Source organism: Novosphingobium sp. DS6-6 (assembly GCF_057784975.1).
Genome location: NZ_JBYNTS010000001.1, coordinates 1 through 54,796, shown reverse-complemented (window position 1 = coordinate 54,796; position 54,796 = coordinate 1). Strand labels below are relative to the sequence as shown.

Sequence of the window (54,796 nt, the reverse complement as noted above, 5' to 3'; positions counted from 1 at the left end):
AGCGCCCATCCTTCGCCATAGGACGAGATGTAGAAATCGCGCAGGATCCAGGGCAGCTCTCCCCCGCCCTGGGCATAGCCACCCTGCAGATGATGGCCGGGAACGCCTTCATGATAGGTAAGCGCAGGCAGCGAGTATTTCGGCCAGTCGTTTACCGACTTGAGATTGATCCAGTAGATCGCCGGGCGCGACTTGTCGAGCGGGGCGGAATTGTAATAGCCGTTGGGCGCGCCGTCCTGGATCTCCGTCGGCACAGCGCGGATTATCAGTGGATCATTGGGGACATCCGCGAATGCACCGGGCAGCTTCTGCCGCATCGCCTCTATGCCGGCGTTAAGGCCGGCGAGCAGATCGGCCCGCCCTTGCGCGGTATCGGGATAGAGCTGTTCGGCCGCGCGGTTGAGCGCGGAAAGGCGCTGCCCGACAGTGCCGGTCGAATGCCCGGCCGCCTTGAGCACGTCGTCAAGCTGGGCCGAAATCTGTGCCACTTGTTCAAGGCCCATCTTGTGGACCTGTTCCGGGGTCAGCGAAGTGGTGGTGGCTGCCGCGAGCGCCGCTGCGTAAAGTTCATCGCCGCGCTTGAAACGCCACACGCCGTCGCCGGCAGGGGATTTTGCCCGCAGACGGCGATGCAGCGCGATCTGGCGATCGAGCGCGGGATAGACCTTGTCTTTCACAATCACAGTGGCGCGCGCCTGCCAATCGCCGGCCAGCCCTTTTTCGCGGGTGCGGCGCACCAGAGATGCGACCAGGCCGCTTTCACCCGGCGCCGGCGCGCGCAGCTTGCCCATCTGGCTCACCGCCAGGTCGATCGACCAGGCCGGCAGGATACGGCCCGCTGCCGCCTGGCGTGCGACGTCAGCCGTTTCGTCCTCAAGCACCATCGCCAAAGCGGCCAGGCGATCAAGATAGGCTTCGGCATCCTCAGCGGTTACGATCGGATGCTGATTGTCGAGGAAATCGGGCACCGCGAAATAGGCGCCGCGTTGCTGATCGACCGTATACGGGAGCTGCGGGTCGTCGACATCGAACGGGGCACCGGTGAGTTCGTCGGCCAGGCGATACAAGACGATCGCACGGTTGCGTTTGTTGACCGGGTTCAGGCCAGCCGGATCGATCGCCGTCACGGCCGCATGGGCATCGCGATAAAAGGCCACGCTGGCCTCGCGTCCGCCTTTCCCGGCCCCATCGAGGCGATGGCGCAGCATGGCGCGAGTACCGGTATCGAGGCCCAGGTTCGTCGCCCGTTGCGGCTCGATCAGCAGGCTGGACCAGAAAATGCGGTCGATCAACGCGGTAAAAGCCGCATCGCCGGCGCCTTGCGCAAAAGCGAGCCCAGGCATGCCAGCCAGACAGGTTCCCGCCATCGCCCCGCCAGCCAGCGAAAGGAAAGCGCGTCGTTCCAAACCATGCATCGTCAAAAGGAACCTCCCAGGTGTTTATCGTTCCGATTGAGACCAGGTGCCATGGCTGGCCACTGGCCACAACAAAAATGCGGCGACGGCCAAGCCGGAACGCGATCTTAATGCAGGCGCGGCTAAGGCCTTGGCGTGGCGTGCAAGGACGCTTGCTCTGCCACGCAACTTACGCGTAAGAAAGAAAAAACATCTCGTGGCTATAGCTGTGGGCCTGCTCCCGATGATCAACCGCATTCGCGAAATCCGCAGGCAAAAGGGGCTCACGCTGGCCGATGTTGCCGCGCGTTGCAGCCCGCCTACCACGGCGCAGACCATCGGGCGGCTGGAAACGGGCACACGCTCGCTGTCGCTCAAATGGATGAACCGGATCGGCGCGGCGCTGGGCATCGATCCCGAACTGCTGGTGCGCGCGGGCGATGACAGCCAAGCACACGTGGTGGCGCGCCTGACGCCGGCGGGGACGGAGCCCGTGCAGGCGGCCCTGCCAGCGCAATTGCCCGATGCGCTGCTCGGCCACGAAGGCCTTCTGGCCCTGGCCGTGGAAGCGAGCGCGGGCGATTGGCGCGCCGGCGATCAGATATGGCTGCGCCGGCTGGATGCGACAGACATTGCCCGCGGCCTCAACCGCGATGTCCTTTCGCCCAGACCGGGCGGCCGGTTTGCCTTTGGCCGGATGATCGACCACCGCGACGGACGGGTCGCGCTGCTGCCGCCCGGCCCCGGGCAACGCCAGCTAGTGATCGATCGCCCGGCATGGATCGCCGTGGCCGAAGTGCTGGTTCGCCCGCTCTAAGCGCAATGTCCGCGCCTTGGATATTCCGATCTGCCTGTTGGGCAAGGTCCACATGCTTGCTCTCGCACTTGCAGCATTTTCGCGCTAGCATCTGGCCATGACTTTGCGCCTGTTGAGCCTTTCCACGCTTTATCCCGCCTCGACAAGGCCGGGATTCGGGCGCTTCGTCGCGCGGCAGATGGAAGCACTGGCTGCACGGCCGGATTGGGACGTGACGGTGATCAATCCGATCGGATTGCCGCCGCTACCCGGCGCGCTGCTGCCGCAGGTCTATCGCCCGTTACGTTCGGTAACGCCGATGGAGCGGCGCAGCGGCGTGCCGGTGCATCATCCGCGTTTCACCCTGCTGCCGGGGCTTTCGGGCCGTTTCAACCCGGCGCTGATCGTGCGGTCCGTGCTGCCTCTGGCCCGGCGGCTTCATGCCGAACAGCCGTTCGACATGGTCGATGCGCAGTTCTTTTATCCCGACGGCCCGGCAGCGGCGCGGATCGCGCGGGCACTGCGCCTGCCCTTCGCGATCAAGGCACGGGGATCGGACATCTATCATTGGGGCCGGCAGCCTGCCGCGCTGCGCCAGATCAAGCGCGCCGCACGGGCCGCCTCGGCGCTGCTAAGCGTGTCGCAGGCCCTGGCCGACGACATGGCCGACATGGGCCTGCCGGCGGATAACATTATCGTCCACTATACCGGGCTCGATCGCGGCCGGTTCCATCCGCGCCCCCGCGCGGCGGCGCGGGCCATTCTTGCGGAGCGGTTTCACCTGCCGGCCGAGGGCCCGCTGGTGGCCTGCGTGGGCGCGCTGATCGGCATCAAGGGACAGGCTCTTGCCATCAAGGCCCTGGCCGAACCGGGGATGGAAGGCATTGCCCTGGCGCTGGCCGGCACCGGACCCGACGAAGCGGCGCTCCGCCGGCTGACCCGCCAGCTCGACGTGGCCCACCGCGTCTATTTCCTGGGCGGGCTGGGGCACGATTTCATGCCGGTGCTGATGGCCGGCGCCAGCGCGATGGTCCTGCCATCCGAACGAGAGGGTCTGGCCAACGTGTGGATCGAGGCGCTGGCCTGCGGCACGCCGCTGGTCATTCCCGATGTGGGCGGCGCGCGCGAAGTGGTGACGGCGCCCGCCGCAGGGCGCATCGCCGCGCGCGAACCGGCGGCGATTGCCCGCGCGCTGGCCGCCTTGATCGTGCAGCCCAGCGCGCCCGAAGCGGTTGCCGCCTGCGCCGCACGGTTCAGCTGGGATGCCAACGCGGCGGCACTGGCGAAGATCTACGGCGAAGTGGTGGCGCAGGGCTGACGCCCGCCAAGCTTGGCCGACCGGAGGGCTCGTGCCGGATCACGCCCCCTCGCGGGCAAGGCGCTCCTGCTTTTCGAGCGCGGTTTCGGTGGGAACGAAGCTGCGCGGGTTGACCTTGAGCCAGATCAGGATCGGCGCGGCCATATAGATCGAGCTGTACGTGCCGACGAAAATGCCTAGCGTGATCGCGGCGGTAAAGCCGAAGATCACTTCCGGCCCGAACACCAGCAGCGCAACCAGCGTTATCAGCATCGAAAGCGATGTCACGATCGTGCGCGCCAGCGTTTCGTTGACCGACAGATCGAGCAATTCGGGCAAAGGCATCTTGCGGTATTTCTTGAGATTCTCACGTATGCGATCGTAAACCACGATCGTATCGTTCAAGGAATAGCCGATCAGCGTGAGCAGCGCCGCCACGATGTTGAGATCGAATTCCATTTGGGTCAGCGCGAACAGGCCGAGCGTGAGCGTCACGTCGTGCACCAGGCTGAACAGCGCGCCCACGCCGAACTGCCATTCGAAGCGCAGCCAGATATAGGCCGCCACCGCCAGCGCGGCGAGACCCAGCGCCTTGAACGCATCCCAGCCCAGCTCTTTGGAAACCTTGCCCGAAACCGAATCCACCCCGTCGATGCGCGCATCGGCATGGCGGCTCTTGATATCGGTGGTGATCGTGCGGGCCATCTTGTCCGATTGCGCGGGATCATGCTCCGCGTCTTCGGGCAGTTTCATGCGGATCGAAATCTCGTTGGGCTTGCCGTAACGCTGGATGATCGGTTCGCCGTAACCCAGCCGAGCCACTTCGCCGCGCAGATCGGCAACGGGCGCTTCGGCGCTGCGCTCGAACGTGACGCGGATCATCTGCCCGCCGACGAAATCGACGCCCAGGTTCAGGCCCTTGGTGAAAACGAGCCCGAGCGAGGCGGCCATCAGCAGCAGGCTGCCGAGATAGAACGGCACCCGCCACTTCAGGAAGTGGATGTTGGTGTGATCGGGAACGAGCTTTAGAAGTTTCATGATCTGCGCTTCCCAATCACAGGTTGAGATCGGCCGGGCGGGTGCGGCGCAGCCATTGCGCCACCCACATCCGGGTCAGCCACATCGAGGTGTAGACCGAAGTAGCGATACCGATCATCAGGACCACGGCAAAGCCTTTCACCGGGCCGGAACCGAAGCTGGCCATCAGCACCGCGGCGATCACGTTGGTGACGTTGGCATCGAAAATTGCCCGGCTGGCTTCCTTGTAGCCGGTCTCGATCGCGGCGACGACGCGGCGCCCGCGATGGCGCTCCTCGCGGATGCGTTCGTTGATCAGCACATTGGCATCGACCGCCGCGCCGATGGTCAGGACGAAACCGGCAATGCCAGGCAGCGTCAGCGTGGCGCCGATCGCGGCCATCACGCCCAGGATCATCAGCATGTTCATGACCAAGGCGACGCAGGCATAGACCCCGAAACGGCCATAAGTGGCGACGATGAACGCGATCAGGGCCAGCGTGCCGACGATCATCGCGATCACGCCCTTGCGGATGGAATCGGCGCCGAGGTCCGGCCCGACGGTGCGTTCTTCCACCACCTTGAGATCGACCGGCAGCGCGCCGGAACGCAGGGAAATTGCCAGCGCCGATGCCTCATCGGTGGTGAAGCGGCCTGCAATCTGTGCGCTGCCGCCCAGGATCGGCTCGTTGATGTTCGGCGCCGACAGCACTTTGCCATCCAGGATGATGGCGAAAGGCTTGCCCACGTTCTGCGTCGTCAGCTTGGCGAACTTGGCCCCGCCCTCGGTGTTGAACGTGATGTTCACGACCGGCTCGTTGGTTTCGGGATTGTTGCCGGCCTGCGCATTGGTCAGTTCATCGCCGCGAATGCCGCCCAGGCGGCGGACCGCGATCGGCGCGCCCATCTGCGGATCGGCGTAAGGCACGATCTGGCTGCCCACCGGGGCAATGCCGCGGGCCACGTCGGACGCCAGGGCGCTTTGATCGACCAGCTTGAATTCCAGCTTGGCGGTCTGGCCCAGCAGGCTTTTGAGCTGCTGCGGGTCTTGCAGGCCGGGCACCTGCACCACGATACGCTGCGCTCCCTGGCGCAGGATCGTGGGTTCGCGGGTGCCAAGACCGTCGATACGCTTGCGCACCACTTCCACGGCCGTGTCCATCGCCTGGCTGACCGCCTGGTCGATCCCTTCCTGCGTAGGGGTAAGCACGAAGCGGTTGCCATCGACGACCTGGATGTTCCAGTCGCGCTGGCCGGTCAGCCCGGCGCCCGAGGTCAACGGCAGGATGGCCTCCCGCACCGCATCGACCTTGGCCACGTCGTCGACCAGGAACGTCAGGCTGCCGTTGCTGTTGCTGATATCGCTGATGCGGATCGTCGCATCGGCCTGCTTGAGCTTGTTGCGCACGGACTCATCCATGCCTTCAAGCCGCTGCTGGCGCACTTGCGCAGGGTCCGCTTCAAGCAGGATGTGGCTGCCCCCGGCCAGATCGAGCCCCAGGTTGATCCGGGGCGACGGCAGGGCGGCGGGCCAGGCAAGGCCGGCGACCGAGAACAGCGACGGGACCGACGCCAGCGCGACCAGAATGGTCACCCCCCACAGCATCAGCACTTTCCAGCGCGGGAAATCGAGCATGAGCGGACTTTCGGAAAATCAGACGGGGGGATCGGTCAGTCGTTGGCCGGCGAGCCACCGGGCGGCACCACTTCACCCAACGTCGAACGCACGGCCTTGACGCGCACGTTGGGCGCCAGCTCGAGATCGACATAATGATCATCGAGCCGCACGATCTTGCCCAGGAGACCGCCCGCGGTGATCACCTGATCGCCCTTCTGCAGCGCGGCCAGGCGCTGCTGGTGCTCCTTCTGGCGCTTCATCTGCGGGCGCAGGATCAGAAAATAGAAAATCACGCCCATCGCCACCAGCGGCAGGAACTGGAGGTAGGCAGGCGGCGAAGCCGCATTGGCGGCGGCGGCGGAAAGAAGGCTGAGCATGACAGGACCGTTCGTGGTATCGAAGACAAGGGTTTGCAACCCCCGGGGCGGCACGCTCTGCCGCACCGGCCACCGATTGTTGCAATTGCGGGGGCTGCTAGCAGTTTGGCAAAGCCAAGGCAATCAAGCCCGGTTATTGCGGCAAGCGAGCGCCGATCCGCAAGCCGGCCGGGCTTTTGCACAATTGCCCGCCTTTGCAGAAAAGTTGCCGCGCAAGGGGGTTGCCATCCCCCGGCGATCCGCCTAGAGGCGCCCCACCGGTCGGGACGTAGCGCAGCCTGGTAGCGCATCACACTGGGGGTGTGGGGGTCGGAGGTTCGAATCCTCTCGTCCCGACCAATCATGACAGCTTTGACAAGTATTCAGCAGGCGGAAGAAGCTGCCTGTCGCTCCCGAGTTGCTAGCCTCGAATGGCTGGCCCCGAATGGCTGGCGTAGGTTTACCGTGTGTATGCACCCAATTGGCTACTCCTCGAAGCCAGCCTGTGCTGCATCGGGTCGGTTCAAAATACCCACTTCGTGCGCAGGATTGCGACTATTGCGTCGCGCCTGTCGCGGTCTCCGCCTGGATGGCGGACCCATTGCACATCCGGTTGCAAACTGAGCCAGCGAGTAATCCGGTCGGTAAAGGTTATCTCGACCGCAGTCTCATTTCCAGGCCGGATTCCCGCATCTCGCATTTGATTGCCAAAGTGATCGCTGATGCACGCGTGATGTATGCCCAAAGAAAATTGGCTCTCGGGGCGCGAAATTATGATCGGCCCAACCGCCAGGCCTGCCTGGAAGCCGCCATGATAGGGTGTGGTATGCGGATCGGATAGACCGGCCCTAAGAAATCCGGTGACTTGGCGGCTGGCGCTATCTTCAAGAAAATCGCGATCGATTACAATATAGGCTCCCTGGGACGGCTTGCGCAGCGGATTTCCGTCGAAGCTCGTTTCGTAGATGTCCTGCGGATTACGAGTATAACGCCAAAACCCCAGCGCTCCGCGCAGTTTTTCCCCCTCTCGTCCGACCTCTGCAATCATCAACAGGCCGTCACGAAAGCTGAAATCGACACCCTCATTATCGCCCAACGTACTGGCCCGGGCATTGATCAACCCTAGTCGAGCATAATTACCTTCCCCAAATGGAATGTAAAGACGAGCGGCAAGCGCACTTGAAGGGAATATTGATGGCCCGTTGGGTCCTGTCGCGGCGAGTTCGGATCCAATGCCAAAAGGCGGAGCGATCAGAAGGCTGGCAGAGTCGTTTGCATAGAACTCGCTATTGACATCATATAGGCCTAAGCGCAGCGATGTGCCCTTAGAACCAAGAGAATGTTCAAACCACGCTTGAAATAAGCGAAGACCAGGGTTGGTTACTTCTATATTATTTATGCCCTGAAGCGTGGCTGCCGCATCGTTTGGCCTTCCACCGCGATTGTCCAGAATATGAAAATATAACCTCGACCCTTTGAAATCTATCAATTTCGCAAGATCCAAATCAGCAGTGACGTTCACGTTGGTCAGTGCTCTGATCTTACGATCACCGGAGCCTGACATTGATTTGACGAAATCGACTGTAACATCACCAGCCACTTCGATTGGTTCCGACTGATCGGACCCTTCTTGCGCATGAGCATAAGGCGCTACGAACAGCAGCGCAGACATGGCAAAAATCGGTCCTATCAAGAATATCATGCTGCGCGCGTCGAATATGGAATTGGCATACGCTCGGCATGAATGACACGAAAGCGCGAGAGGTGTTGCAAAATTTCATCGATCGATGAAATGACAGAGCTACTTGCGTTGCTCACTTGTTCGGCCACAGCGCTGTTGCTTTGTGTGATATGCTCGATCTGTTTGGATGTCGCGTCGATCGAGCGCAACGAGATATCTTGCTCGCTTGCGCCTGCTTCGACGATCTCCATGACGCGAACAATTTCCGTCATTTGCTCGGTGATTGCACGAAGACTGGACCCTGCATCGCGCACCAGCTGAACGCCATCGCCAATTTCCGTTGATGCATTGGTGATCAGATGCCTGATTTCGTGTGCCGCATCTGCGCTTCGCTGCGCCAGTGCACGAACTTCATTGGCAACGACTGCAAAGCCCTTACCCGCATCACCGGCGCGCGCCGCTTCGACGCCGGCATTCAGCGCAAGGAGATTGGTCTGGAACGTGATGCCATCGATAACACTGACGATACTGCCAATTTCCTGGGCGGCCGTTTCAATACGGTCCATGGCCGCTTCGGCATCCTGGATGACGTGGCCGCCGCGATGAACCTCTTGCCCTACCTGATCCACTGCAATGCGCGCGGTCGAGGCTGCCTGGGTTGATCCGGTGACACGCAGCGCCAGGGTGGCGATTGCTGCTGCTGTCTCTTCAAGGCTTGCTGCCTGGCTGGCATTTCGCGTGGAAAGGTCATCGGCCGCTCCGCCGATGTCCTTCGCAACGCCTTGCAGTTTTTCCGTCGAAGCCTTCATCTTTTCGATTACCGCGCCGAGCGCGAGCGACGCGGCATTGAAATCCTTGCGTAACGTCGAACGGCCCGAACAGCGGAACGTCGATGCGATAGGCCAGGTTTCCGGCAGCCAGTTCGCTAAGAGCCTCTCCGATCGACGTAATGATAACGTCTGCCTGCCGTTCGGTATCCGCACGCGCATCGCTGAGATTGTCACGCAGTTTATCTACCGCACGTGCCAGATCTCCAACCTCATCGCCCCTTTCCAGACCTGCCATCGCCACGTCCAGCTTCCCTGTCGCGATAGCCTGCACCTGCTCGGAAATGTCGATTATCGGCGCAACCACCTGACGGCGTGCGTGGCGCGCTACCAATCCCAGAACGATGAGCAGCACAATCAGGCTGGAAAGTGACACCCAGCGCGCGCTTGCGGTGACAGCAATTGCTTCCTGGGCGGTTTTGGCAGCGTTAGCCTCGACCGCGTCCGAGATTGCGGCCATCTGCTTTTCGAGTTCGTCAAACAGTTGCTGGAAGCGCTGCAATCGGGCGTCGTCTGGTATCGCATCATTTATGCCGGCGGCGGCGATTTCATGGCCAATGGCGATATAGCTGCGGAATGCCTGATCAGCCTGCTTACGCGCCATGACAACTTCAGGTGCGTCGGCAAGCGTTGTCGACCGCATGTTTTCTTCAAACTCGCGCAGGCGGCTCTGCAGATCTTCAGCCGCTTTGCGCCCGTCGATTGCAGCGCTCCTTTGCGCGGCAACGATACTCACCACCTCACCCCGGATCGCATCATGCCCCATATCGGCCTCCATATGGTGGCGCATAAGAGCTGTTGCGGCATTAAGTTTGATCATCGCCTGCTGTTGTCGCCACATTCCGCCAAGGCCCAGGCCTGTAGAAGCCAGAGCGCCCAGCCCCAGTATCAAGCAGGCGAGCGTCGCTTTGCATTTGATCGAATGAGCTGAAAACACCGGCCGCGCCGCCCTTGCAGATGGATGTGATATGGTTTCTTGATCAGAACCTTTCTGGCGATAGCGATCCATTCCAAAGAATGGCTATTAACATATCTACGTAATGCCCCGTGCGCGGGAGATTAGTGATCATTTTCACTTCTTTGTAGTATTTTAAGATTTTATCAATATTAATCAGCGCAACAAGCATTAATAGCATAATTGGCACTTGATCCCACGCTCAAGTTACAGTGAGAGTTAATATGGTGACCGGTGCGTAAACCCTGAAGTTGACGCTTTACTCGCGTTGTCCCCGAATAAGGACCAGTCCGGTTTTCGCTGTATGTCTTCCAGACAGTCGCGCGAACCAACTGGGCGACAAATGGAAATTCCGGTAACAGTGCACTTCACTCTCTCTACGCCGCCATGATCGAGCGCGAAAATGACGTGAAGGCGGTTTGGTATCGATGCCCACTCCACACTCCCCCCTCTGCAGGGGACACTACGCCAACAAGTCACCACAAGCGCATCGGGTGAAATAACGGGCGAGACGCATCATGGGGCGATGTTGGCGACGGGTGCGCCGGACGTCGATGACGTGCGCCGTTACCGGAGCCCATCGCAATCCGTTCAAGCGGACCGGTTTCCGTAACCGATCATCCGGTCAGCGAGGCAACCCAGAAATCCGAAGAAAGACGCGGATTGGCAAGGTAGGTGTAGGGCATCATGAAATACCCGTCCATGCCCCAGCCCGTGCCCCAGCTGTTGCGGGCGATGAACATACTCTGGCTGTCGTCATAGCCGACCAGCACGACACAGTGCCCGCCTATCGATCTTTCGTGATGGCCCGGCATCGGCACGATACCCGTGCGCGCCACGGTGTCTGATTCGAAGCTTTGGTAGACCACGAAGCCGATGACGATAGGCAGCCCACCGGCCAGCACTTCCTTGAGTGACGTAAGATCCTGCGCAACCTGCTGAACTTGCAGCACGACATGCTTTTTCGCGTCGTCGATAACAGACTGTGGCGGAGGGGACGCGAACCTGGCGATATCGTAGGGCCACAGCGTTTCGTCGGGATAGCCCATGGTGCTGACGACATGAGCGCCGTCGCTGACGGCCGCGCCCGCATCCTCGGCCACGTCGTTGTCGGCAACGCGCTCGTAATAATAGATGAACAGCCGCGACGGGGTGAAATCGTCAAGCCCCTGCTTCCTGCGCAGGAATTCGACCGCGCCGGCCCAGCCGTTGCCAGTGCAGGACCCAAGTTGCCCCTGATCGTAGACCGGCGGGCATTGCGGCCGCAGGTCGATTCTGGCGGGAAGCGCCGCCGGCTCGACGCGCGCGGCATAGAGCGGATATCGGATCGAGGGCAGCTTGGGCTTCCAGCCATAGCCCTTGTTCAGCCGAGGGTGAACGTGCAACGGCTTCGACATGCCAACCTCCACAGATTATGGTCTGTAGCGCCTTCATGCTGCACGGCCTGCCAGGCAGTCAACATACCCCTGAATTTTCATGACATTTTCCGCGCGCTTCATCGCATCGGCTGTCGTCACGGGTATGCTTGGTTAGCTTGCAGTAAGATTTGCATGATAGAGCGCGGGAACGATGTTCAAGCCACTTCGATCCCCGCTTGCCGCGCTGCCCCGCCTGTCGCTCGTCGCGCTTGCCTTGTGCAGCGTGGCCTTGAACGGATGCCAGGACGACCGCGACCAGGCCATGGAACAGCGCATTGCCGCTGCGGAAGCCAAGGCCGACGCCGCCGAGAAGCGCGCGGCGGCGGCCGAGGCAGCGGCGGGCTCTGCATCGCAGGTGGTCGTTGGCGCTGCCGGAGCGGACGTAGACAGCGCGGCTCAGGACAACGCCGACGAAGCACAGGCCGACGACAATGCGGACCAGCAGCAGCCGGAAAACCTGGACGATCAGCCGGTCGATCAGCAGCCCGAGCTCTAGGCGAGGCGCAGCGGGCGGGCCGGTGCCTCTTGCATGGCGGGAGTGGCACGCTATCACGCGCAGACCGCCGGCAGGAGTTTTGCGCGACCATGACCGATCCCACGCCGCCAGTCGTTTTCGTGCTCAATGGCCCGAATCTCAACCTGCTGGGCACGCGCCAGCCAGAAATCTATGGGCACGATACGCTGGACGATATCGCCGGACGTCTGGAAGACCAGGCGCGGACGCTGGGCCTGGCGGTTGACGTGCGCCAATCCAATCACGAGGGCCACCTGGTGGACTGGCTGCACGAAGCGCAGGCGATGGGCGCAAAGGCGATTCTGCTCAACGCCGGCGCCTATACCCACACCAGCGTGGCGCTGCACGATGCGATTTTGAGCATCGCCACCCCGGTGATCGAGGTCCATCTTTCCAACCCGCACCGGCGCGAGCACTTCCGGCACAAAAGCTATGTTGGCATGGCGGCCAGAGGCACGATCGCCGGTTTCGGCCCGGCGAGCTACACGGTGGCGCTGGCTGCCGTTTTGCATCTTTAAGCGCTGGTCCCGGCCGTTTTCCCCCGGGCATAGGCGTTTCGCCCGCCTTTCCCCTTGCCAGCATCGCACCGTGCGGGCATGGCGCTGCGCCAGAAGTTCACACCTGCGAGGTTAACAATGGGCCACGATACCGGCGACAAGGCCGCCGCAACCATGGCAATCGATAGCGCGCTGGTGCGCGAACTGGCCGAACTGCTGGCCGACACGGGGCTTTCCGAAATCGAAGTGGAAGACGGATCGCGCAAGATCCGCGTGGCCCGCACTCTCACCGCCGCGCCAATGACGCACATGGTGGCAGCCCCGGCCGCCCCGGTTGCCGCCCCGGCCCCCGCCGCCGAAGCTGCTCCGGCCACCGACCTGGCCGGCGCGGTGAAATCGCCGATGGTCGGCACCTGCTATCTTTCACCCGAACCGGGCGCCGCGTCGTTCATCGCCGTGGGGCAAGCGGTGAAAGCCGGCGACACGCTGCTGATCGTGGAAGCGATGAAAGTGATGAACCCGATCACCGCGCCTTCGGCCGGCACGATCAAGGCGATCCTTGTCGAAAACGCGCAGCCGGTCGAATTCGACCAGCCGCTCGTGGTCATCGGCTGAGGCCGGCGTCAATGGCCATCAAGCGCCTGCTGATCGCCAACCGCGGGGAAATCGCGCTGCGCATTCATCGCGCCGCGCACGAAATGGGCATCGAAACGGTTGCGGTCCATTCCACCGCCGATGCCGATGCCATGCACGTTCGCCTGGCGGACCATGCCGTGTGCATCGGGCCGCCGGCCGCGAAAGACAGCTATCTCAACATTGCGGCGATCATTTCGGCGGCGGAAATCACCCAGGCCGATGCCATTCATCCCGGCTATGGCTTTCTTTCGGAAAACGCCCGTTTTGCCGAAATCGTCGAAGCGCACGACATAACCTGGATCGGCCCCAAGCCCGAGCATATCCGCACCATGGGCGACAAGGTGGAAGCCAAACGCACGGCCGGCGCGCTGGGCCTGCCGCTGGTGCCGGGTTCGGATGGCGCCGTTTCCGATGTCGAGGAAGCGCGCAGGATTGCCGAAGCCATCGGCTATCCGGTAATCATCAAGGCCGCATCGGGCGGTGGCGGGCGCGGCATGAAAGTATGCAACGGCCCCGATGACCTGGAAACGCTGATGCAGCAGGCCGGCTCGGAAGCCAAGGCCGCATTCGGCGATGCCACCGTCTATCTCGAAAAGTATCTGGGCAATCCGCGCCACATCGAATTCCAGATATTCGGCGATGGCAAAGGCAATGCGATCCACCTTGGCGAACGCGACTGTTCGTTGCAGCGCCGCCATCAGAAAGTGCTTGAAGAGGCGCCTTCGCCGGTGATTTCGGCCGACGAGCGGGCGCGAATGGGCGGGATCGTGGCCAACGCCATGGCCGACATGGGCTATCGCGGGGCAGGCACGATCGAGTTCCTGTGGGAAGACGGCGCGTTCTATTTCATCGAGATGAACACCCGCCTGCAGGTAGAGCATCCGGTGACCGAGGCGATCACCGGGGTCGATCTGGTGCGCGAGCAGATCCGCATTGCCGATGGCAAGCCGTTGTCGGTGACGCAGGACGAGATCGAGTTCAAAGGCCACGCCATCGAGTGCCGGATCAACGCCGAAGACCCCTTCACGTTCGCGCCCTCGCCCGGTCTGGTGAAAAGCTATCACGCCGCAGGTGGCATGCACGTGCGCGTCGATAGCGGGCTATACGCCGGCTATCGCATACCGCCCTATTACGATTCCATGATCGCCAAGCTGATCGTCTATGGCCGTACGCGGGAAGGGTGCATCATGCGCCTGAAGCGCGCGCTGGCAGAAATGGTGATCGACGGGGTCAAGACCTCGATCCCCCTGCACCAGAAACTGCTGGAAGACCCGACGGTGCTGGATGGCGGCTATTCGATCAAGTATCTCGAGGAATGGCTGGCCCAGGGCGGCGGCCGGTAGGCGGTGGACGCGGCGAGACCCCGGGCCGGGTAGCGCCATCAGATCAAGAGGCTTGCCGTCATTCCGGACTCGCTCCGGGACCTTTCCCGTCATCGCGCGGCTTCCACCTTGCCACGCGCCACAGATAGGCACCGATCAGCACGCCCACGAACGCCAGCGACGCCGGCCCGGTATAAGCGGCCAGTTCCTCGTAGAACTGGCCGAGGTACCACCCGGCCCAGACCAACAGCGCATTCCAGACTGCCGCGCCGGCGAAGGTGAATATCAGGAAACGGGCATGCCCCATGGCGGCAAGGCCGGCAGGCAACGAGATCATCGTGCGCAACGCGGGCGAAAAGCGCATGGCAAAGACCACCCATTGGCCGTGCCGCCGGAAAAAGACGACCAGCTGGCGCACGGCCCGCCAATCGAGCGTAAGCAAGCGGCCATAGCGTTCCACGAAAGGCCGCAACCGCTCGTGGCCCAGGCGGCGCCCGAGCAGGAACCAGGCATAATTGCCCAGAGTGGAGCCGACCGTGCCGAAGATCATCAGCGGCACCACATCCATTCGCCCCTGCGCAACGGCAATGCCGCCCATGCCCATGATCACTTCAGATGGAATGGGGGGAAATATGTTTTCCAGCGCCATCAGGAACGCGATGCCCCAATAGCCGCCATCGGTAACGAGATGCAAAACCCAGTCGTTCATGACGCATGCAACGCTCGAAGCCCGCAAAGGCGCCGTGCTTCGTGCCTCAAAACCGCCGCTCGATCGCTTCCCAGATGAGCCCGCCGGTATCTGTGCCGTTGAACCGGTCGATCGCCACGATCCCCGTTGGCGAAGTCACGTTGATTTCCGTCAGCCAGCGGCCGCCGATCACGTCGATGCCCACGAAGATCAGGCCGCGCTTTTTGAGTTCGGGCGCCAGAGCGGCACAGATTTCCTGCTCGCGCGCCGTCAGCGTCGCGGCTTCGGCATAACCGCCGACGGCCAGGTTCGAGCGGAACTCTCCCTCGCCCGGCTTGCGGTTGATAGCGCCGGCCACCTCCCCGTCGACCAGGACGATGCGCTTGTCGCCTTCCGCCACCTCGGGAAGGAAAGGCTGGACCATGAACGGCTCTGGCCACACCTGGCCGAAAAGCTCGACCAGCGCGGAAAGATTGCCGCCGTCGGCCTCGATTTTGAAAACCGCCTTGCCGCCGTTGCCGTGCAGGGGTTTGACCACCACGGCCCGGCCGCCATGCCGGTGCTGGAACGCCCGCACGTCGGCCGCCGAGCGCGTGATCAGCGTGGGCGGCATGAAATGCGCATAATCGAGGACATAGACCTTCTCAGGCGCGTTGCGTACCGCGCGCGGATCGTTGACGACAAGGGTTTCGCCCTCCAGCCGCTCGAGCAGGTGAGTGGCGGTGATATAGCCAAGGTCGAAAGGTGGATCCTGGCGCATCAGCACCACGTCGGCATCGCGGCCCAGGTCGATCTTGCGGGTTTCGCCCAGGTTGTAATGGGCACCTTCCACGTGCTGCACGGTGACCGGCGCTGCCTCGGCCGTTACCCGGCCCGCTTCCCAGGCGAGCGTGGAGACGTGATAATACCACAGTTCATGCCCGCGCGCCTGGGCCGCAAGCATCAGGGCGAACGTCGAATCGCCGCCGATCTTGATCGAATGAAGAGGGTCCATCTGGACCGCGACGCGCAGGGTCAAGGCATTGCTCCGATCGGTATGCGTGGTCTTGCGGGTGGCTCACTTAAAGCCGAATTGGCGGCAGCGCGACCAAAAAGGCGCAAGGCCCGGCGGCTATCCGCGCCAGGCGTTGACAATATGGCGCGGCCATCGGCCCGGCGCGACAAGAATGACGTCGATCCGCATGTCGTCCCCCGCCCGGGTAAAGCGTGGCGCCAGGGCCTGTGCCGCGCGGGCCACCCGCGAAAGGCGGTGGGCATCGATCGCGGTATCGAGTGCGGCGGCGCTCGCACGCCATTTTACTTCGACAAACGCCACCGTGCGGCCGCGGCGCGCCACCAGGTCTACCTCTCCCACCCCGATCTTTACCCGCCGCGCAACGATGCGCCAGCCATGGAGCATCAGGAAGAACCCGGCGATCCGTTCGCCACGCCGGCCCCGCGCCTCGGCCCGGGCGCGGTTCATGCGCTGCCTTTCAAGGCCAGGGCGCGGGCATAGAGCGCCTTGCGATCAAGGCCATGGGCTTTGGCAACCTGCCCCGCCGCCTGAGACGGGGAAGCCCGTTCGAGCGCGGCCAGCAACAGGGCATCGACATCGGCCGCTGCGGGCGCCGCGCGCGCCGGCGGCGGCCCGGCGAGCAGCACGATTTCGCCTTTCGGGGGGTGCGCCGCATAATGTGCGATCAGTTCGGCGGGGGTGCCGCTGCGGCATTCCTCGTGCAGCTTGGTCAATTCGCGTGCCACGGCCAGCTCGCGGCCCGGCAGGTGTTTCGCCAGGGCTTGCAGCGAGGCAAGCAGGCGCGGCCCGGTTTCATAGAAGAGCAGCGTGGCAGCGACTGGCGCCAGTTCATCCAGCAGGTCGCCGCGCGCCTTGTCCTTGGCGGGAAGAAATCCCGCGAACAGGAAGCGGTCCGTCGGCAGCCCGGCCAGGGTGAGCGCCACGATCGTCGCGCTGGGGCCCGGCAGACTGGTCACTGCCAGGCCTTGTGCGCGGGCCTCGCGCACCAGGCGATAACCGGGATCGGAAATCAGCGGCGTACCGGCATCCGACACCAGCGCGACTGCCTTCCGGGCCATTTCCCCCAGCAGCCAGGCGCGCGTTTCGGCCGACGCATGATCGTCATAACGCCGCATCGGTTTGCGGATTCCGAGATGATTGAGCAACTTGCCCGTGACGCGGGTATCTTCGCAGGCTATGACGTCGCACCGGCCAAGAATTTCGGCAGACCGTGCGGTTATATCGCCAAGATTGCCGATAGGCGTGGCTACGATATAGAGCCCGGGCGCAAGGGGTGGTTTATCCATACCTTTTCCATGGACCGGCCATAGGGGAGCGGCAAGCAGATGATGATGGGCAAAAGCGGCAGGGACGGCATTTCCGGAGGCACGGGCGATCCGGTCGGCCCGGGTGCCGCTGGATGCGGCCGGCGCCGTCCGGGCCGGTGGCTGGCGTTGTCGTTGCCAGCGGTGCTGCTGGCCGGCTGTTCGGTCATTCCCAAGCCCGGCACGCAGGGCGCGCCGCCACCGCCCAAGGAAACCGCCCCGCAGGAAAACGTGCTGCCCACCGACGCCGGCCGCCACCGCGTGGCCCTGCTGGTGCCCTTGACCGGACCCAATGCGGCGGTGGGCCAGGCCATTGCCAATGCCACGACCATGGCCCTGCTCGATACCAATGCCCAATCGCTGCGCATCACCACCTACGATACCGGCGGCGGCGCGGCGGCCGCGGCCAGCAAGGCCGTTCTCGATGGCAACCGCCTGATCCTGGGGCCGTTGACGGCAGACGATGTCAGCACGGTGGCCGGCGTGGCGCGCCCCGCCAAAGTGCCGATGATCACTTATTCCAACGACAGCGCGGTGGCGGATCGCGATGTTTTCGTGCTGGGCCAGGTTCCCAGCCAGTCGATCGCGCGGGTGATCGGCTATGCCCGCAGCCAGGGGATCAAGAGTGTGGGCGCCATCGTGCCCACGGGTACATATGGCCAGCGCATCAGCGGCGCTTTGGCCGATGCCACACGCATCCAGGGTATCCGGCTCAACGCCATCGAGACATACGACCGGGGCAATACCTCGGCCGCGAGCGCGGTACGCCGCGTGAAAGCGAAAGGCCCGGTCGACGCGCTGCTGATCGGCGACGGGCCGCGCATAGCCCTGCAGGCGGCGCCTTTTGCCAAAGGTACCCGCCTGCTGGGCACGGAACTGTGGAAAGGCGATCCGGCCCTGGCGCGCAGCGCGGCGATGAAAGGCGCGTGGTTTGCCGCCATATCCGACGATCGGCTGCCCCGCTTCGAACAGTCCTATCGCCAGCGCTTTGGCGTGGCGCCGGCGCGGATCGCCACGCTGGGATACGATTCGGTGCTGCTGACGCTCAACATCGCGCGGGGGTGGAAGCCGGGCACGCTGTTCCCCACGGCGCGCCTCTATGATCGCGACGGCTTCATCGGCACCGACGGCGTTTTCCGCTTCAACGCCAATGGGGTGGCGGAACGCGCGCTGGAAGTGCGCGAGGTTTCGGGCAGCACGATCATGACGGTGTCGCGCGCGCCGGAGAAGTTTGCGGATTAGACCATTGCGCAAAGCGCGGCGGATAAGCCGGAGCGCACCGCTTGCGCGGCGATCCGCGCGTGTTCTATAGCCGTTCTCATGGCGACAGACAATTCCGGCTCCCTGTTCGACAAGCTGCCCCAGGGCGACCCGCACGAAAGCTATGATGGTTCGGCCATCGAAGTGCTGGAAGGGTTGGAGCCGGTACGCCGCCGCCCGGGCATGTATATCGGCGGGACGGACGAACGCGCCCTGCACCATCTTGTTGCCGAAGTGCTAGACAACGCGATGGACGAGGCCGTTGCCGGCCATGCCAACCGGATCGAAGTCACGCTGGAAGCCGCTCCGGGCGCGCCGGGCAAAGTCACCGTGACCGACAACGGACGTGGCATTCCGATCGACGAGCATCCGCGTTATCCAGGCAAATCGGCGCTCGAGGTCATTCTGACGACGCTGCATTCGGGCGGCAAGTTTTCGGGCAAGGCTTATGCCACGTCGGGCGGCCTTCACGGCGTCGGCATTTCGGTGGTCAACGCCCTGTCCACGCTTACCCGCGTCGAAGTGGCCCGCAACAAAGAGCTGTATGCCCAGGAGTTTTCCTGCGGGGTGGCGCAAGGCCCGCTGACGCGCGTGGGCAATGCGCCCAACCGGCGCGGCACGGGCGTGACGTTCGTTCCCGATGCCACGATTTTCGGCACGGATGCCAGGTTCAAGCCGGCGCGGCTGTTCCGCCTGGTGCGGTCGAAAGCCTATCTTTTCGCCGGGGTCGAAATCCGTTGGAAATGCGACCCCGCGCTGATTGCCGACGATACCCCGGCCGAAGCCGTGTTCCAGTTTCCCGGGGGCCTTGCCGATCATCTGGCCGAACAGATCAAGGGCCGCGAGTGCGTGACCAGCCTGCCCTTTGCCGGGCGGCAGGATTTTCCCGCTGGCCCCGATGGGCAGGAAATGGGCCGGGTGGAATGGGCGATCGCCTGGCCGCTATGGTCTGACGGTGCATATTCCTGGTATTGCAACACCATTCCCACGCCAGATGGGGGCACCCACGAGCAGGGCCTGCGCGCGGCATTGACCCGTGGCATCCGTGCCTTTGGCGAACTGGTCGGCCAGAAGAAGGCCAAGGATATCACGCCCGAAGACATGATGACCGGCAGCGAGATCATGCTTTCGGTCTTCATTCGCGACCCGCAGTTCCAGAGCCAGACCAAGGACCGCCTCACCTCCCCAGAAGCGGCGCGACTGGTGGAAAACGCCGTGCGCGACCATTTCGATCATTTTCTGGCCGACAACATGGAGCGCGGCCGCGCCTTGCTGGGTGCGGTGATGGAGCGGATGGACGAGCGCCTGCGCCGCAAGGCGGAGCGTGAGGTGAAGCGCAAGACCGCCACCAACGCGCGCAAGCTGCGCCTGCCGGGCAAGCTCACCGATTGTTCGGGCGAAGGTAGCGGCGAAACCGAACTGTTCATCGTCGAGGGAGACTCGGCCGGGGGCAGCGCCAAGCAGGCGCGCGATCGCAAGACACAGGCGATCCTGCCTATCCGCGGCAAGATCCTGAACGTTGCCAGCGCCACGGCCGACAAGATTCGCGCCAACCAGGAAATCGCCGATCTCAACCTGGCGCTGGGCTGCGGCACGCGCAAGGACTGCAATCCCGATGCACTGCGTTACGATCGCATCATCATCATGACCGATGCCGATGTCGACGGCGCGCATATCGCCACGCTGCTGATGACCTATTTCTTTCAGGAAATGCCCGAGATCGTGAAACGCGGGCATCTCTATCTGGCCCAGCCGCCGCTCTATCGCCTGACGGCGGGCACCGTTTCGGCCTATGCCCGCGACGATGCGCATCGGGCAGAGCTGGAAGCGACGAAGTTCAAAGGCAAAAAAGTGGAGGTTGCCCGCTTCAAGGGGCTGGGCGAAATGAACCCCGGACAATTGCGCGAAACGACGATGGCCCCCTCCAGCCGCAGCCTGCTGCGCATCACTTTGCCGCCCGAATACGAAGGCCGGGCGGCGGTCAAGGATCTGGTCGAACGCCTGATGGGCCGCAACCCCGAACACCGCTTCATGTTCATCCAGAACCGTGCTGGCGATCTGGACCGAGACCTGATCGACGCTTGATCGAACGGGCAATCGCGCCTGGATCTGCAGAGCCAGCGATGCGCCGCGGCATCGTGACGACCCTATCCGTCGCCATTGCTCCGGCCGCCGGTATCGTCGTCGCGCTTGCCGCGGATGAAATCGAAGCGGATGCTGACCCAGACGCCCACCTGGGGCGTGCCGTTGACCCGTGGCGGGCGGACCAGGAATTGCCAGGCCGCCTGGCGCAGAACGCGGGCCATGCCCGATCCGCGCGGGCTCTCGTCCAGTTCCTGGCAATCTTCGACATGATAGTTGGCGACCGTGCGACAGGCGATCATCGCCCATCGACCCGAGCTTTGCCCGGGGCGCATATAGCCATCGATTTCCGCGTCGCGTGGTTCGCGATACCATTCCGCCCGGTAGAGGCGCGAGCCATCGGGCGCGGTGCCGCTCGTGCCACCGGCGCCAGCCGCGGCCTGCTGCGCGCCGCTGCCGGTGCCGGCGCGACCTGCCAGCCGCGAAATGTCCGTCGCGGCAAAATCCGCGCTTTTCATCGGGATGAAGCCTTCGGGCCAGACCACCTTGTTATCGCTGGGCACGACCACGCGCGGCGCTTTTGCCGCGGCCGCGCTGGCCGTGGCGCGGGTGGCTTTTTGGGCGGCCTGCTGGCGGGGGGTGGGGGACTTGCTCTTGTCCCCCGGGGCGGGCGAAATGTTGACGGCCGTCAGCGTGCCGCCTTCGTGCCGCACCGCCGGTTCGTAAAGCCCCACGGAGACAAGCGCTGCCAGCAGAAGCAGCGACACTGCCAGTGACAGCACGAACGACAGGAAACGGCGGCGGGGATCGACGCCGCCATAGCGCCCATCCCTCTCCGCAAGCAGCACGTCTTGCATCAAGGCTCCGTCAACACAGATGGCCCGCGCGCCGCGCACGCGCCACTGGCCCACCTGCCCCGCCGCCCTATACCATGGGCAGCACAGACAAAACCCCTGCAATGCATGCAACCCTTCGCGGCAACATTAAAAAATGGCCACGAAACGGCGGCGATGCGAGAGCGGCAAGGCCGCAGGCGGCAGCCTTGCCAAACTCTCTCGAAAGCGTTCTAAAATGCCGGATACGAAACGGAGACTTACATGGCCTTTACCGGACGCTGTGCCTGCGGTGCGGTCACCGCCACAATTTCGGCCACTGCCCCGGTGGCCGTGCGCCAGTGCTGGTGTCGGCAATGTCAGCAGGCGGCCGCCGGTGGTTGCACCAACAACGCCATATTCCCGGCCGAGGCGGTGGACATCAAAGGCGCGCTGGCATCTTTCGCCTATCCCGCAACGTCGGGCAACACGCTGACCCAGTTCTTTTGCCCGCAATGCGGTACCGGGGTGATGGCCCATTCATCGGGGCGGATGCACTTGCGCACCCTGCGCCTGGGCTTTCTCGATCCTGGCCACGGGCTTGAACCCGATGCGGTGATCTGGACCACCGAGGCGCCGGCCTGGGCACAGATCGACACGCGCGCGGCAAGCTATGCGGGGCAGCCGCCGGCGCCGCCGCCGTCCCCGGCTTGAAGCGCGCGTTATCAGTAGAGCAGAAAAGGCTCACGCTGCGCTAGCCAGTCCGTTTCATCGGGCAAGGCCAAGGCGTCGAGATCGCCGGCCTGGGCCGCGCGATCGTCCACCCATTCGCGCAAGGCCGTCCCGCCGTTGATGACATCGATCGCCAGCTTGTCGAGCACGTATTCATAGGGAAAATCGCGCCATAGCGGATAATCGGGATGGAGATTGCGAATGGCCTTGAACGCCAGGGCTTGAAGCCGCCAGGGCCTGAACGTGGCATGATCGTAAAAACCACCCTCCGGATGCAGCATCAGGCCGTGGCACAGCCGGCCGACATGCTTGTGAAAGGTCGGTTCGAACCAGCATTCGCGGATCGCCGCGCCTGCCAGCCAGCGCGGCGCCAAACGCGTCATTTCGGCCCGCACGGCCAAGGCATCGAGATCGGGCGCGCCGAACAGCACTTCCAGCGGCCGTGTGGTGCCCCGGCCTTCCGACAGCGTCGTCCCCTCGAGCATGACCGTGCCGGCATAGGCGCGCGCCATGGCGAGGCTCGCGGCGTTGGGGCTGGGATTGATCCAAAGGCGGCTGGACGGCCAGCCGAAGCCAGGAGCGGCATCGGGCTGCCACCCTGCCATGGCCACCACGCGGTAATCCACATCAAGGCCGTAATGCGCCACGAACCAATGCCCCATTTCGCCCAGCGTCAGGCCATGGCGCATCGGCATCGGCCCGGCGCCGACGAAGCTTTCCCACCCAGGCACCAGCAGCGTACCTTCGACCGGGCGGCCGGCGGGATTGGGCCGGTCCAGCACCCACACCGCCTTCCCCGTGCCGTGACAGGCTTCGAGCAGATAGAGCAGCGTGGTCACGAAGGTATAGATCCGGCAGCCGAGGTCTTGCAGATCGAACAGAAAAACATCGGCCGCCTCGATCATTGCGGGCGTTGGCCGCCGCACCTCGCCATAAAGGCTGAACACCGGGATCCCCAGGGCGGGATCGCGATAATCGGGCGATTCCACCATGTTATCCTGCTTGTCACCCTTCAGCCCATGCTGCGGCCCAAAGGCGGCCGTCAGGTTCAGATCGGGGCAGGCCGCCAAGGCATCGAGCGCATGCACGAGCCGGTCGGTGAGCGAGGCGGGATGGGCCACGAGTGCGACGCGCCGGCCGTGCAGCGGGGCGCGCAGGGCCGGTTCGGCCAGCAGGCGATCAAGTCCGGTCTTCATGCCGCGGGGCCTGCCTCAACCCGCATGGCGAAGCAAGCCGCATGGTGGAAATCGGGCTTGCCGCGCGGATGCGCCAGCGCCCAGAACGATTTGGCTCCGCCCGTTTCCTCCAGCACGGCGCAGAGCCCCGCCTGGCAGGGCATGGAGGGCAGGCCCGCAACGGGCAGCGCGGCGTCAAAGATCAGCACGTCACGCCCCGTACGCGGGGTCAGCACGGGTTCGCGGGGCAGCGGGCGGGATGCCATGCCCGCCCGATAGCCATCGAAATCATAAGCGGCCCAGCGCTCCGAAGGGGCAAAGTTGAATTCGGCGTAGGCCCCGCCGGGAAAACCCCCGGCTTCAGCCAGGAACAGTTCGAAACAGGTGGACCGCCATAGCCCGTCGGCGCGTGCGCGCCCGGCAAAGGGGGGCAGGACCAGGGCCGAGGTGCCTTCCACGCGCCAACGGACGCATAACCAGTGCGCATCCATTGACAGGATGCGGGCGGAAACCTGCCGCACGGCCAGCGGCGCGTGATCGGGATGGGCAACGAGCGGCGCCGGTTTCAAGCCACGTCCTTTCATGCTAGGCGCGCCCGTCCACATCGAGGCGAACATGACCGAATACAAGTCCGACCTGCTGCGCCTGCTGTCCGAGCGGGGCCATATCCACCAGTTGACCGACGCCGAGGGCCTCGATGCACTGGCAGCCAGGCAGGTCGTGGTGGCCTATAACGGGTATGACGCGACGGCGCCATCGCTGCATGTCGGGAACCTGGCCTCGGTCATGCTGCTGCGCCGCCTGCAACAGGCTGGGCACAAGCCCATCGCCCTGATGGGCGGGGGCACCACCAAGATCGGCGATCCTTCGGGGAAGGACGCCAGCCGCCAGATGCTGACCGAACAGGCGATTGCCGAAAACATCGCCGGAATCCGCAAAGTCTTCGATCGCCTGCTGACGTTTGACGACAGCGCGACCGGCGCGATCATGGTGAACAACGACGACTGGCTGTCGGAACTGGGCTACATCGCCCTGCTGCGCGATGTCGGCCCGCATTTCACCGTCAACCGCATGCTGACTTTTGATTCTGTCAAGCTGAGGCTGGAACGCGAACAGCCGCTGACATTCCTTGAGTTCAACTACATGATTCTCCAAGCCTATGACTTCCGCGAACTGGCGCTGCGCCATGGCTGCCGCCTGCAGTTCGGCGGGTCTGACCAGTGGGGCAACATCGTTAACGGCATCGAACTGACGCGCCGCATGAACGGGATCGAAGTCTATGGCGCCACCACCCCGCTGCTGACCACGGCCGACGGCGCCAAGATGGGCAAGTCGGTCAACGGCGCGGTCTGGCTCAACGAAGATATGCTGCCCAACTATGATTTCTGGCAATTCTGGCGCAACACCGACGACCGTGACGTGGGCCGTTTCCTGCGCCTGTTCACCGATCTGCCGCTCGACGAGGTGGCCCGGCTCGAGGCCCTCGCCGGGAGCGAGATCAATGCTGCCAAAGTGGTGCTGGCCAACGAAGTCACGGCGCTGATCCGCGGCCGGGCCGCTGCGCAGGCAGCCGAGGCGACGGCCGCCGCCACGTTCGCCGGAGCCGGGCTGGGCCATGACCTGCCCACCATCATCGCGCCCGGCAATGCGATCGGCGTGATCGATGCCCTGCTCGCGCTTGGCTTTGCCGCCAGCCGTGGCGAGGCCAAGCGCCTGATCGCGGGTGGCGGGGCGCGCCTGGATGGCGAGGCCGTCGGCGATGAAACCATGGTAATCGATGTCGTGGCCGAGCGCCGCCTTTCCGCCGGCAAGAAAAAGCATGGCATCATCCGGCCTTGCTGATGCATCGTTTTGCCGGGCCACCTCGTGCCGGCAGGCAACGGAAGGCCGCCCGTTAACCCAATTTAAGCCATTTTGGACCAGAGTTCGGCATGGATTCGCCTTTTACTGGCAGGAGAGAACATGTCTGGCGGCGCGCAGCTTTCAGTGACCGACCTGCGCCGGTCCACCCGCCACCCCGTTCACCTGCCCGTGATCGGGGAACATCGCCGTCTGGGCGATGTGATGCTGAATATCGTCAACATTTCCACCACCGGATTCATGGTGCGCGATACGCTGGACCTGGGCCGTGGCGAGCGCGTGACCGTGCGTCTGCCGCATATCGGCCGGATCGAGGCCTTTCTGGTCTGGAGCGATGAAAGCCGTGCCGGGTTCCAGTTCGAGCGCATCATCCGCCAGGACGACTTTACCAAGATGATAAAGCAATTGCAGCCCAATACCCGGTTGCGCGGCAAGGGTTGAGCCCGGCCAGCCCGCGCGCCTCCGCACGTGGTGCCACGGCCCGATGAATTTCTGACACGCCTGAAAACAATTGTTGGCTTGGCAACCTGCGGCCGCGCTGCCACACAAACGCCGTGACCGACGCACTTGCCCCGGAGCCGACAGCCGTACCGTCCTCGCCTTTCGGGATTGCCGATTTCCGCCGGTTCTGGGTGGCGCGGCTCTGTTCGGTCGTCGCGACATCGGGCATGGTCGTGGTGCTGGGCTATCAGCTTTACGACGTGGCTCGCGGCCAGTACGGCATGGGCATAAGGGAAGCGGCATTTCAGCTCGGTCTGCTGGGTCTGGTACAGTTTCTGCCGCAATTCGTGCTCACACCCGTATCCGGCGTCGTGGCCGATCGGTTCGATCGCCGCGTGATCGCCGGGCTGACCATGGTGGTCGACGCGCTGATTGCGCTGGTTCTCGCGCTGACCACCTATTTCAACACCTTGTCGCTGCCGCTGCTGTTCGTGATGGCAGCGTGCCACGGCGTATCGCGCGTGTTCATCGGTCCGGCCTTGTCGTCAATCGCGCCTAACATCGTGCCGGCAAGCCTGATGCCGCGTGCGGTGGCGATCAATGCCATGGCCTGGCAGATCGGCTCGATGAGCGGACCTGCCCTGGCAGGCGTGCTTTTCGCCCTGTCGGCCGGTCTGCCCTATGCCGTTTCCGCCGCGCTTCTGGCAATCGCCGCGTTTGGCGCGTTCGGCATACGCCGCATTCCGGCGCCGGCAGAAAACCGCAAGGCGCATCCCCTGCGCCAGATCGCAGACGGCTTTCGCTTCGTGACGAACGACCGGTTCCTGCTGGGCTGCATCACGCTCGACCTTTTTGCGGTACTGCTGGGCGGCGCTACGGCATTGCTGCCGGTGTTCGCCCGCGACATTCTGACGATTGGCGGTCACCCCGCGGGCTCTTACGGCCTGGGCTTGATGCGCGCGATGCCGGGTCTTGGCGCGGCGCTGGTTGCCGCATTCCTGTCGCGGCGGCCGGTGCAGCGCGAGGTTGGTTCCAAGATGCTGCTGGCCGTGGCGGCTTTCGGGCTGGCCACGGTGGGCTTCGGCCTGTCGCGCGATTTCTGGCTCTCGCTGGTCATGCTCGTCCTGATCGGTGGGACCGACATGGTTTCCGTCTATATCCGCACCACGCTCGTGCAGTTGCACACGCCCGACGCCGTGCGCGGGCGGGTTTCGGCGATTTCGGGCCTCGCTATCTCCTGTTCCAACGAATTGGGCGAGATGCAATCGGGCCTGGCCGCGGCACTTCTGGGCGTGACCGGGGCTGTCGTGTTCGGCGGAGTGGGCGCGATCGCCGTTACACTGGCATGGGCAATCGGCTTTCCCGAGTTGCGCCGCGCCCGGACTTTTGCTGCAAAGTACCAATCCTGACCCGCTCACCATCCAAGGAGCACACGCAACATGAAAGCGGAATCCATTCTCGCCACGATCGGCAACACGCCGCATGTTCGCCTGTCCCGCCTGTTTCCCGACCACGAGGTATGGGTGAAGAGCGAGCGCACCAATCCGGGTGGCTCGATCAAGGACAGGATCGCATTGGCCATGATCGAAGCGGCCGAGGTCGAGGGCAGCCTGAAGCCCGGCGGCACGATCGTCGAGCCGACATCGGGTAACACTGGCATTGGCCTCGCCATGGTGGCCGCGGTCAAGGGCTACAGGCTGATACTGGTCATGCCCGAGTCGATGTCGATCGAGCGACGGCGGCTGATGCTTGCCTATGGCGCCACGTTCGATCTGACCCCGCGCGAAAAAGGCATGAAAGGCGCGATCGAACGCGCCCGCGAACTGGTGGCGACAACACCCGGCGCCTGGATGCCGCAGCAATTCGACAATCCCGCGAACGTGGCGGTACACGCGCGCACCACGGCGCTGGAAATCCTTGCCGACTTTGCCGACAGCCCGATCGACGTACTGATTACCGGAGTCGGCACCGGCGGCCACCTGACCGGCTGCGCGGAAGAGTTGAAGAAGCATTGGCCGGCATTCAAGGCCTATGCCGTGGAACCGACGCTTTCGCCGGTCATCTCCGGCGGGCAGCCGGCACCCCATCCGATCCAGGGTATCGGCGCTGGCTTCATTCCGGGGAACCTGCACACCCGGGCGATCGACGGGGCCATCCAGGTCGATCCGGCCGATGCCAAGGAATGGGCGCGCCGTTCCGCCCGCGAAGAGGGCCTGCTGGTCGGCATTTCTTCGGGCGCGACGCTGGCCGCCATTGCCGCCAAGCTCGACGAACTGCCGGCCGGCAGCCGCGTGCTGGGCTTCAACTACGACACGGGCGAGCGCTATCTTTCGGTCCCCGATTTTCTTCCGGAGTAACTGCCTTGAGCCTTGAACGTATTGATTACACCCATGGGGACGTGGCGCTGACAGGGTGGCTCGCCCGCCCCCAAAGCGGGCCGCGCGGGGCAATCCTGGTCCTGCCGACGATTGCCAACATCAACGAAGCCATGGAGCAGCGTGCCCAGATGCTGGCAGATCAGGGCTTCGTGGCCATGGTTGCCGACTTTTATGGCGAGCCGGTTGCCAGCTTCGAAAGCTCGTTCGCGCTTGGAAACGCGCTGCGCGCCGATGTCGACCACTATCGCGGTCGCTTGAAAGCCGGGCTGGAGGCGCTGGCGAAGTCTGCGCCGGGGCTCAAGCTATCGGCAATAGGTTACTGCATGGGTGGCCAGGCCGCTCTGGAGCTTGCCCGGGAAGGCGCGCCCATCGCCCTTGCCGCCAGCTTCCACGGGCTTCTCATGACAGACCGTCCTGCGCCCGAGGGAGCGCCGATCAAGCCCCGTATCCTGGTCTGCCATGGCGATGCCGATCCGCTCGTGCCGCGCGCGCAAGTGCTCGACTTCTGGAACGAAATGGACGCGGCGGGCGGCAATTGGCATTTCCATGCCTATGCGGGGGTCAAGCACGGTTTCACCGACCCTGAAAGCGAAGCGCGCGGCATGGATTTTCTGGGCTATAACGCCAGTGCGGACCGCCAGTCGTGGCTCGCCCTCACGGCCCTGCTGGACGAGGTCTACAACTGATCGTCTTGGCCCAGCGCCTGCAGTTGGGCCACGAAGCTTTCAAGTTCCGCGATCGTGGCGGCGATATCGGCCTGTTGCCGGGTGAGCGCCGCAATGCGATCGCGGCACTTGGCGATGGTTACGCGCCGTTGCTGCACCCGGCCGTCGCCCAGATCGTAAAGATCGATCATCTCGCGTATGTCGGCCAGGCTGAAACCCACGTTCTTGGCCCGCATGATCCAGGCCAGGCGCGCGCGATCGCGCCGGGAATAGATCCGGGCCGTGCCGTGGCGAGTGGGGGCAATCAGGCCCTCGTCTTCATAGAAACGCAGGGCCCGCGCCGTAACGCCGAATTCGGCAGAAAGGTCGGTAATGCTGAATTGATCGCGGGAAAGCGCGTCAGGCGTATCGATATGGCCGGTGAGAGGCGCGCCAAACGGCGTGTTCGGTGATGAAACGAGCGCATTGTCCATGACCGGCAGGATAGCGCGCAGCTTACGTAAACGTCAAACGTCGATCCGTTCGAGCGAGCCGTCAGGCGCGAGGCGACGATAGAAGCACGAGGTGGCAAGCGTGTGGCAGGCCGGACCTTGCGGCTCGACACGCAATTCCAACGCGTCCTGATCGCAATCCACGCGAATTTCCACCACTTTGAGCACATGGCCCGAAGTTTCGCCTTTCATCCACTGCCGCTGGCGGGAACGGGACCAGAAATGGGCCAACCCGGTTTCCCGAGTGCGGGCAATAGCCTGGGCATCCATATGCGCCAGCATCAGCAACTGCCCCGTGCGGTGATCGATCGCCACGGCCGTTACCAGTCCATGCGAATCGAAGCGCGGCATGAAAACCGCACCCTGTTCGCGCTGCTGCATTTCGTTATCGGCCGACACGTGAGGCAATTCCTTCTGCAAAGGCGTTTTCACCACATACATTGTTGCACGATAACCACAATGCAGGGGCAAAATCGGGGGTTCCTGCGGGTTCCCCTTTCATCCTGCCACGCAATCGTCAAGAAAGACGATGCGGTTTGAGGGAACCGCACACTGGACCGCCGAGAGGCGGCGCGGCAAGCGCCAAAGTTCAGGGACACGCGAGGGACCGGGTAGCTGGTTCGACCTTCTGGGCAAGGAAGGCGCCATCTATCCGGAGTGATTGAATGGCGGGGCTACGGTCAGGGCCGAGAGGGAGCCCCGCCAATCAAAGGTTTCGTCACGAAACGCCCGGGCCGCAAGGTTCCGGGCGTTTTCTTGTCAATTCGACGTACTTCTCGGCCATGCGCTGCGGGCGGGAGCGTGAGTGGATCACCCCTGCCCCTCCGCTTCGCGCAGCACCCGGGCAAAGCAGGCAATTTTCACCTGGATCGCGCCGGCCCGGCGCAATGCGCGTACGCAGGCATCGCTGGTGGCGCCGCTGGTCAACACATCGTCCACCAGCAAGACCCGCGCGCCGCGCAAGGTGGCGGCGCTGCGCGGATGAGGCACGATGGCGCCGGCGAGCACCTGGGCGCGCTGTCTGGCGCCCAGCCCGCCCAGCGGCGGCGTCCGCTTGCGCCGCACCAGGCCATCCACCAGCAGCCGCTGCCCCGTCGCGCGGGCAATCCGCGCCGCAAGCAAGGCCGACTGGTTGTAGCCGCGCTGCCACAGCCGCCAGCGGTGCAGCGGGACAGGCACGATCAGCCATTCGCCTTCCAACGGTGGCAGGCGCGCCACCATCAACCGCGCCATCAGCCCGGCAAGACCCACTTTGCGCCCATGCTTGAAACGCAGCACCAGGGTGCGCGTGGCGTCGCCATAGAGCGTGGCGGCGGCAATGCCATCATGCCGGGGGGGCTCTGCCATGCAAGGCGCGCACAGCAAAGCCGGATCGACGGCCGGATCGCCGACCAGCCCGCTCGACATGCCGGTGTCGAGCGGCCGCTGGCATAGCGCGCAGGCTGGCTCGCCGGGAATTTCCAGAGTGGCCCAACACTGCGCGCAAAGGCCCCCGTGCACCGCCAGCGTTTCACCGCACAGCGGGCAGCGCGGCGGAAACAGCAAGTCCACCACCGGGGCAAGAAAGGCAGGGCGCAGCATCGCCGATCATCCTTTCCCCAGCGCAAGAGGCTTGGCAAGCACGCCGCTTGCGGGCAGCAGCCGATCATGGCCGAATCCGCCCTCCCTGCCCCGCCCGTGATCTTTGCCCCCCGGCGCCGCCTCGCCCAGCGCGCGCGCATGCGACGGCTGGCCCTGCAAGCCGGCGCCGCCCGCTTTCTGGCCGATGACATGATCGAAGACATGCTCGATCGGCTCGCCTTTCTGAGGCACCGGCCGGCAACGGCGCTGGTGATCGGTGATATCACCCACGGCCTGGGTGCGGCGTTGGCCGCGCAGGGCGTGGCCGTGACACGGGCCGACGTTGCCCCGCGTGAGGACGAAATCGCGCTGAACCAGGAAGCCCCGCTCCCTTTTGCCCGGGGATTCGATCTGATCGCCGTGCTGGGCATGCTGGACACCGTGAACGATCTGCCCGGCGCGCTTGTTCACCTGCGACGCGCCCTTGCCCCCGATGGCCTGGCGATGATGAGCTTTTGCGCGGCGGGCAGCCTGCCTGCCCTGCGCGGGGTGATGCTGGCGGCCGACGCCGATCGGCCGGCGCCGCGCCTGCATCCCCAGATAGACGTGCGGGCCGGCGGACAGTTGCTGCAACGCGCCGGCTTTGCCGATCCGGTGATCGACAGCCGCAGCCTGGCCGTGCGGTATCGCAACCTGGGCCAGCTGGTTGCCGATCTGCGCGCGCAGGGTCTGTCCAATTGCCTTGTCCGGCCGGGCGGGCCGATCGGCAAGGCGGCCCTGGCGCGGGCGCAGGCCGCTTTCGACAGCATGGCCGATGCCGATGGCCGCGTCACCGAAACCTTCGAAATCCTGACGCTGAGCGGCTGGGCCAGGCCGTTGCGGGCACCGAAGTTCTAGGCGACCTTCATGCCTTCAGCGCGGCCTGTGCAGCGGCGAGGCGCGCAATGGGGACACGGTAGGGGCTGGCGGAGACGTAATCGAGGCCGACGTTCTGGCAGAAGGCGATGCTTGCCGGATCGCCGCCATGTTCGCCGCATATGCCCAGCTTGATGTCGGGGCGGGTTTTGCGGCCACGCTCGGCCGCCAGTTCGACGAGTTGGCCGACGCCTTCGATATCGAGGCTGACGAACGGATCGCGCGGATAGATGCCCTGATCCACATAGGGATTGAGGAAGCGCGCGGCATCGTCACGGCTGACGCCCAGGGTCGTCTGCGTGAGATCGTTGGTGCCGAACGAGAAGAATGTGCCTTCCTCGGCGATTTCCCCGGCCATCAAGGCAGCGCGCGGCAGCTCGATCATGGTGCCCACGAGATAATCGAGCGTCTTGCCCTTTTCGGCAAAGACCCGGGCGGCGACGCGATCGACCAGCGCACGCAGGATCTGCAGTTCCTTTTTCGTCGCGACCAGCGGGATCATGACTTCGGGAACCACCGCTTCGCCCGAGCGAGTGGCGACATCGACCGCGGCTTCGAAAATGGCCTGCGCCTGCATTTCATATATTTCGGGGAACGTAATGCCCAGACGGCAACCACGATGACCCAGCATGGGGTTGAACTCGTGCAGTTCCCCGGCCCGGCGCTTGAGGTGATCGACGCCGAGGCCGGTCACTTCGGCAAGCTCGGCAAACTCGGCATCCCCATGCGGCAGGAATTCGTGAAGCGGCGGGTCGAGCAGCCGGATCGTGACCGGCAGGCCCGCCATCACTTCGAAGATGGCTGTAAAATCAGCCCGCTGCTCGGGAAGGAGCTTTGCCAGCGCAGCACGGCGGCCGGCCTCGTCATCGGCAAGGATCATCTGGCGGACGGCGGAAATGCGGCTCGCTTCGAAAAACATGTGTTCAGTGCGGCACAGGCCGATGCCCTCCGCGCCGAACTGCCGCGCGACCTGGCAATCGAGCGGCGTTTCGGCATTGGTGCGCACTTTCATGCGGCGGTGCCGGTCGGCCCAGACCATCAGCGTGGCGAAATCGCCGACCAGCTCTGGCTCGACCATCGGCACTTCGCCCAGCATGACATCGCCGGTCGATCCGTCGAGCGTGATCAGATCGCCTTCGGTCACGTCACGATTGCCGATGCGAGCCTTGCGCGCCGCCATGTCGATCGAAAGGGCCGATGCGCCCGAAACGCAAGGGCGCCCCATGCCGCGCGCCACCACGGCGGCATGGCTGGTCATACCGCCACGCGCGGTGAGAATGCCCTTGGCCGCATGCATGCCGTGAATGTCTTCCGGCGAGGTTTCCACCCGCACCAGGATCACGCTGTCGCCGCGTTCGGCCCGGGCCTGCGCGGTATCGGCATCGAACACCACCGCGCCGCTTGCCGCGCCAGGCGAGGCAGGCAGGCCCTTGGTCAGCACTTCGCGCGGGGCGGCAGGATCGAGCGTGGGGTGCAGAAGCTGATCCAGCGCCATGGGATCGATACGGGCGATCGCGGTCGCCTCGTCGATCAGGCCCTCGCCCACCATGTCCACCGCCATTTTCAGCGCGGCTTTGGCAGTGCGCTTGCCGGAACGGGTCTGCAGCATCCACAGCTTGTTCTTTTCGACCGTGAACTCGATATCCTGCATGTCGCGATAGTGCCGTTCGAGCAATTCGAACACGCTCGCCAACTCGGCATAGGCGTCGGGCATCGCCTCTTCCATCGACAACGGCTTGGCCCCGGCCCGCTCGCGCGCGGCCCTCGTCAGATACTGGGGGGTGCGGATGCCGGCCACGACGTCCTCACCCTGGGCATTGACCAGCCATTCGCCGTAATAGGCCTTTTCGCCAGTGGCCGGATCGCGGGTGAAAGCCACCCCGGTGGCAGAGGTATCGCCCATGTTGCCGAATACCATGGCCTGCACATTGACGGCCGTGCCCCAATCGGCGGGAATGTCGTTCAGCTTGCGGTAAACCTTGGCGCGGTCGCTTTCCCAGCTGTCGAACACCGCGCCGATCGCGCCCCACAACTGCTCATGGACATCCTGCGGGAACGGGCGGCCCAGTTCGTCTTCGACGATCGCCTTGTATTCGCCCACCAGCACCTGCCAGTTTTCCGCGCTCATTTCCACGTCGGCGTAATAGCCGTTGTCTTCCTTGGCGATTTCAAGCGCGTCCTCGAAACGGTGGTGATCGACGCCCAGCACGACATCGGCATACATCTGGATGAACCGGCGATAGCTGTCCCAGGCAAAGCGCGCATCGCCCGAACCGGCGGCCAGCCCTTCCACCGTCACGTCGTTGAGGCCTAGGTTGAGCACCGTATCCATCATCCCCGGCATCGAAACGCGCGCGCCAGAGCGCACCGACACCAGCAACGGATTGGCCGCATCCCCGAACACCCGGCCAGTGGCGCGCTCGATATGGGCAAGCCCGGCGGCAACGCCGGCCTCGATATCCGCATCGAACCGCTTGCCGGCCGAGTTGTAATGCGCGCAGACTTCGGTGCTGATAGTGAACCCCGGCGGAACGGGCAGGCCGATTCCCGCCATTTCCGCCAGGTTGGCGCCCTTGCCGCCCGTGATCGTCTTGTCTCTGGCCCGGGGATCGTCGTCGCGCGCGCCGCCACCGAAATGGAATACGTATGCACTCATAGGTTCAGTCCGTTCCCTGGGCAATTCAAGTCATTGCAAAGTCTGAAAGCGGGATCGTTCGGCGATCAGCCTTCGATCCGCGAAAAATCCGCAACTTTGTGCACCGCAGCACGAAATTGGTCAAGCAGTGCGAGGCGGTTCGACCGTTTTTCGGCGTCCGCGTCGTTAACCGTAACCGCATCGAAAAAAGCGTCGATTGGCCCGCGGAGCGACGCAAGCGCGGCCATTGCCGTGGTAAACGCTTCCTGTGCGACAGCTTCGTCCACCTGCGGCTCGGCCTTCGCCAGGGCGGCCATCAAGGCCGCCTCGGCAGGTTCGGGAACATAGGACAGCGCGCGCCGACCTTGGGCAAATTCGGCGGCGATATCCTTGAACAGCGGGTCATCCACCAGCACCAGCGGGTCTTCCTCCCCTGTTGGCGGCACGACGCCTTCGCCGGTTGCCCCGGCGTTCTGCCCCCCTTCTTTCTTGAGGATATTGGCCGCGCGCTTGTATCCGGCGAGCAGATTGGCGCCGTCTTCGGTTCCGATGAAGGCCTGCAGCGCCGCGACGCGCGCCAGCAGGCGCACGAGATCGCTCTCCCCGCCCAACGCGAACACCGCATCGACAAGATCGTACCGCACTCCCGCTTCGCGCTGCTGCACTTTGAGGCGGTCGGCAAAAAACGTCAGGAGATCGCCTTCCGCCACGGCCAGGCGCAGCCCGTTTTCGGTTATCAGGCGAATGACGCCCAAGGCCGCACGCCGCAAGGCAAACGGGTCTTTCGACCCCGTGGGCTTTTCGTCGATGGCAAAGAAGCTGCGCAGCGTATCAAGCTTGTCCGCCAGCGCCACGCAGACCGAGACGGGCGCCGTGGGCACCTCGTCGCCCTGCCCCACGGGCTTGTAATGGTCGCGGATGGCATCGGCAACCGCGTCGGGCAGGCCTTCGGCACGCGCGTAATAGCCGCCCATCAGGCCTTGCAGTTCAGGGAACTCCCCGACCATGTCGGTCACCAGGTCGGCCTTGCACAATGCTGCCGCCTCGCGGGCAAGCGCCGGATCGGCGCCGGGTACCACGCCTTCGCGGGCGAGCCATTCGGCGAGATCTGCCACGCGGCGCACCTTGTCTGCCACGGAGCCGAGCTTTTCGTGGAACGTGATGCGCGCCAGCTTTTCCGCCTGCACGGCAAGCGGCAGTTTCTTGTCCTGCTCCCAGAAAAAGCGGGCGTCGGAAAGGCGCGCCGCCAGAACCTTGCGATTGCCCGCAACGATCGCCGCGCCAGCGTCGGTAGCGGCGATGTTGGCCGTGCAGACAAAGGCATTGGCGAGCTTGCCCGCAGCATCGCGGCAGATGAAATACTTCTGGTTCACCCGCGCGGTCAGCTGGATCACTTCAGGCGGCACGTCGAGGAAGGCCTCGTCGAAGCGGCCGAGCAGCGGCTGGGGCCATTCGGTAAGCCCGGCATTCTCCACCACCAGTCCTTCGTCTTCCACCAGCACCAGGCCGGCAGCCTGCGCTGCGGCGCGGGCGCCATCGCGCACCAACGCTTCGCGCTCGGCATGATCGACGATCACGAAAGCATCGCGCAGCCGTTGCGCATAATCGGCAGCGCCGGTGATCGTCACGTCGCCACGATGGTGAAAGCGGTGACCGCGGGTGACGATGCCGGAGCGGATGCCACCGACTTCAAGCTCGATCGGCTCGTTGCCCAGAATGGCGATAATGCCCGAGAGGGGGCGCACCCAACGCAGGCTTTCCGGGCTGAAGGACGCCGCACCCCAGCGTTGCGACTTGGGCCAGGGAAAGAGGCGGACGATTGCGGGAACAACGTGCGCGAGCACATCGCGGGTGGCGCGCCCGGGTCTTTCGGTAATGGCGAAAAGCACGCCATCGCGCTCGGTCAATTGTTCGCGCGTCAGGCCGGTCTTGCGCAGGAAGCCTTCCAGTGCCTGTGGCGGCGCCGAAACGCGGGGGCCTTTCACTTCCTCGCTGACCGCTTGGGTGGCGAGGGGCAGACCGTGTGCGATCAGCGCCAGGCGGCGCGGAGTCGCCCACACCGTGATGGCGCCTGCTGTCAACCCCGCGGCGGCAAGCTCCTTGACAAACAGTTTTTCAAGATCGGCGCGGGCACCGGCCTGCATCCGCGCGGGGATCTCTTCACTGCGCAATTCGAGCAGGAAATCGGCGGTCATCGTCACGCGCTCCACCCCGGATAGGCGCGTGCCCATTCATCCTGATATTTTGCCATATAGGCTTCGCACGATCCGCGTGCGAGATCGCGCACCTTGCCCATGTAGCTGGCGCGCTCCTGCACCGAGATCACGCCGCGCGCCTGCAACAGGTTGAACACGTGGCTGGCTTCGATCGCCTGCTCATAGGCCGGGATGGGCAGCCTGGCATCGAGACAGTTCTGGCATTCCTCGGTTGCCTTGCGGAACAGGTCGAACAGCGCCTCGGTATTGGCGATCTCGAAATTCCATTTCGACATCTGCCGCTCGTTTTCCAGAAACACATGGCCATAAGTTACGCCCTGGCTGTTGTAAGCCAGATCATAGACGTTATCGACGCCCTGGATGTACATCGCCAGGCGTTCCAGGCCATAGGTCAATTCGCCCGCGACGGGCTTGCAATCGAAACCGCCCATCTGCTGGAAATACGTGAACTGGGTGACTTCCATCCCGTCGCACCAGACTTCCCAGCCCAGGCCCCAGGCGCCCAGCGTGGGGCTTTCCCAATCGTCCTCCACAAAACGGATATCATGCCGCAGCGGATCGATGCCGATCGCGCGCAGACTGTCGAGATAGAGATCCTGCAAGTCGGCCGGGCTGGGCTTCATGATCACCTGGTACTGGTAGTAGTGCTGAAGCCGGTTGGGATTTTCGCCATAGCGGCCGTCGGTCGGCCGGCGGCTGGGCTGGACATAAGCCGCGTTCCACGGTTCCGGCCCTAGCGAGCGGAGCGTGGTGGCCGGATGGAACGTGCCCGCACCCACGCGCATGTCATAGGGTTGCAGAATAAGGCAGCCCTTCTCGCTCCAGTATGCATGGAGACGCAGGATCATGTCCTGCAGGCTGAGCGGCTTGGTTGCGGTGTCGGCCATGGTCCGCCGCCCATGGCCGATGCGGGGCCGCAAATCAACCGCCCGCAAGGCGCACTTGGGGCTTCCCAGGCCCGGCTGCCCTGTGCAAGGGACGGTGCATGCGTGTCCGTTTCCGCCCTGTCGCCGCCATCGTCACCCTGGCCCATGTCCTGGTCCCGCTTGCCGTTTTCGCGCAGGACGTACCGGTACCGCAAACGCCCGGCCTGGCCGATCCGCAGGAACAGGCCATGCCCGCGTCGCGCCCGGCATTGTGGAAAATCGCCGATGCGGACACCACGATCTGGCTGTTCGGGACGATCCACGTGCTGTCCAAGGATGGCCCGGCCTGGCTGACAGGGCCTGTTGCCCAGGCGCTGAACACATCGGACATGCTGGTCACGGAAATTCCGCCCGCTGAAATGAACATGCGCGCCGACGCAGATCGAAGGGCCGATTATCAGGCCCTGCCCAAAGGGCAGACGCTGCCGGCGCTGCTTGGCGCGGCACGCACCCAACGGCTGCACGCGGTGATGGCCAAGGCGGGCATCCCGCTCGCCGCGTTCGACAACACCAAGCCCTGGGCCGCTGCCACGACATTGAGCCTGCTGCCGATCCTGCGCCAGGGTTATGCCGTTTCCCAGGGGGTGGACCGCGCGCTCGCTCTTGCCCATCCGCAAGGCCAGGCCGGGCTGGAAACGCTGGATTTCCAATTGACGCTGATAGCGACGCTGCCGCTCGACGCGCAGATTGCCTGGCTCGACAGCGTGCTCGACGCCTATGACGCCATTCCCGATCAGATCGCCGGCATGATCGCCGCATGGCGCAACGGCGATCCCGAAACGCTGGGCAAGCTGATGATGGCGGATATGGACGATCCGCGCCTGGTCGAGGCGCTGCTGCTCCGCCGCAACGCCACCTGGGCGAAATGGATCGAAGGGCGGCTTAAAACCCCCGGCTCCGTGTTCATTGCGGTTGGCGCAGGGCACCTTGCCGGCAAGGGCAGCGTGCAGGACGATCTTGCCCGGAACGGCATCACTGCCGTGCGGGTGCAATGACGATGCGCTGGAAACCGTTTGCCCTTGCCCTGCTGGCGCTGGTCTGCACCGGTCTTTCCGCCGCCTGCCACAAGGCGGCACCGCCGCCGCTGCCGGCAAAAGTCGCCTTGTGGGAAATCGCCGATACCGGCGGCACGCGCGGCTGGATCTTCGGCACGGTTCACGCCTTGCCCGCCGGCGTGCAGTGGCGCCGCCCCGCGATCGACCGCGCCCTTGCCAATGCCGACCGACTGGTACTGGAAATCGCCCAGCCGCTGGACGGGAACGTTGCGGGGGTGGCGCTGGCACGCCTGGCTTATACCCCGGGCCTGCCCCCGCCGTCGCAACGGGTGGCCATGCGGTATCGCGATGCGCTGGCCAAAGTCTACAAGGACCTGAACCTGACCGATGACCGGTTCAGAAACGCCGAATCCTGGGCCGTCGCTTTGCAGATCGCCGCGATCGGTGGCGAAAAGCAGGGCTTGGACCCCGCGAGCGGGGTGGAGCCGCAATTGCGCAAGCTGATCGGCGGCAAACCGGTTGAGGGCCTGGAAACGCTGGATGGGCAATTCGGCATTTTCGATGCCCTGCCCGACCGCGCGCAGCAGACGCTGCTCGAACAGGTCGCTGTCGAGGCGGCCGACGACCGCGACGACGATGCCGATATGGTGCGCCTGTGGCTGCGCGGGGACGATCTGGGCATCGCGCGCGAAAGCCAGAAAGGCTTCCTGGCCGACCCGGCGTTGCACCAGGCACTGCTTACTGCGCGCAACGCCGCCTGGACCACCCGGATCGACGCGATGCTGAAGGATGGCGGCACGCCGTTCATTGCGGTGGGTGCCGCGCACGTTGCCGGCAGCGACGGATTGCCGGCACTGCTTGAGGCCAAGGGCTGGCAGGTGCGCCGCGTGGAATAGCCCGCTGCCACGCGCCGGCGTGCTTGCATTTTCGGCCCGATCGGCTATGGGCCGCCGCTTCCCCGTCATGGTCATCCCTGGAGGCGTGGCGGCTGGAACATGCAACAGATCTTTTGACCAAATTCTCTGGAAGGTATTTCACATGAGCGAGACGCTGACTCTGTCGGCCGAGCTGCGCGAACGGGCAGGCAAGGGAGCCTCCCGTGCCCTGCGTCGCGAAGGCCGCACCCCTGCCGTGGTCTATGGCGGCAACCAGGAACCGGTTGCCATTCACATCGAGGAAAAGGAACTGGCCAAGGCCCTGGGCACCGGTCACTTCTTCAATTCGATCGTAGAGCTGACCATCGGTGGCCAGACCGTCCGCACGTTGCCCAAGGACGTGGCGTTCCACGCCGTGAGCGACCGTCCGCAGCACGCCGACTTTCTGCGTGTCGCCGCCAATGCCGAAGTGCACGTGAACGTGCCGGTGGTGTTCCGGAACGAGGACAAGGCCCCCGGCATCAAGCAGGGCGGCATCCTCAACGTTGTGCGTCACGAACTGGAACTGGTTTGCGAAGCGGACAAGATCCCCGACGACATCATCGTCGATCTGGCCGGCCTGGAAATCGGCGATTCGGTGCATATCAGTGCCGTCTCTCTGCCGGCGGGCACCCGTTCGGCCATCACCGACCGCGATTTCACGATCGCCACGATCGCCACGCCGACAGTGCTGGCCGACGAGGCGGCCGACAGCGCCGAGGGCTGATCGCCCGCTGCGGGGGCCGGCCGCTAAGCGGTGGCCGCCGGATCGTTTCAGGAACCCCTCCCCTTAACGGGAGGGGTTCTTTTTTGTCATGTGCCAAGCCATAGGCGTTGCGAACCCTGCCCCGTCCGGTCCTACAAGTCCGGTCCTACAAGGAGCCAATGCCATGCAAGTCTGGGTCGGCCTGGGCAATCCTGGCCCGCAGTACGCGCTGCATCGCCACAATGTGGGTTTCATGGCGCTCGACACGATCGCCGAAGTGCACGGCTTCGGGCCGGTGCAGAAGAAATTCCAGGGCTGGGTCCAGGAAGGGCGCATCGGCGGAGAGAAGGTCGTTCTGCTCAAACCCGCGACGTTCATGAACGAAAGCGGCCGGGCGGTGGGCGAAGCGCTGCGGTTCTACAAGCTGCCGCTCGCTGCGCTCAGCGTGTTTCACGACGAGCTGGATCTGGCACCGTTCAAAGTCAAAGTGAAACAGGGCGGCGGTCACGCCGGACACAACGGCCTTCGCTCCATCGATCAGCACTGCGGCGCTGATTTCCGGCGCATTCGCCTGGGGATCGGCCATCCCGGCCACAAGGACCGCGTAAACGGCTATGTGCTTGCCCCTTTCGCCAAGGCCGAACAGGACGATCTGATCGCCATGCTGGGCGCTGTGGCGGCGGAGGCCGGCCGCCTGGCGCAGGGCGACGATATCCGCTTCATGAACGACGTTGCGTTGCGTCAACAGGACTGACGGGATCGACGCGAAACTGTCGGCAAGATTTACAGCCGACTTTGCTGCGCGTCACGTTAACCATCGAAATGCACGAATTTTCGCACTTGGCATCAGACTTGCTGACTATTCGGTAAACCAATTCAACGGTTCGAATTTTCAGACAGGGGACAGACCATGAAGCGTTCGTTTGCCATCCTTGCCGCCGCACTCGGTACTACCGTTGTTGCTGCGCCGGCGCATGCCACGTTTTTCCATAAGCACTACTGCAACTGCGGGCACACCAGCGGCTCGTCGATGTGCGGCAGCACCTCGTCCAGCTCGACGTCCACGTCGTCGACATCGGGTGGCACCACCACCTCCTCGACGACTTCGGGCGGTACGACCACGTCCTCGTCGACCTCGGGCGGTACGACGACATCTTCGACCACCTCGGGCGGCACCACCACCACTTCGTCGTCCACCGGCGGCACCGCCGTGCCCGAACCCGGCATGCTGGGCCTGATGGGCGCGGGTCTGGCCGGCCTGGCCTTTGTGCGTCGCCGCCGCCGCTGAGCCGCGCCTTGCGGGCATGCGCCGGCACAGGGACGGGCTTGGCGCGATTCAGCGCAGCCCGGCCGGCCTGGCCCGATGACGCCGTGCTTTCTCCCGACGCCGTCCGGGCCATGCCCGGGCGGCGTCGACACGTTCATGGTCCCGACACGGGCGTCAGCCTGCCTGGGCGCGCGCCAGATCGGCCTGGAACAGGCGATTGGCCGGATCGGCATCGACGGCGCGCTGCAACAGCCGCTTCGCCGCATCCAGGTCCTGCCCGGCATTGAGACGGACAAGACCGGCAACGTGGGCCATGTCGGGATCGCGTGGGGCGATCAACAGGGCACGATCGGCATAGGCGACGGCCTGCCCGTGGCGCCCGGCGTTGGAACAGGCCACGGCCAGGCGCTTGAGCACTTCGGGATCGTTACCATCACGCAGAAGGGCGCTATAGGTGGCGATGGCCGTTGCCCAGTCGCGCCGGCCCAGCGCCGCCTGCCCTTGTGCGGCAAGGCGTTGGTCGTGCTGCCACTGCGCGGATTTCATGCGCGCGGAAAGCGCATCGGCGGATGGATCGCCCGCTGCCTTGGCGGCGCGCAGCGCCAGCTCCAGCTCGCGCGGGCCGGCCAGCAGCGAATCCGAAAGCGGCCGGACGGTGCGCAGCGCCGTGGCGGGATCGCCGGTTGCCAGTTGCGCTTCGGCCAGCATCAACCGCGAGTAGGGGTTCTGCGGCGATAGCAGCAGCGCCCGCGCGAATATCGCGCGCGCCTGCTCGGGATGCCCCAGCCGCAAAAGCGCTTCTGCATAAGTAAGGCCATTGGGCGTGCGCGGATCGAGATCGACCTCGTGCGGGGCGAGCAAACGGCGCACCCTTTCCCAATCACCGGTCTCGCTGGCGAATTGCACCTGAAGATCGAGCACGCGCGAATCGCCCGGCGCCAACCGCGCGGCCTGGCCGATCAGGGCGATCGCGCGATCGAGCTTGCCCTGCATGTCCGCTAGGTTCGCCTGCTCTATCAGCGGTTCGACACGCCGGGGATAGGCGGCGATCGCCCGGTCATAGGCAGCCACTGCCCGATCCAGCTGCCCTTGCCGGGTCAGCAGCGCGCCTTCGACCATCGCCGTATCGAGGCCCTTGGGATCGCGCCGCTGCATTACCGCCAAGGCCCGTTCCGCCCCCGCATAATCTTCCGCGGCAATCAGGAATCGCGCATAGTCGCGCGCCAGGGCGGCATTGTCGGCAGCCGCAAAACCCTGGCGATAGGCCGAAAGCGCCTGCGCATTGTCGCCCAGCGCCTGAAGCGCGGCCGCCCGCAGACGCCAGGCGTCGGCATCGCGGTCCTGGCCCAGCATCGCCAAGGCCTGGCGCGGCAGACCGCGCAGCAGGGCAGCTTCGGCTTTCATGCGGCTGATTGCCGGGCCACCGGCCCCGGCCTCCTCCAGACGGACAAGCGTGGCCTGCGCACCATCGCCATCGCCCAGCTGCAACTGGGCTCGGGCCAGCAGGTGCAACAGGGCCTGGCTATCGGCCTGGTCGATCCTGCCCGAATCGAGCGCACCGAGCGCTTCGGTTCGGGCAGTCAAGAAATCCTGGGCGGCAAAAGCGCTGCGTGCCTTGGCCGCATGATCTGACGGATTGTCGCTGCATCCCGTCAGGTTCACGACAGGGGCCATGACCAGCGCCATCGCCAAAGCGCCGCGGTGCAGCGGGAAAAGGGAAAGAATGCCATGCCTCATCCCGCCTGCCATGCCAGCCAGGGCCGAAACTTCCAAGACCAATACGCTTTCAGCCGTGCCTGCCGGCATCCGCTGCCCCCTTGACCTTCGGCCTCCAAGCCACCATCGCCACCCGCGACAGGCGGCCCCGGATTGCACGGGGCCACAACCAAGGACACGAAGATGGGTTTTCGTTGCGGAATCGTCGGCCTTCCCAATGTTGGCAAATCGACATTGTTCAACGCCCTGACCGAAACGCAGGCCGCGCAAGCCGCCAACTATCCGTTCTGCACGATCGAGCCGAACGTGGGCAACGTCGGCGTGCCCGATCCCCGCTTGGAAACGCTGGCAGAAATAGCCTCCAGCCAGAAAATCATCCCCACCCAGCTTGGCTTCGTCGACATTGCCGGGCTGGTGCGCGGTGCATCCAAGGGCGAAGGCCTGGGGAACCAGTTCCTCGGCAATATCCGCGAGGTCGATGCTATCATTCATGTTCTGCGGTGCTTCGAAAACGACGATATCCAGCATGTCGACAACCGCGTCGATCCATTGTCGGATGCCGACACGGTCGAAACCGAACTGATGCTGGCCGATCTGGAAAGCCTGGAAAAGCGCGTCCCGGCGGCTGCCAAGAAGGCGACCGGCGGCGACAAGGAAGCCAAGGCCATGGCGTCGGTGCTGGGCCAGGCGCTGGACCTTTTGCGCCAGGGAAAGCCCGCGCGGCTTACCGAGCCCAAGGACGATGAAGAAACCCGGCTGTTCCGCCAGGCGCAACTGCTGACCGCCAAGCCCGTGCTCTATGTCTGCAATGTGGAAGAGGAAAGCGCAGCGGCTGGAAATGCCCATTCCGCGCGCGTGTTCGCCAAGGCCAAAGCCGAAGGCGCCGAAGCCGTGGTGGTATCCGCCGCGATCGAGGCAGACCTTATCGACATGGAAACCGAAGAGCGGCTGGCGTTTCTGGCAGAACTGGGCCTGCACGAAACCGGTCTGAACCGCGTGATCCGCGCCGGGTATGATCTGCTTCACCTGCTGACCTTCTTCACTGTCGGTCCCAAGGAAGCCCGCGCCTGGACGGTTCATCAGGGCGCGAAAGCGCCCGAAGCGGCGGGCGAGATCCATTCCGACATGCAACGCGGCTTCATCCGTGCCGAAACCATCGCCTATGATGATTTCGTGGCGCTGGGCGGAGAAGCAGCGGCGCGCGATGCGGGCAGGTTGCGTCAGGAAGGCAAGGAATACGTCGTCAAGGATGGCGACGTGATGCATTTCAAGTTCAACGTCTGATCGCTTCGACGGAACGGAGCTTCGCGCTGTCCCGGCAGGAGCGGTGCCCCGTTGACGTATTGGGAAAGCAGGTGCAGGTTGCCGCCATGCAGTACTATGAAGATCTGGAAGTCGGTGTTGTCGCTCGGTTCGGGCAACGCCATGTCACGCGAGAAGAAGTTGTTGAATTTGCAGAGAAATATGATCCGCAGCCGTTTCATTTATCTGATAAAGCGGCAGCGGCCACTCATTTCGGCCGGCTTTCGGCCAGCGGCTGGCACACCTGCGGCATGACCATGGCGATGATCGTGGCAGAGCATGCCCGCACCGGCCACCAGGGCCTGGGATCGCCTGGCATCGACGAACTGCGCTGGCGCCATCCGGTCTATCCGGGCGATACCTTGCGGGTCGAAGCCGAGGTGCTCGAAAAGCGCCGCAGCCGCTCGCGCCCGGAAATGGGCCTGTTTCGCGTGGCGACGCGAGTGCTCAATCAGGACGATGTCGTTGTGATGACAATGATCAGCAATGCAATGATCGCCACCCGCGATCCGTCCGGCACCGACTGAGCCGGGAACAAGTGCTGTCGAGCCGCGACAATCGGGCGGGGCCTTGCGCATCCGCGCCTGATGCCCCGCCCATCTTTCGCTTACCGGCCTGCTTCCGGCTTACCGGCCTTGGGCCGAAGTCTGATCGGCCGTTGTCGGTCGGTTGAGCGTGGCGTGCCGTTTGACCTGATGGCGGGCACGATGCTTCTTGGCCTTGCGCGGATGGGTCTGCGCCCATTTCCAGCGTTCGAGCGAACGCAGCCGCCGTTCGAGAACGTCGGCGCGGCTGCCCGCCGTTTGCGCCGCGAGCGAGGCGGTCTGGGCAACCGTGCCGGCACCCTGGGCCGCAGCCATCGCATTGTTGGCCGAACCCTGGGCCTGGGCTGCGGCCTGAGCGGCACTATCGGCCAAGCCCTGCGCCCGCTGGGCCGCCGTCAACCCCTCATCGGCACGCGTTTGCGCATTATCGGCAGCAGCCTGCGCCCGCTTAACCGATCCGGTGGTTGCGCACCCTGCCAGCGCCATTGGCAGCAGTGCCGAAAGCAACACAAAATGGCGACCTTTTTTCATAGGCATTTCCCTTAGTCTTTGGCGCCCCCGCGCGATGCAAGACACCGGGTGCGCCAAAGAGTCACGTGACGGCGGAAGGGAACGCGCCAGATTGGTGCATTTGTAGGATGCAATGCCAAACGCGCTGGAAACGTCCCGGAAACGTATTGAAACCTACATGGGCTTGCACTGCACATCGCCTTTGGCGGCATAGACTGGGCGGTTGCTGGCGTCGCTGATCACGACCTGGCCGGAAAAGCTGTCGATCGCCCCCATTTTCCTGGCCTTGCCGTCATCGATGCGGGTCAACGTCAACGCCAGTTCGCGGCCGGTGTAGCGGGACCAGCCGTGCTGCGGCAACCTGGCGCTGCCTTTGTCGGCAGCGAGGACGACGATCTGCCCATCGATCTTGACGATGCCGCGATCTTCCTGCGCCAGCAACACCGCGCCGATCCCGCCCCCGTCGGGAACGAAATTGCAGCCTGACCCGGTCAGCCTGCCTTTGGTGATGTCGAAGAAATCGATCACCTGCGGTGTGATTTCCCGTGCCGGGGCGCGCTGGTTCTGGGCAGCCTTGACCTGCGCAATCGCCGCTTCGTCGCTTTGCTGCGGCGTCTTGCCGCAGGCGGCAAGCAGCGCGAGGGGCAAGACGATCGCAAAATGACGCATGGATAGCTCTCCCTTGGCTGTCGCTACTTCCGCCGGAACAGTTTTTCGATATCGCCGTGCGCCAGTTTGACCCACGTGGGCCGGCCATGATTGCACTGGCCGGAACGCGGCGTCGCTTCCATCTCGCGCAGCAGGGCGTTCATTTCCGGGACCGACAGCACCCGCCCGGCGCGGACCGAGCCGTGGCAGGCCATGGTGGCGAGAACGAGGTCCAGCCGCTCGCCCAGCAGCAAGGCGTCGCCGTGCCTGGCAAGGTCGTCCGCCACGTCGCGCACCAACGCCTGCACATCGCCTTTGGCAAGCGCGGCAGGCACGCTGCGCACGAGCATGGCGGCCGGACCGAAGCGTTCGAGTGCCAGCCCGAAATCGGCAAGGCGCGGGGCGGCCTCTTCAAGCCGGTCGCACGCCGGTTCTTCCAGATCGACCACTTCTGGCAGCAGCAGCGCCTGGGCCGGGGCGGCCCCCTCCCCCGCTCCGGCCGCGCGCAGGCGCTCGAGCACGAGACGTTCGTGTGCGGCATGCTGATCGACAATCACCAGACCATCGCTTGCCTCGGCAACGATATAGGTCCTGGCCACCTGGCCACGCGCGACGCCGAGGGGGTATTCCACTGCCTCAGGCACCGGCTCGGCCGCTTCCTGCGCCCGGGCAACGGGCGGGGCCATGACGCCGGCTTCGTAACCGCGCCAGGCCTGACCCGCCTCGCTGACGCCTGGCGGCTGGTACGACGGGGCGAAGATGGACCCCTGGCGCGCAGCAGGCGCGGCCGGGGATGCGAACAGCGGCGCAGGAGATGCGGCCAGCGGCTCTGCCTGCCAGGCGCGCATCGCGCCGGCATCGGGCGCCTGGGCCGAACGCCGGTCTCCGGTGGAAAGCGCCTGGCGCAGGCCAGTGACGATAAGCCCGCGCACCAGGGCGCTGTCCCGAAAGCGCACTTCGGTCTTGGCCGGGTGCACGTTGACATCGACTTCTTCGCAGGGAACCTGAAGGAACAGCGCCAATACGGCATGGCGATCGCGCGCCAGCATATCGGCATAGGCACCGCGCACCGCACCGAGCAGCAGGCGGTCTTTCACCGGGCGGCCGTTGACGAACAGGTACTGGTGATCGGCGACGCCGCGATTGTACGTCGGCAACCCTGCCACCCCCATCAGGTGATAGGCGCCGCGCGCCAGGTCTACCGCCACGGCGTTGTCCACCAGTTCGCGCGCGACGAGCTGGGCCACCCGTGCGGCAAGGGTATCGCCCGGCTGGACGTGCAGCGCACGCCGCCCGTCGTGTTCCACCGTAAAGCCGATATCGGGCCGCGCCATGGCCAGGCGCCGCACGACATCGAGGCTGGCGGCCCATTCCGCGCGCGGGCTGCGCAGGAACTTGCGCCGCGCCGGAATCTTGCCGAACAGGTCTTCCACCCGCACCCGCGTGCCCGGGGGGAGCGCTGCCGGCCCCTCGCTCACCGGCGCACCGTGGTCGACCACGCGCTTCCAGGCATCGCCATCTTCGCGGCTGCGACTTTCGATCGTCACCCGGGCCACCGCGGCGATGGAGGGCAGAGCTTCGCCGCGAAACCCCAGCGTCGCGACCAGCTCGATCGCTTCGTCGGGCAGCTTCGACGTGGCATGGCGTTCCAGCGCCAGGGCGATCTCGGCCGGCTGCATGCCACAGCCATCGTCGGCCACCTCGATCAACCCCAGCCCGCCTTCGGAAAGGCGCACGACGATCTGCTGCGCGCCGGCGTCGATGGCGTTTTCGACCAGCTCCTTGAGCGCGCTCGCCGGGCGCTCCACCACTTCGCCCGCCGCGATGCGGTTGACGAGCGTATCGGGTAGTCGGCGGATGACGCGGGCAAGGGAATCCATAATGGAAGCAGCCTAGCGATGAACGTGCCCATTTTCGAGACGGGCGGCAGCAGTTATCCCACGCGCGCATCGCACAAAATATTGGGTTTTGCGCCGCGCTTGCGCTAATGAGCCGCCTCCCCCGGCGCTCACTTTTGCGCGTAGGCCCCGCCCGGTGCGGTAGCATGCGCGAATAACACGGATTTTCTGATGGCTTCGATGTTTTCCCGATTCTTCAAGTTCGGTTCCCAGAACATTGCGATCGACCTCGGCACGGCGAACACGCTGGTCTATGTGCAGGATCGCGGCATCGTTCTCAACGAACCCTCCGTCGTTGCCATCGAAACCTTGAACGGCATCAAGAAAGTCAAGGCCGTGGGCGACGATGCCAAGATGATGATGGGCAAAACGCCCGACAGCATCGAAGCGATCCGCCCCTTGCGCGACGGTGTCATTGCCGACATCGAAGTGGCAGAAGAAATGATCAAGCATTTCATCCGCAAAGTGAACGGCAGCAAGAGCCTTCTGCGCTATCCCGAAATCGTCATCTGCGTGCCATCCGGGTCCACCTCGGTCGAGCGCCGCGCCATCCGCGATGCGGCCAGCAATGCCGGGGCCAGCCAGGTCTATCTGATCCTGGAACCGATGGCCGCCGCGATCGGCGCAGACATGCCCGTCACCGAACCGGTGGGATCGATGGTGGTCGATATCGGCGGCGGCACTACGGAAGTGGCCGTGCTTTCGCTGCGCGGCCTTGCCTATACCACGTCGGTGCGCGTGGGCGGCGACAAGATGGACGAAGCCATCGTCAGCTATGTGCGCCGCCATCATAACCTGCTGATCGGCGAAGCGACGGCGGAACGCATCAAGAAGGATTATGGCATCGCCACCATGCCGGCCGACGGGGTGGGCGAAACCATCCACATCAAGGGCCGCGACCTGGTCAACGGCGTGCCCAAGGAAATCACCATTACCCAGGCCAACGTGGCCGAAGCGCTGTCGGAACCGATTGGCGCCATCGTGGAAGGCGTGCGCATCGCGCTGGAGAACACCGCACCCGAACTGGCGGCCGATATCGTCGATCAGGGCATCGTGCTGACCGGCGGCGGCGCACTGATCCGCGGGCTGGACGAGCACTTGCGCGAAGAAACCGGCCTGCCCGTCAGCGTGGCTGAAGATCCGCTGTCGTGCGTGGCGCTGGGCACCGGGCGCGCGATGGAAGATCCGATCTATCGTGGCGTGCTGATGACTGCCTGAACGGTGCCGATGTTTCGGGTCAGCGGCGCGAGGAAAGCCGGCGGCGGTTCAGCCGGCCTTCACCGCACCTGTGGCCTGCATGAAGACGAATATCAGGGGTAACATATCATGGCGCGGTCGCCTGACCGGCGCCCGGGCTTTTCGCGCAGGGCGCAATACGGGATATTCACCGGCTACGTCATCGCCATTCTGGGCGTCGTGGCCGGTTTTGTCGTGCTGGGCGTTTCGCTGCTCAACCCTGGAGCCTTTGCCTTTGCCCGTACCACCGCCAGCGAGATGGCGCGGCCGATCGGCCAGGCGGGCGCCGAAACGCGCAGCCTGGGCAAAGGCGTGTTTGCCGCAGTCACGGCCTATTTCAACGCCGGCCGTCAGAACGCCACGCTGACCCGCGAAGTTCAGGCGGCACGTGCCGATGCCGCCACGATGCATGCGCTGCAGCAGGAAAACGCGAGACTCAAAGCGCTTCTGGGGATCGTCGATCCGGCCGAGCGGCCGGTTGTCGGCGCGCGCCTGATCGGCTCCACGGCAACATCCGCGCGCCGCTTTGCCGTGCTTTCGGCCGGATCGAACGAGGGGGTGCAGACCGGACAGCCGGTGCGCGCGGCCGGGGGGCTGATCGGCCGGGTGGTCGAAACCGGCCCCAATACGGCGCGCGTGCTGCTGGTGACCGATCCCGACAACGTGGTGCCGGTCCGCCGCGCGGCCGACGGGTTGACCGCGTTCGTCCAGGGCGGCGCCAACGGACGGGTGGAAATCCGCCTGATAAACACCGGGATTGCCACGCTGAAAAAGGGAGACGTGTTCGTCACGTCGGGTTCGGGCGGGCTCTATCCACCGGGCATCCCCGTGGCCGTGGCGGTCGATCCGCACCGCGATGGCGCCATTGGCCATCTGGCGAGCGACCCGGCCGATGCCGATTTCGTGCTGGTTCTGCCTGCCTGGCAAGCCGCTGCCCAGGCCGCGCTGGAGGCCGCGCAGAAAACCGCGCCGCCCCCGCCGGCCGAAGACGGCAATCCTTGAGGCGCTCTGGCCGTGCCGCGCTCCCTCCTTCCCGTGGGTTCCGAAGATGCCGTGCGGCAGCGGCTCAATCGCGGACCGCTGCCCATCCTGGCGCAAGGCTTGCCGTGGGTTTCGACCATGCTGGCCTCGATGGTGACGTTCTCGCCGATCGTCGCCTCCGCACCCGTCCTGCCACCGCTGGGCTTCATGACCCTGCTCGCCTGGCGCCTTCTGCGGCCTACGCTGCTGCCCATCTGGGCTGGATTGCCGCTGGGCCTGTTCGACGATCTCTACAGCGGCCAGCCGTTTGGCAGCGGCATCGTGCTGTGGTCGCTGGCCATGCTGGCGATGGATGTGATCGACGAAAAGTTCCTGTGGCGTGGCTTCCTGCAGGATTGGCTGGCCGCCACGGCCCTGCTGGCCGCCTATGTCGTGCTGACGGCGGCCCTGGCAGGTCTGGCCGCCGGCTATCCCCTGCCGATGGCAGTGGGGCCGCAAGCGCTGCTGACCGTGCTGCTTCACCCCGTGGTCACGCGCATAGTGGCACTGCTCGATCGCGTGCGCCTCTTGCCGCTCAAAAGGCTGTGACGTGAAGCAGAAGCTGCCGCTTACCGCGGCTATCCTTACCAACCGGTTCGAACGCCGCACGTTCGTCCTGGGCATGGGGCAGGCCGGTGTGGGCTTGCTGCTGGCAACGCGGCTGGCCTATCTTTCGATTTTCGAAAATGAGAAATACAGGGCCGCGTCGGAAAGCAATCGCGTCAATCTTGCGCTGATCCCGCCCCGGCGTGGCTGGGTGCTCGATCGCAACGGCGCCGCGCTGGCGTCCAACCGCGCGGATTTTCGCGTCGACGTCATCCCCGATCGCCTGGTCGATGCCGATGCTGCGTTGTCACAGCTTTCCGGCCTGCTCGGCCTGACGGCGGACAAGGTCAGCGACATCAAGGACAAGCTTGACAAGGCGCGCGGGTTTCAGCCGGTCGAAGTGGCGGCCAAACTCGATTGGGACAAATTCGCCGCCGTAAGCGTGCGTCTGCCGGAAATGCCCGGGGTGATCCCCCAGCGCGGCTATTCCCGCTATTATCCCACGGGAGCTTCGGTCGGGCATCTGGTCGGCTATGTCGGTCCTGCCTCAGCCGAGGATTACGAGCGCGAACGCAACCCCCTGCTTATCACACCCGGCTTCAAGATCGGCAAGGATGGCCTTGAAAAACATTTCGAAACCCGGTTGCGCGGCGTGCCTGGGGCGCGGCGCGTGGAAGCGACCGCGTCGGGCCACGTGGTGCGCGATCTGGGCACGCGCGAGGATGTGCCGGGGCAACCCATCCAGTTGACCATCCTGGGTGGGCTGCAAGACTATGCCGCGCGCCGCATCGGGCTGGAATCCGGCTCCGTCGTCGTGATGGACTGCGCCACGGGCGATGTGCTGGCGATGGTTTCGATGCCTTGCTACGATCCCAACAGCTTTTCCGACGGCATTGGCCGCATCGAATGGAAGATGCTGTCGGAAGACGATCACGTGCCCCTGCGCAACAAAGTGCTGCGTGGGCTCTATCCGCCGGGATCGACAGTCAAGCCGATGGTCGCGCTGGCCTTTCTCGAAGCCGGCCTCGACCCCAAGGCATCGGTCAGCTGCGCCGGGGGGCTGCGCGTGGGCAACCGCGTGTTCCATTGCTGGAACCACCGCGGCCATGGCACGACCGACATGCTCAAGGGCATCTATCAATCGTGCGACGTCTATTTCTATCACTTCGCCCAGCAGATCGGGATGGACAAGATCGCGGCCATGGCGCGGCGGCTGGGGCTGGGCCAGGAATTTCCCATGCCCTATCCCGGCCAGTCCTATGGCACGGTGCCCGATCCGGCATGGAAGCTGCGCAAGTATCACAAGGAATGGGCGATCTATGACACGGTGAACGCCACGATCGGCCAGGGTTACATGCTGGTGAACCCGCTGCAGCAGGCGACCATGGCTTCGCGCATTGCATCGGGCCTGCAACTGGCCCCGCGCCTGGTCCTCGATCGCCGTGCGCCGCGCCCGCCTTCGCTGGGGCTTGCCCAGGAGCACCTCGATCTTGTCCACGCGGCGATGAACGAGGTGGTCAACGGGCGCGGCACGGCGGGCCGAGCGCGCCTTCCCATCGATGGTGTGCAGATGGCCGGCAAGACCGGCACCGCGCAAGTGGTGGGCCTGCAACACGGCAACGGCAAGAACGTGGAATGGAAGCGGCGCGATCATGGGCACTTCATCTGCTTTGCCCCGTTCGACAAGCCCCGCTACGCCTGCGCCGTGGTGATCGAACATGGCGGCGGATCGCCCGCGGCCTATCCCATCGCGCGTGACGTGATGACTTATCTGTTCGATCCGGCCAAGGCGATGGCCACGCTGGAAGAACTGGAAAAGGGCTGGGGCGGCAACGTTCAGCAGCGTATGATCGCACGCTATAACGCCTTCTCCGCTCGCTACGGCGCCAGTGCCCCCCGCGCGCCCGACGAGGCGCAGACGAGCCAGGTGGTTGAAGACGAAAACCGGCCCATGCCCGAACCGGCCTCAGCCCAGACCGACGCCGCCTCTCCGGCGCCCGAACCCGATGCGCCGGCGCCGCCCGTTGCCGCGACGGCCGGGGCAGCGCCGCCGCCCGCCCTCGGCGCCGGCGGGGGGCAATGACCGCCATGCGTCGCGCCTATGTTCCCGCCGCCCTTTCGCGCCAGCCCTGGGGCGTGCTGCTGCCGTTGCTGATGCTCGTCTGCTTCGGCGGCGCGGTACTCTATTCGGCGGCCGGTGGCCATCTGCAGCCCTGGGCATTGATGCATGTGGCGCGTTTTTGCGTGTTCCTGACCATGGCCATGGTGATCGCGCGCGTGCCGCAAGCCTGGTTCCGCCGCGCCGCGCTGCCGCTCTATGGCGTCCTGTGCGTGCTGCTGGTGCTGGTCGAACTGATCGGCGGGATCGGCGGCGGCAGCCAGCGCTGGCTCAACCTGGGGTTCATGACGCTGCAGCCCTCGGAACTGATGAAGCCGGGGATCGTGCTGGTCCTCGCCTGGTTCTACAGCGTGCTGCCGACCGGCGAAACGCGCACCTGGCGGGCGGTGGCCCCGGCGTTGGTCCTGCTGGGCTTCCCGGCGGCCTTCGTGATGCTCCAGCCCGATCTGGGCACCGCGCTGGCGATCTGCTTTGGCGGCGTGGTGGTGATGTTCCTCGCCGGCCTGCCGCTGCGCTGGTTCCTGGGCGCGGCGGGCGCGGGATCCGTGGCCGCGCCGCTCGCCTTCTTCTTTGCCCTGCACGATTATCAGCGCAAGCGCGTGCTGGTGTTCATGGACCCGGAAAGCGATCCACTGGGCTCGGGCTATCACATCACCCAGTCCAAGATCGCGATCGGTTCGGGCGGCGTTCTGGGCAAGGGTTTCGGCAACGGCTCGCAAAGCCATCTCGACTACCTGCCCGAGGCGCATACCGATTTCGTCTTTGCCACGATGGCCGAGGAATGGGGCATGGTCGGCGGGCTGTTCGTGCTGACCGTCTTTGCGCTGATCATGCGCTGGGGCCTGAAAGTGGCGATGAACGCGCCCGACCGCTTTTCCCGCCTGCTTGCCGCCGGAATGACCGCGACGATCTTTTTCTATGCCTGCATTAACATGATGATGGTCATGGGCCTGGCTCCGGTAGTGGGCATCCCCCTGCCCTTCCTCAGCCACGGCGGCTCTTCGATGATGACCAACATGATCTGCATCGGCACGATCATGGCAGTGGACCGATGGAGCCGCAAAGGCACTTCAGGGCTCTCGTAAAAAATTTGAATTTGGGGCTTGGCAGCACCGGAGAAATCGCTATTGGGAGCGCTCCCGAGGCCAGCGGCCCGGCATGGACGCATAGCTCAGTTGGTAGAGCAGCTGACTCTTAATCAGCGGGTCCTAGGTTCGAGCCCTAGTGCGTCCACCATTTCTTCCATAAATAACAGCCACTTACGGTGCCCCGGGACGCTTTTAAAGTGCGTCCTCACGGTGGTGTAAGAGCAGTGTAAGAATGCGCTCACTGGCAGCGGCTCCCCCTTGCTGCGCTTTTGTCCTATATTGGAGGAGAGGAGAAGCGTATGAGCAACACCGAGTTCACTGTTGGCGACCTGCGGCGGCACTTGCAGGGCCTACCAGAAGATACGAAGCTTACCTTTGGTGGTGGCTTAACGTTTTACCGGGTGAAGCACTGGGGCGACGACGAGGTATTCGTCGAGTTTGGTGAAGCCGTAGCATACCTCGATGAGAATTTCAGGAAGCGGAATCCGCTTATACAGGTTGCCTTTATCAACCCGAACGCCGCCAGCTGGGACGAAGAAGGGTTGATCGGTCAAGTTGACGTTTCCATCCGCTAGAGCATAATCCGACCTGATAGAGTCGTTTGCGGTTCCCTTGGCGCTGAAAATCTGATTCATCCTGTTTGCTGGATAGGAGGCCAGCAGGCATGGTGAGACCGATATCCGAGGATTTGCGGTCGCGGGTGATCGCGGCCGTTGAGGCAGGTCTGTCGCGGCGGGCAGCTGCTGATCGATTTGGCGTCGCGGTGGCAAGTGCCGTGCGCTGGGTCCGTGAATGGCGGGAGA

55 protein-coding genes and 2 tRNA genes (1 of these 57 cut by a window edge) are annotated in these 54,796 nt (G+C 64.5%); 31 read left to right on the top strand and 26 right to left on the bottom strand.

What is annotated here, in order from left to right; genetic code table 11:
* On the bottom strand, positions 1-1,406 hold the 5' portion of the coding sequence (locus AC3EDY_RS00285; RefSeq protein WP_488570454.1) for a DUF885 domain-containing protein. Its footprint begins 409 nt before the window's first position; 1,406 of the gene's 1,815 nt are visible here — the first part of the coding sequence; its start codon is at positions 1,404-1,406; its stop codon lies off the left edge, out of view.
* 232 nt (positions 1,407-1,638) lie between these two features.
* On the opposite strand from AC3EDY_RS00285, the gene AC3EDY_RS00280 reads away from it, so the two are divergent.
* Both AC3EDY_RS00280 and AC3EDY_RS00275 read left to right on the top strand, forming a co-directional pair.
* The gene (locus AC3EDY_RS00280) at positions 1,639-2,211 is read left to right on the top strand and encodes a helix-turn-helix domain-containing protein (protein ID WP_488570827.1); all 573 of its coding nucleotides are present in this window, start codon (positions 1,639-1,641) and stop codon (positions 2,209-2,211) included.
* 97 nt (positions 2,212-2,308) lie between these two features.
* Complete coding sequence (locus AC3EDY_RS00275) at positions 2,309-3,508, top strand: glycosyltransferase (protein ID WP_488570453.1); 1,200 nt, start codon at positions 2,309-2,311, stop codon at positions 3,506-3,508.
* A gap of 39 nt (positions 3,509-3,547) precedes the next feature.
* On the opposite strand, the gene secF is transcribed toward AC3EDY_RS00275, so the two are convergent.
* From secF to yajC, 3 genes are read right to left on the bottom strand one after another with little or no spacing between them, the layout of a single operon-like run.
* On the bottom strand, positions 3,548-4,525 hold the full coding sequence (secF, locus tag AC3EDY_RS00270; protein WP_488570452.1) for a protein translocase subunit SecF: 978 nt from the start codon (positions 4,523-4,525) through the stop codon (positions 3,548-3,550).
* 16 nt (positions 4,526-4,541) lie between these two features.
* Positions 4,542-6,140: a protein translocase subunit SecD gene (gene secD / locus AC3EDY_RS00265; RefSeq protein ID WP_488570451.1), complete on the bottom strand. Its 1,599-nt coding sequence runs from the start codon at positions 6,138-6,140 to the stop codon at positions 4,542-4,544.
* Between the two features lie 35 nt (positions 6,141-6,175).
* Positions 6,176-6,499: a preprotein translocase subunit YajC gene (yajC, locus tag AC3EDY_RS00260; protein ID WP_488570450.1), complete on the bottom strand. Its 324-nt coding sequence runs from the start codon at positions 6,497-6,499 to the stop codon at positions 6,176-6,178.
* Positions 6,500-6,761: 262 nt separating this feature from the next.
* Between yajC and AC3EDY_RS00255 the strand changes: the two genes are divergently transcribed.
* Positions 6,762-6,838 (top strand) — tRNA-Pro (locus tag AC3EDY_RS00255).
* A 163-nt stretch (positions 6,839-7,001) separates the two neighbouring features.
* Here AC3EDY_RS00255 and AC3EDY_RS00250 read toward each other — a convergent pair.
* The 4 genes from AC3EDY_RS00250 to AC3EDY_RS00235 all read right to left on the bottom strand — a co-directional run bounded on the left by AC3EDY_RS00250 (position 7,002) and on the right by AC3EDY_RS00235 (position 11,338).
* Positions 7,002-8,180, bottom strand: coding sequence for a carbohydrate porin (locus tag AC3EDY_RS00250; protein ID WP_488570449.1), 1,179 nt, complete (start codon positions 8,178-8,180; stop codon positions 7,002-7,004).
* Complete coding sequence (locus tag AC3EDY_RS00245) at positions 8,177-8,968, bottom strand: methyl-accepting chemotaxis protein (protein ID WP_488570448.1); 792 nt, start codon at positions 8,966-8,968, stop codon at positions 8,177-8,179. Before AC3EDY_RS00245 ends, AC3EDY_RS00250 begins: the two co-directional genes overlap by 4 nt.
* Positions 8,907-9,995, bottom strand: coding sequence for a HAMP domain-containing protein (locus tag AC3EDY_RS00240; protein WP_488570447.1), 1,089 nt, complete (start codon positions 9,993-9,995; stop codon positions 8,907-8,909). The genes AC3EDY_RS00245 and AC3EDY_RS00240 overlap by 62 nt, the downstream gene beginning before the upstream one ends.
* A 563-nt stretch (positions 9,996-10,558) precedes the next feature.
* Complete coding sequence (locus AC3EDY_RS00235; RefSeq protein WP_488570446.1) at positions 10,559-11,338, bottom strand: C1 family peptidase; 780 nt, start codon at positions 11,336-11,338, stop codon at positions 10,559-10,561.
* 172 nt (positions 11,339-11,510) lie between these two features.
* Between AC3EDY_RS00235 and AC3EDY_RS00230 the strand changes: the two genes are divergently transcribed.
* The 4 genes from AC3EDY_RS00230 to accC all read left to right on the top strand — a co-directional run bounded on the left by AC3EDY_RS00230 (position 11,511) and on the right by accC (position 14,349).
* Positions 11,511-11,855: a hypothetical protein gene (locus AC3EDY_RS00230; protein WP_488570445.1), complete on the top strand. Its 345-nt coding sequence runs from the start codon at positions 11,511-11,513 to the stop codon at positions 11,853-11,855.
* A gap of 89 nt (positions 11,856-11,944) precedes the next feature.
* A complete protein-coding gene (gene aroQ, locus AC3EDY_RS00225; protein WP_488570444.1) occupies positions 11,945-12,391 on the top strand; it encodes a type II 3-dehydroquinate dehydratase in 447 nt (148 codons plus the stop codon).
* Between the two features lie 153 nt (positions 12,392-12,544).
* Positions 12,545-12,985, top strand: coding sequence for an acetyl-CoA carboxylase biotin carboxyl carrier protein (gene accB / locus AC3EDY_RS00220; protein WP_488570826.1), 441 nt, complete (start codon positions 12,545-12,547; stop codon positions 12,983-12,985).
* A gap of 11 nt (positions 12,986-12,996) precedes the next feature.
* Complete coding sequence (accC, locus tag AC3EDY_RS00215; protein WP_488570443.1) at positions 12,997-14,349, top strand: acetyl-CoA carboxylase biotin carboxylase subunit; 1,353 nt, start codon at positions 12,997-12,999, stop codon at positions 14,347-14,349.
* Between the two features lie 58 nt (positions 14,350-14,407).
* Here accC and AC3EDY_RS00210 read toward each other — a convergent pair whose 3' ends face one another.
* The 4 genes from AC3EDY_RS00210 to rsmI form a co-directional block, all read right to left on the bottom strand.
* A complete protein-coding gene (locus AC3EDY_RS00210; protein ID WP_488570442.1) occupies positions 14,408-15,037 on the bottom strand; it encodes a DedA family protein in 630 nt (209 codons plus the stop codon).
* Between the two features lie 46 nt (positions 15,038-15,083).
* Positions 15,084-16,034, bottom strand: coding sequence for a glutathione synthase (gene gshB, locus AC3EDY_RS00205; protein WP_488570441.1), 951 nt, complete (start codon positions 16,032-16,034; stop codon positions 15,084-15,086).
* Positions 16,035-16,127: 93 nt separating this feature from the next.
* Positions 16,128-16,478: a YraN family protein gene (locus AC3EDY_RS00200; protein ID WP_488570440.1), complete on the bottom strand. Its 351-nt coding sequence runs from the start codon at positions 16,476-16,478 to the stop codon at positions 16,128-16,130.
* Positions 16,475-17,317: a 16S rRNA (cytidine(1402)-2'-O)-methyltransferase gene (rsmI, locus tag AC3EDY_RS00195; protein ID WP_488570439.1), complete on the bottom strand. Its 843-nt coding sequence runs from the start codon at positions 17,315-17,317 to the stop codon at positions 16,475-16,477. The genes AC3EDY_RS00200 and rsmI overlap by 4 nt, the downstream gene beginning before the upstream one ends.
* Positions 17,318-17,356: 39 nt before the next feature.
* On the opposite strand from rsmI, the gene AC3EDY_RS00190 reads away from it, so the two are divergent.
* Together AC3EDY_RS00190 and AC3EDY_RS00185 are read left to right on the top strand one after the other, a co-directional pair.
* A complete protein-coding gene (locus AC3EDY_RS00190; RefSeq protein ID WP_488570438.1) occupies positions 17,357-18,577 on the top strand; it encodes a penicillin-binding protein activator in 1,221 nt (406 codons plus the stop codon).
* Between the two features lie 78 nt (positions 18,578-18,655).
* Positions 18,656-20,680, top strand: a complete 2,025-nt coding sequence (locus AC3EDY_RS00185) for a DNA topoisomerase IV subunit B (protein ID WP_488570437.1) — start codon at positions 18,656-18,658, stop codon at positions 20,678-20,680.
* A 62-nt stretch (positions 20,681-20,742) separates the two neighbouring features.
* On the opposite strand, the gene AC3EDY_RS00180 is transcribed toward AC3EDY_RS00185, so the two are convergent.
* Positions 20,743-21,534: a hypothetical protein gene (locus AC3EDY_RS00180; RefSeq protein WP_488570436.1), complete on the bottom strand. Its 792-nt coding sequence runs from the start codon at positions 21,532-21,534 to the stop codon at positions 20,743-20,745.
* A 240-nt stretch (positions 21,535-21,774) separates the two neighbouring features.
* Between AC3EDY_RS00180 and AC3EDY_RS00175 the strand changes: the two genes are divergently transcribed.
* The gene (locus AC3EDY_RS00175; protein ID WP_488570435.1) at positions 21,775-22,203 is read left to right on the top strand and encodes a GFA family protein; all 429 of its coding nucleotides are present in this window, start codon (positions 21,775-21,777) and stop codon (positions 22,201-22,203) included.
* A gap of 11 nt (positions 22,204-22,214) precedes the next feature.
* Here AC3EDY_RS00175 and AC3EDY_RS00170 read toward each other — a convergent pair whose 3' ends face one another.
* Positions 22,215-23,417, bottom strand: a complete 1,203-nt coding sequence (locus AC3EDY_RS00170) for an exo-beta-N-acetylmuramidase NamZ family protein (RefSeq protein ID WP_488570434.1) — start codon at positions 23,415-23,417, stop codon at positions 22,215-22,217.
* The gene (locus AC3EDY_RS00165; protein ID WP_488570433.1) at positions 23,414-23,965 is read right to left on the bottom strand and encodes a DOMON-like domain-containing protein; all 552 of its coding nucleotides are present in this window, start codon (positions 23,963-23,965) and stop codon (positions 23,414-23,416) included. The genes AC3EDY_RS00170 and AC3EDY_RS00165 overlap by 4 nt, the downstream gene beginning before the upstream one ends.
* Before the next feature lie 46 nt (positions 23,966-24,011).
* Between AC3EDY_RS00165 and tyrS the strand changes: the two genes are divergently transcribed.
* From tyrS to AC3EDY_RS00140, 5 genes are all read left to right on the top strand, one after another.
* Positions 24,012-25,238 carry a tyrosine--tRNA ligase gene (gene tyrS / locus AC3EDY_RS00160; RefSeq protein ID WP_488570825.1) on the top strand — a complete coding sequence of 409 codons (1,227 nt, stop codon included), beginning with the start codon at positions 24,012-24,014 and terminating at the stop codon, positions 25,236-25,238.
* Positions 25,239-25,358: 120 nt separating this feature from the next.
* On the top strand, positions 25,359-25,697 hold the full coding sequence (locus AC3EDY_RS00155; RefSeq protein WP_488570432.1) for a PilZ domain-containing protein: 339 nt from the start codon (positions 25,359-25,361) through the stop codon (positions 25,695-25,697).
* A 113-nt stretch (positions 25,698-25,810) separates the two neighbouring features.
* Positions 25,811-27,106 carry an MFS transporter gene (locus AC3EDY_RS00150; protein ID WP_488570431.1) on the top strand — a complete coding sequence of 432 codons (1,296 nt, stop codon included), beginning with the start codon at positions 25,811-25,813 and terminating at the stop codon, positions 27,104-27,106.
* A 30-nt stretch (positions 27,107-27,136) separates the two neighbouring features.
* Complete coding sequence (gene cysK / locus AC3EDY_RS00145) at positions 27,137-28,054, top strand: cysteine synthase A (RefSeq protein ID WP_488570430.1); 918 nt, start codon at positions 27,137-27,139, stop codon at positions 28,052-28,054.
* A gap of 5 nt (positions 28,055-28,059) precedes the next feature.
* The gene (locus tag AC3EDY_RS00140; protein ID WP_488570429.1) at positions 28,060-28,761 is read left to right on the top strand and encodes a dienelactone hydrolase family protein; all 702 of its coding nucleotides are present in this window, start codon (positions 28,060-28,062) and stop codon (positions 28,759-28,761) included.
* On the opposite strand, the gene AC3EDY_RS00135 is transcribed toward AC3EDY_RS00140, so the two are convergent.
* The 3 genes from AC3EDY_RS00135 to AC3EDY_RS00125 all read right to left on the bottom strand — a co-directional run bounded on the left by AC3EDY_RS00135 (position 28,752) and on the right by AC3EDY_RS00125 (position 30,812).
* Positions 28,752-29,213, bottom strand: coding sequence for a MerR family transcriptional regulator (locus AC3EDY_RS00135; RefSeq protein ID WP_488570428.1), 462 nt, complete (start codon positions 29,211-29,213; stop codon positions 28,752-28,754). The genes AC3EDY_RS00140 and AC3EDY_RS00135 overlap by 10 nt on opposite strands.
* A gap of 33 nt (positions 29,214-29,246) precedes the next feature.
* Positions 29,247-29,612, bottom strand: coding sequence for a phosphoribosyl-AMP cyclohydrolase (gene hisI / locus AC3EDY_RS00130; protein ID WP_488570824.1), 366 nt, complete (start codon positions 29,610-29,612; stop codon positions 29,247-29,249).
* 429 nt (positions 29,613-30,041) lie between these two features.
* The gene (locus AC3EDY_RS00125; protein ID WP_488570427.1) at positions 30,042-30,812 is read right to left on the bottom strand and encodes a ComF family protein; all 771 of its coding nucleotides are present in this window, start codon (positions 30,810-30,812) and stop codon (positions 30,042-30,044) included.
* A 66-nt stretch (positions 30,813-30,878) separates the two neighbouring features.
* Here AC3EDY_RS00125 and AC3EDY_RS00120 point away from each other — a divergent pair, with 66 nt between their 5' ends.
* On the top strand, positions 30,879-31,688 hold the full coding sequence (locus AC3EDY_RS00120) for a methyltransferase domain-containing protein (RefSeq protein ID WP_488570426.1): 810 nt from the start codon (positions 30,879-30,881) through the stop codon (positions 31,686-31,688).
* Between the two features lie 7 nt (positions 31,689-31,695).
* On the opposite strand, the gene ppdK is transcribed toward AC3EDY_RS00120, so the two are convergent.
* The 3 genes from ppdK to AC3EDY_RS00105 form a co-directional block, all read right to left on the bottom strand.
* Positions 31,696-34,362, bottom strand: coding sequence for a pyruvate, phosphate dikinase (ppdK, locus tag AC3EDY_RS00115; protein ID WP_488570425.1), 2,667 nt, complete (start codon positions 34,360-34,362; stop codon positions 31,696-31,698).
* 65 nt (positions 34,363-34,427) lie between these two features.
* Positions 34,428-36,572 carry a glycine--tRNA ligase subunit beta gene (gene glyS, locus AC3EDY_RS00110; protein ID WP_488570424.1) on the bottom strand — a complete coding sequence of 715 codons (2,145 nt, stop codon included), beginning with the start codon at positions 36,570-36,572 and terminating at the stop codon, positions 34,428-34,430.
* The gene (locus AC3EDY_RS00105) at positions 36,539-37,444 is read right to left on the bottom strand and encodes a glycine--tRNA ligase subunit alpha (RefSeq protein ID WP_488570423.1); all 906 of its coding nucleotides are present in this window, start codon (positions 37,442-37,444) and stop codon (positions 36,539-36,541) included. The genes glyS and AC3EDY_RS00105 overlap by 34 nt, the downstream gene beginning before the upstream one ends.
* Before the next feature lie 98 nt (positions 37,445-37,542).
* Between AC3EDY_RS00105 and AC3EDY_RS00100 the strand changes: the two genes are divergently transcribed.
* The 4 genes from AC3EDY_RS00100 to pth all read left to right on the top strand — a co-directional run bounded on the left by AC3EDY_RS00100 (position 37,543) and on the right by pth (position 40,852).
* Positions 37,543-38,478, top strand: coding sequence for a TraB/GumN family protein (locus AC3EDY_RS00100; RefSeq protein WP_488570422.1), 936 nt, complete (start codon positions 37,543-37,545; stop codon positions 38,476-38,478).
* Positions 38,475-39,374 carry a TraB/GumN family protein gene (locus AC3EDY_RS00095; protein ID WP_488570421.1) on the top strand — a complete coding sequence of 300 codons (900 nt, stop codon included), beginning with the start codon at positions 38,475-38,477 and terminating at the stop codon, positions 39,372-39,374. Before AC3EDY_RS00100 ends, AC3EDY_RS00095 begins: the two co-directional genes overlap by 4 nt.
* A 142-nt stretch (positions 39,375-39,516) precedes the next feature.
* Entirely contained in the window at positions 39,517-40,119 is a 603-nt protein-coding gene (locus AC3EDY_RS00090) for a 50S ribosomal protein L25/general stress protein Ctc (protein ID WP_488570420.1), read from the top strand.
* A gap of 163 nt (positions 40,120-40,282) precedes the next feature.
* Positions 40,283-40,852 (top strand): aminoacyl-tRNA hydrolase, encoded by a 570-nt coding sequence (gene pth / locus AC3EDY_RS00085; protein WP_488570419.1) that lies wholly within the window; start codon positions 40,283-40,285, stop codon positions 40,850-40,852.
* Between the two features lie 242 nt (positions 40,853-41,094).
* On the opposite strand, the gene AC3EDY_RS00080 is transcribed toward pth, so the two are convergent.
* Positions 41,095-41,325, bottom strand: coding sequence for a hypothetical protein (locus AC3EDY_RS00080; protein ID WP_488570855.1), 231 nt, complete (start codon positions 41,323-41,325; stop codon positions 41,095-41,097).
* Between AC3EDY_RS00080 and AC3EDY_RS00075 the strand changes: the two genes are divergently transcribed.
* Complete coding sequence (locus AC3EDY_RS00075; RefSeq protein ID WP_488570823.1) at positions 41,324-41,386, top strand: PEP-CTERM sorting domain-containing protein; 63 nt, start codon at positions 41,324-41,326, stop codon at positions 41,384-41,386. The two genes, AC3EDY_RS00080 and AC3EDY_RS00075, sit on opposite strands and share 2 nt — an antisense overlap.
* A 153-nt stretch (positions 41,387-41,539) precedes the next feature.
* Here AC3EDY_RS00075 and AC3EDY_RS00070 read toward each other — a convergent pair whose 3' ends face one another.
* The gene (locus AC3EDY_RS00070) at positions 41,540-43,102 is read right to left on the bottom strand and encodes a tetratricopeptide repeat protein (RefSeq protein ID WP_488570418.1); all 1,563 of its coding nucleotides are present in this window, start codon (positions 43,100-43,102) and stop codon (positions 41,540-41,542) included.
* 162 nt (positions 43,103-43,264) lie between these two features.
* On the opposite strand from AC3EDY_RS00070, the gene ychF reads away from it, so the two are divergent.
* On the top strand, positions 43,265-44,365 hold the full coding sequence (ychF, locus tag AC3EDY_RS00065; RefSeq protein WP_488570417.1) for a redox-regulated ATPase YchF: 1,101 nt from the start codon (positions 43,265-43,267) through the stop codon (positions 44,363-44,365).
* Positions 44,366-44,451: 86 nt separating this feature from the next.
* A complete protein-coding gene (locus AC3EDY_RS00060) occupies positions 44,452-44,910 on the top strand; it encodes a MaoC family dehydratase (RefSeq protein WP_488570416.1) in 459 nt (152 codons plus the stop codon).
* Between the two features lie 99 nt (positions 44,911-45,009).
* Here AC3EDY_RS00060 and AC3EDY_RS00055 read toward each other — a convergent pair whose 3' ends face one another.
* The 3 genes from AC3EDY_RS00055 to mutL all read right to left on the bottom strand — a co-directional run bounded on the left by AC3EDY_RS00055 (position 45,010) and on the right by mutL (position 47,966).
* Positions 45,010-45,438 (bottom strand): hypothetical protein, encoded by a 429-nt coding sequence (locus tag AC3EDY_RS00055; RefSeq protein WP_488570415.1) that lies wholly within the window; start codon positions 45,436-45,438, stop codon positions 45,010-45,012.
* Between the two features lie 174 nt (positions 45,439-45,612).
* Entirely contained in the window at positions 45,613-46,107 is a 495-nt protein-coding gene (locus tag AC3EDY_RS00050) for a hypothetical protein (protein ID WP_488570414.1), read from the bottom strand.
* Positions 46,108-46,130: 23 nt separating this feature from the next.
* Positions 46,131-47,966 (bottom strand): DNA mismatch repair endonuclease MutL, encoded by a 1,836-nt coding sequence (gene mutL / locus AC3EDY_RS00045; RefSeq protein ID WP_488570413.1) that lies wholly within the window; start codon positions 47,964-47,966, stop codon positions 46,131-46,133.
* Positions 47,967-48,155: 189 nt separating this feature from the next.
* Here mutL and AC3EDY_RS00040 point away from each other — a divergent pair, with 189 nt between their 5' ends.
* The 8 genes from AC3EDY_RS00040 to AC3EDY_RS00005 all read left to right on the top strand — a co-directional run.
* A complete protein-coding gene (locus AC3EDY_RS00040; protein ID WP_110761529.1) occupies positions 48,156-49,202 on the top strand; it encodes a rod shape-determining protein in 1,047 nt (348 codons plus the stop codon).
* Positions 49,203-49,310: 108 nt separating this feature from the next.
* Positions 49,311-50,222: a rod shape-determining protein MreC gene (mreC, locus tag AC3EDY_RS00035; protein WP_488570412.1), complete on the top strand. Its 912-nt coding sequence runs from the start codon at positions 49,311-49,313 to the stop codon at positions 50,220-50,222.
* Between the two features lie 33 nt (positions 50,223-50,255).
* Complete coding sequence (mreD, locus tag AC3EDY_RS00030; RefSeq protein ID WP_488570411.1) at positions 50,256-50,789, top strand: rod shape-determining protein MreD; 534 nt, start codon at positions 50,256-50,258, stop codon at positions 50,787-50,789.
* Between the two features lies 1 nt (position 50,790).
* Positions 50,791-52,869, top strand: coding sequence for a penicillin-binding protein 2 (gene mrdA, locus AC3EDY_RS00025; RefSeq protein WP_488570410.1), 2,079 nt, complete (start codon positions 50,791-50,793; stop codon positions 52,867-52,869).
* Positions 52,870-52,874: 5 nt separating this feature from the next.
* Positions 52,875-53,990 carry a rod shape-determining protein RodA gene (gene rodA / locus AC3EDY_RS00020; protein WP_488570822.1) on the top strand — a complete coding sequence of 372 codons (1,116 nt, stop codon included), beginning with the start codon at positions 52,875-52,877 and terminating at the stop codon, positions 53,988-53,990.
* A 75-nt stretch (positions 53,991-54,065) separates the two neighbouring features.
* A tRNA-Lys gene (locus tag AC3EDY_RS00015) sits at positions 54,066-54,141 on the top strand.
* A gap of 151 nt (positions 54,142-54,292) precedes the next feature.
* Positions 54,293-54,568 carry a hypothetical protein gene (locus AC3EDY_RS00010; protein ID WP_488570409.1) on the top strand — a complete coding sequence of 92 codons (276 nt, stop codon included), beginning with the start codon at positions 54,293-54,295 and terminating at the stop codon, positions 54,566-54,568.
* An 89-nt stretch (positions 54,569-54,657) separates the two neighbouring features.
* The coding region (locus AC3EDY_RS00005; protein ID WP_488570821.1) for a helix-turn-helix domain-containing protein at positions 54,658-54,796 on the top strand (139 nt) is incomplete at its 3' end.

Excerpts from the sequence above, each read along its gene's own strand:
- AC3EDY_RS00170 (WP_488570434.1), bottom strand. The coding sequence starts at position 23,417 with ATGAAGACCGGACTTGATCGCCTGCTGGCCGAACCGGCCCTGCGCGCC.
- AC3EDY_RS00050 (WP_488570414.1), bottom strand. The coding sequence starts at position 46,107 with ATGCGTCATTTTGCGATCGTCTTGCCCCTCGCGCTGCTTGCCGCCTGC.
- AC3EDY_RS00125 (WP_488570427.1), bottom strand. The coding sequence starts at position 30,812 with ATGCTGCGCCCTGCCTTTCTTGCCCCGGTGGTGGACTTGCTGTTTCCG.
- AC3EDY_RS00190 (WP_488570438.1), top strand. The coding sequence starts at position 17,357 with ATGATGATGGGCAAAAGCGGCAGGGACGGCATTTCCGGAGGCACGGGC.
- cysK (WP_488570430.1), top strand. The coding sequence starts at position 27,137 with ATGAAAGCGGAATCCATTCTCGCCACGATCGGCAACACGCCGCATGTT.
- ppdK (WP_488570425.1), bottom strand. The coding sequence starts at position 34,362 with ATGAGTGCATACGTATTCCATTTCGGTGGCGGCGCGCGCGACGACGAT.
- AC3EDY_RS00200 (WP_488570440.1), bottom strand. The coding sequence starts at position 16,478 with ATGAACCGCGCCCGGGCCGAGGCGCGGGGCCGGCGTGGCGAACGGATC.
- AC3EDY_RS00010 (WP_488570409.1), top strand. The coding sequence starts at position 54,293 with ATGAGCAACACCGAGTTCACTGTTGGCGACCTGCGGCGGCACTTGCAG.
- mutL (WP_488570413.1), bottom strand. The coding sequence starts at position 47,966 with ATGGATTCCCTTGCCCGCGTCATCCGCCGACTACCCGATACGCTCGTC.
- secF (WP_488570452.1), bottom strand. The coding sequence starts at position 4,525 with ATGAAACTTCTAAAGCTCGTTCCCGATCACACCAACATCCACTTCCTG.
- tyrS (WP_488570825.1), top strand. The coding sequence starts at position 24,012 with ATGACCGAATACAAGTCCGACCTGCTGCGCCTGCTGTCCGAGCGGGGC.
- AC3EDY_RS00275 (WP_488570453.1), top strand. The coding sequence starts at position 2,309 with ATGACTTTGCGCCTGTTGAGCCTTTCCACGCTTTATCCCGCCTCGACA.
- pth (WP_488570419.1), top strand. The coding sequence starts at position 40,283 with ATGCAAGTCTGGGTCGGCCTGGGCAATCCTGGCCCGCAGTACGCGCTG.
- AC3EDY_RS00280 (WP_488570827.1), top strand. The coding sequence starts at position 1,639 with ATGATCAACCGCATTCGCGAAATCCGCAGGCAAAAGGGGCTCACGCTG.
- secD (WP_488570451.1), bottom strand. The coding sequence starts at position 6,140 with ATGCTCGATTTCCCGCGCTGGAAAGTGCTGATGCTGTGGGGGGTGACC.
- AC3EDY_RS00210 (WP_488570442.1), bottom strand. The coding sequence starts at position 15,037 with ATGAACGACTGGGTTTTGCATCTCGTTACCGATGGCGGCTATTGGGGC.
- accC (WP_488570443.1), top strand. The coding sequence starts at position 12,997 with ATGGCCATCAAGCGCCTGCTGATCGCCAACCGCGGGGAAATCGCGCTG.
- AC3EDY_RS00250 (WP_488570449.1), bottom strand. The coding sequence starts at position 8,180 with ATGATATTCTTGATAGGACCGATTTTTGCCATGTCTGCGCTGCTGTTC.
- yajC (WP_488570450.1), bottom strand. The coding sequence starts at position 6,499 with ATGCTCAGCCTTCTTTCCGCCGCCGCCGCCAATGCGGCTTCGCCGCCT.
- AC3EDY_RS00135 (WP_488570428.1), bottom strand. The coding sequence starts at position 29,213 with ATGGACAATGCGCTCGTTTCATCACCGAACACGCCGTTTGGCGCGCCT.
- AC3EDY_RS00185 (WP_488570437.1), top strand. The coding sequence starts at position 18,656 with ATGGCGACAGACAATTCCGGCTCCCTGTTCGACAAGCTGCCCCAGGGC.
- glyS (WP_488570424.1), bottom strand. The coding sequence starts at position 36,572 with ATGGGCACGCGCCTATCCGGGGTGGAGCGCGTGACGATGACCGCCGAT.
- aroQ (WP_488570444.1), top strand. The coding sequence starts at position 11,945 with ATGACCGATCCCACGCCGCCAGTCGTTTTCGTGCTCAATGGCCCGAAT.
- AC3EDY_RS00060 (WP_488570416.1), top strand. The coding sequence starts at position 44,452 with ATGCAGTACTATGAAGATCTGGAAGTCGGTGTTGTCGCTCGGTTCGGG.
- hisI (WP_488570824.1), bottom strand. The coding sequence starts at position 29,612 with ATGCAGCAGCGCGAACAGGGTGCGGTTTTCATGCCGCGCTTCGATTCG.
- AC3EDY_RS00175 (WP_488570435.1), top strand. The coding sequence starts at position 21,775 with ATGGCCTTTACCGGACGCTGTGCCTGCGGTGCGGTCACCGCCACAATT.
- rodA (WP_488570822.1), top strand. The coding sequence starts at position 52,875 with ATGCGTCGCGCCTATGTTCCCGCCGCCCTTTCGCGCCAGCCCTGGGGC.
- AC3EDY_RS00080 (WP_488570855.1), bottom strand. The coding sequence starts at position 41,325 with ATGCCGGGTTCGGGCACGGCGGTGCCGCCGGTGGACGACGAAGTGGTG.
- AC3EDY_RS00230 (WP_488570445.1), top strand. The coding sequence starts at position 11,511 with ATGTTCAAGCCACTTCGATCCCCGCTTGCCGCGCTGCCCCGCCTGTCG.
- AC3EDY_RS00105 (WP_488570423.1), bottom strand. The coding sequence starts at position 37,444 with ATGGCCGACACCGCAACCAAGCCGCTCAGCCTGCAGGACATGATCCTG.
- AC3EDY_RS00090 (WP_488570420.1), top strand. The coding sequence starts at position 39,517 with ATGAGCGAGACGCTGACTCTGTCGGCCGAGCTGCGCGAACGGGCAGGC.
- mreC (WP_488570412.1), top strand. The coding sequence starts at position 49,311 with ATGGCGCGGTCGCCTGACCGGCGCCCGGGCTTTTCGCGCAGGGCGCAA.
- AC3EDY_RS00095 (WP_488570421.1), top strand. The coding sequence starts at position 38,475 with ATGACGATGCGCTGGAAACCGTTTGCCCTTGCCCTGCTGGCGCTGGTC.
- AC3EDY_RS00235 (WP_488570446.1), bottom strand. The coding sequence starts at position 11,338 with ATGTCGAAGCCGTTGCACGTTCACCCTCGGCTGAACAAGGGCTATGGC.
- accB (WP_488570826.1), top strand. The coding sequence starts at position 12,545 with ATGGCAATCGATAGCGCGCTGGTGCGCGAACTGGCCGAACTGCTGGCC.
- AC3EDY_RS00155 (WP_488570432.1), top strand. The coding sequence starts at position 25,359 with ATGTCTGGCGGCGCGCAGCTTTCAGTGACCGACCTGCGCCGGTCCACC.
- AC3EDY_RS00245 (WP_488570448.1), bottom strand. The coding sequence starts at position 8,968 with ATGAAGGCTTCGACGGAAAAACTGCAAGGCGTTGCGAAGGACATCGGC.
- ychF (WP_488570417.1), top strand. The coding sequence starts at position 43,265 with ATGGGTTTTCGTTGCGGAATCGTCGGCCTTCCCAATGTTGGCAAATCG.
- AC3EDY_RS00120 (WP_488570426.1), top strand. The coding sequence starts at position 30,879 with ATGGCCGAATCCGCCCTCCCTGCCCCGCCCGTGATCTTTGCCCCCCGG.
- AC3EDY_RS00240 (WP_488570447.1), bottom strand. The coding sequence starts at position 9,995 with ATGGATCGCTATCGCCAGAAAGGTTCTGATCAAGAAACCATATCACAT.
- AC3EDY_RS00040 (WP_110761529.1), top strand. The coding sequence starts at position 48,156 with ATGGCTTCGATGTTTTCCCGATTCTTCAAGTTCGGTTCCCAGAACATT.
- AC3EDY_RS00070 (WP_488570418.1), bottom strand. The coding sequence starts at position 43,102 with ATGAGGCATGGCATTCTTTCCCTTTTCCCGCTGCACCGCGGCGCTTTG.
- AC3EDY_RS00180 (WP_488570436.1), bottom strand. The coding sequence starts at position 21,534 with ATGCAAGACGTGCTGCTTGCGGAGAGGGATGGGCGCTATGGCGGCGTC.
- rsmI (WP_488570439.1), bottom strand. The coding sequence starts at position 17,317 with ATGGATAAACCACCCCTTGCGCCCGGGCTCTATATCGTAGCCACGCCT.
- AC3EDY_RS00100 (WP_488570422.1), top strand. The coding sequence starts at position 37,543 with ATGCGTGTCCGTTTCCGCCCTGTCGCCGCCATCGTCACCCTGGCCCAT.